The following is a 56,295-nucleotide window of genomic DNA, read 5'->3' as shown; positions in this document are numbered from 1 at the left end:
TCAAGCCGCGTGCCCTCAAGCCCTGATGAGACCATCCACCAGCCAATCGCGCCCTGAAGCCCGCCCAAAGCGCCGATGAAAATCAGGCGTTTGTGCCATCCGGTCGGCACTTTGCGCGCCAAGGCAAAGCCCGCGTAGCCCAGAAACCAGACCATGCCGATCACCCGGCCAAGCTGACGATGGCCCCATTCCCACCAATAGATGCTCTTGAACTCGGACAGGCTCATGCCCTCGTTTTGCAACTGGTATTCGGGGATTTGTTGGTATTTTTCAAACTCGGCGGTCCAGGCGGCATCCCCCATCGGCGGCACAGCCCCGGTCACGGGTTTCCATTCGGTGATCGAGAGGCCGGAATCGGTCAGCCGGGTCAGCCCGCCGACCGCGATCATCATCATCACCAGCGCGAAAATCACCATGAGCCACGCTCGGATGCCTTTGCGTGCGCCCCGGCCCCGTTTTTCGATCAGCCCGGTTTTCGGGGCGGCTTTTGGTGTGTCATCAGAGGCCACCTCTTCGAAAATGCTGCGTTTTTGCGCCATGGTTTTCCCTTATCTTTGCGTGCACGAAACCTAGGAGCGTGGGCCACGAAGGGCAAGCGGTCTTGGCGAGGAAAATCATCGGGGTTTCTGGATTTTTTACTGAAATCGCGACGGAAAAACCGAGGAGCACCGTAGAATGATCAGATGCCCAAGAGGTGAGACAGGCCGACGGGCATGATAGGAGGTTCCGATGAAACACGGTCGCCATATTCTTTCAACATCCCTTTTGATCGCCGCCATGGTCGCCGCACCCTTTGCCGCAGTGGCTCAAAGTGCGCCGCGCCCGATCCAACAACAGCAGCAATTGAAGGTTCAAATCCAAGATCAGGTTTATGTCCGCAAAGGCGTGACCCTGAACGGACGCGCAGGACCGGGTACGCAGTATCACAAACTGCTGGCGTTGAAGTCTGGCACTCAACTCAAATTGCTCAATCAACAAGGCGGCTGGGCCGAGGTCCAAACCCCGCAAGGTCAAAAGGCTTGGGTCTCGAGCCGGTATTTGATGTGTGACGGCACATGTGGGTTGCACCTTGGCATGCAAACTGGCCCACAAACGGGCATGGGTCCGGGTGCCATGCGCTAAACCCGCCCGAAGAGCACCTAAGAACACCAAAGGCCCCCAATTTGGGGGCCTCTTCGTTGGGCGTTCTTTGCTGTTTACCCGCGCTCTTTCCACCGTTTCATTTGCCGCATCACCCCGTGCAACATCTGCACATCGGCACGCGTCATCGGCATCCGCGACCACAGGTTGCGCAGGTTGAGTTTCATGCTGTGGGCTTTGTCTTCGGGAAAAAAGAACCCGGAGGTCTCAAGAATCTCCTCATAGTGATCCCCGAGTTTTTCAACCTCAAGATGGCCCGCCCAGACCGTTTTGGCCAAATCGACCACTTCGGGGGCGACCTCGGTGGTTTGGCGGCCCCATTCATAGGCGTTGAGCAACACCGCCTGTGCGAGGTTGATCGAGGGAAAATCCGGGTTCACCGGCACGGTGATGATGGCATTGGCCTCCACCACGTCCTCATTTTCCAAACCCGCGCGCTCCGGCCCAAACATCACGCCAACCTTACCGCCGGATGCGGTGATGGCGCGGGCGTGTTCCATGGCGCGTTCGGGGGTCATCACCGGTTTGGTGATGCCGCGCATCCGCGCCGTGGTGGCAAAGACATAATCGCAATCGGCCAGCGCCTCACGCACCGTGCCAAACAGCTCCGCCTCATCCAAAAGCCGCCCCGCGCCCGAGGCCATGGCGACGGCATTGGGGTTAGGCCAGCCATCGCGCGGAGCGACGATGCGCATCCGGTCCAACCCGAAATTCCACATCGCCCGCGCCGCCGCCCCAATGTTTTCGCCCATCTGCGGACGCACAAGGACAAAGGCGGGGGTCGGCCCGCTTTGTGCGGCTTGCGGCGCATCTGACATGGGTGCATCTGACATGGAGGACCTCTAAATCTTGGATTTGGCGCGTGATAAGCGCATTTGCCCCCGCTCGCAAGACTTCCGCCCGCGCAAAGCTTGCGCTATAGGAGGCGAAACCCATTTTCGGAGACCAATATGTCCGACCCCGTCCAAGAGCGCCCGCAAATCTACCTGTTGACCCCGCCCGCCTTTGATCTCGACACCTTCCCGGCGCGTTTGGCCGCGGTGTTGGATACCCATGCGGTGGCCTGTGTGCGTTTGGCTTTGGCGTCCAAGGACGAGGATGTGTTGGGCCGGGCTGCGGATGCCTGTCGCGAAGTCTGTCATGCCCGCGATGTGGCGATCGTGATTGAGGCGCATGTCGCCTTGGCCGAACGTCACGGGTTGGACGGCGTGCATTTGACCGACGGATCGCGTTCCGTGCGCAAGGTCCGCAAGCTGTTGGGCGATGAAGCCATTGTCGGGGCCTTCTGTGGTGCCTCGCGCCATGACGGTTTGAACGCGGGCGAAAGCGGCGCGGATTACATCGCCTTTGGTCCGGTTGGTGACACCGATCTGGGCGACGGGACACAGGCCGAAAAAGACACGTTTCAGTGGTGGTCCGAAGTGGTCGAAGTGCCGGTGGTGGCCGAAGGCGCATTGACGGTTGAGATCGTCAAGGAGTTTGCCAAAATCACCGATTTCTTTGCCATTGGCGAAGAGATTTGGAACACCGAAGACCCGATCAAGAGCTTGGGGGCCTTCATCGCGGCGATGGACGACGGCCTAAGCGCCTAAATAGGCCTCAGGAACAGGCGGTAGCCCCGAACGCACCGCCTCTTCGCACAGGCGCGCCATCTCTTTGCGGTCTTTCACGTCTTTGACCGCAATCGGCGCGTGGAACATGACCTCGACCCGGCCTTGTGGCGAGGCTTTGAGCACCTGCACCAGTGAGGGGCCAAATTCCATATCGCCCCACCAGCCATAAAACCGCACATCTTGGCCCTCGGGCGCAATATAGCGGGCGGTGACGGGCTGAATCCAAACCTCATCACGCAGTTCAGGCGTAAAAAACGCCGCAAACAGCGTCGGCTTGAACGGCAAGACCCGCAGGCTGTCGCTCGACGTGCCCTCGGGGAAAAACAGAAGCTTATGCCCCATATGCAGCCGCTCTTCGAAGATCTGTTTTTGCAGCGCCGCCTCTGTGCGGTCGCGGTTGATAAACACCGTGCCCGTGGCCTTGGCCATGGTGCCGATGCCGGGCCAATTGGCCACTTCTGCCTTGGAGACAAAGAAAATCCGCTGCACCGCGTTGAGCACGAAAATATCAAGCCAAGTGGAATGATTGGCAACCACAGCGCCATGGTGGCGCATCGGCGTGCCGCGCACCGTCAAAGAGAGGCCCATCAGGCGCAGCGCCGTGCGTGACACGAAACGGGGGAATTGCGAGGACCACGGGCGGCGTTTGCCCTTGATCAGGCGCTCCACGCCGCGTGTGGCCAGCATCAGGACCATACAGATCGTGATCAGGCCAATCACCGGCGCGCCACGGCGCACCATCCGCCACGTTCCGCCCTGAACGGTCGCAGGCTTGGACGGCGGAATGCGGCTATCCCAAAGTGGCGCACTCACCCGCTGAGGCCCTTGGTGTACATCTCGCGTTGGCGTGGTGAAATTTCGGCGACATCCAGGATCAACAACACATCCACCGTGTCAAAGGCCAGATCGACATAGGCGCCCTCGCCGACTTTGCCGCCCATGCGCAGATAGGCTTTGATCAGCGGCGGGATCGCCAACATCGCGCGTTTGCGGTCGATCTGATCTTCGGGCACCAAATCCATCGTCTGAAAATGGGCGTCCACCGTGCGCGCGCGCAACTCAGACGGGGCCAGATGGCGGTGATGCAACAGAGACAGAGATTCGGCATGGCGCGCCACATCGGCATCAAAGAAAGAGGCCGTGCCAAACAGCACATCAAACCCTTCTTCGATCACATATTTCGCCAAGCCGGCCCACATGTGAAACAGCGCCGTGCCGCCGCGATACTCCTTGGCCACGCAGGAGCGCCCCAGTTCCAAAAGCCGCTTTCCCGTGACTTTCAACGGGGACAGATCATATTCGTCTTCGGAGTAAAACCGACCCAAAAGCGCCGCCTTTTCCCCGGACAAAAGCCGATACACCGCCACGCATTGCTCCAACGGATCGTCAGAACGGGTCACGTCGATCAACATCAAGTGGTCATAATCGGGATCAAACCGGTCGGCCTCAAGCATGGCCACATGGTCCACCATCGGCCCGTTTGAACCAAGCTCTTCGACAAATACGCGATAGCGCAGGCGTTGCGCTGCGCGTAGATCCGCCTCATTTCGGGCAAATCTCAATTGAAATCGCGGCTTTTGGGCGCTCATACGGGGGGGTGATCCTGCTCTCATCGGTGGACGGGTTTTAGGGTTTTGTTGGTTTCAATGCAACAGACGAGCGAAACAGGCGAAAAATCACTCTCTCTAAGGTTGATTAAACCTCAAGTCTCAGCGACCATAGCGGGAACAAGCCGTCAAATAAAGACGGGCAAATCGCATCTTATCACCCGTAGACAGGGAAAAGCGCCACATGTCGGCTGTCGATCACAACCTTACCCGCATGTTGAAACATGACGGTGACCTTGCCACCGATGTTCGATTGCACCTGACCGATGCCCCAGTCCGTTTGCACCGGGTGGCGCACCATTTGACCCGGTTCCAACATCGCATTGAGATCTTCCATTGCTGACGCGCTCCTCGCACAGACTGCCCCTAAAGGATAAAACATGACCCAAGACCTCGCCCGCGACATTGCCGCCATGATCGGTTCCCGCATTTGTCACGATATGATCAGCCCGGTGGGCGCGATCTCAAATGGCGTGGAACTTTTGAACATGTCGGGCGTCGGTGCAGGCCCTGAACTCAGCCTTATCTCTGAAAGTGTGGAAAATGCAAATGCTCGGGTGAAATTCTTTCGCGTGGCCTTTGGCGTGGCCTCCGCCGGCCAAATGTCCTCGCGCGCCGAAATGGTCACCATTCTCAAAGGCATTTCAACCACACGCCTCACCTATCATTGGGACGCGTCTGAGGACATGCCGCGCGAGGAGGTCAAACTCGCCTGTCTGATGATGATGTGCCTGGAAACCGCCCTGCCCCGTGGCGGCGAAATCCGCCTGTCCTGCTCCGGTGGACAATGGAGCGTGCGCGCCCGCGCAGATCGGCTTGAACCCGCACCCGACCTTTGGGCCCGCCTGGGCGCGCTGTCCAAGGCCGAGGGGCTAAAACCCTCCGATGTGCAATTCCTTTTGGCCCCGATGCAGGCCGCCGCTCTTGGTCGCCGCATCACCCATTCTTCCGGCGATGGGGTGATCACCCTAAACGCCTAACCACACTCCCAGCCGCCCCATGTGATCCTCGGGGTGGCACCTTGAAGGCGCGGGCCCCCTCTGACCCGCGCCTTCCTTTTGTCTTCCCGGCTCCTCAACGAAAAACGCGCGAAAGGCTCCCCTCCGCGCGTTTTTACCGTGATAAAACACTCAAATATCCGCGCGGTTACGCCCGCACAGACCCTTCAGAGGTCACCAGATATTTGAACGAGGTCAATTGCTCGGCCCCCACCGGCCCACGCGCATGCATTTTGCCCGTGGCGATGCCAATCTCGGCGCCCATGCCAAATTCGCCGCCATCGGCAAATTGGGTCGAGCTGTTGTGCATCAGGATCGCACTGTCGATCTCGGCAAAGAACCGCGCCACATGTTCAGGCGTCTCGGACAGGATGCAATCGGTGTGGTTCGACGAATACTGGTGAATGTGATCAATCGCGCCGTCGATCCCGTCCACCACTTTGGCGGCGACAATGCTGTCGAGATATTCGTGGCCCCAATCGTCTTCGGTCGCCGGGATCACCGCGCTGTTCATCGCCTGAACCGCCGCGTCTCCACGCACCTCAACGCCTTTGCCGATCAGTGCCGCAATCACATCCGCGCCCAAGCTGTCGGCCACTTGACGGTCAATCAACAGGCATTCCACCGAGCCGCAAATCCCGGTGCGCCGGGTTTTGGCGTTGATCACCACATTCATCGCTTTGACCGGATCAGCGGAGGCGTCGATAAAGATATGCACGATGCCTTCAAGATGGGCAAACACCGGCACCCGCGCCTCGCGTTGCACCAGCCCAACCAAGCCCTTGCCACCACGCGGCACGATCACGTCGATATAATCGGTCATGGTCAACATCTCGCTGACCGCTGCCCGGTCCCGCGTCGGCACACGCTGGATCGCATCTTCGGGCAGGCCCGCGGCCTTGAGCCCATCGACCAAACAGGCGTGGATCGCGCCGGAGCTGTGGAAACTCTCCGAACCACCGCGCAGGATCACCGCATTGCCCGCCTTAAGGCACAAAGCCCCGGCATCCGCGGTCACATTCGGGCGGCTCTCATAGATCACGCCAATGACGCCCAAAGGCGTGCGCACCCGTTTGATATGCAGGCCGGTGGGCTGGTCCCATTCGGCCATCACATCGCCAACCGGATCTTTTTGACCCGCAACCGCGCTCAAGCCCTCCACCATGCCCTGAATACGCGTCTCGTCCAGCATCAGCCGGTCCATCATCGCGTCGGTCAGACCCTTTTCGCGGCCAAAGGCCATGTCTTTTTCATTCGCCGCAATGATCTCCGCCCGTCGCGCCCAAATGGCATCGGCGGCCGCGTTCAATGCGGCCTGTTTTTGCGCGGATGTGGCCACGGCCAGCTTGGCACTCGCGGCTTTCGCGCGCGCGCCCAAATCCTGCATCATCGTCTTTACGTCTAACTCTGTCATAGCACCAAATCATCTCTGTGGATCAAAGCGGCCCGACCGGAATAGCCGAGGATCGCCTGTATGTCTTCGGAATGCGCGCCTTTGATCGCCTCGGATTCCTCTGAGGTATAGCGGGACAGGCCCAACCCAATGCGCGCGCCATTGGGTCCAAGGACCACCACTGGTTCGCCGCGGCCAAAATGGCCAACAACCTCCGAGACGCCGACGGGCAACAGGGAATTTCCATGCGCGAGCGCTCGTGCCGCCCCCGCATCAATGATGATTTCACCTTTCGGCTTCATCGCGCCGATCCAGCGTTTGCGGGCACGTTCCGGATCTTCATGCGCGATAAACCATGTGGCCCGCGCCCCCGCCTCAAGTGCCTGAATCGGCCGGTCTTTAAACCCTTCGGTGATTGCCATGGTGCAGCCACCGGCAATGGCGGTTTTGGCAGCCATGATTTTGGTTTTCATCCCGCCCTTGGACAGACCAGACACCGGATCACCAGCCATGGATTCAATTTCTGGCGTGATGTGTTCGACAGTGGCGATATGGCGAGCGGAGGCGTCGATATTTGGGTTTGCGGTGTAAAGCCCGTCAATATCGGAGAGCAACACCAAGCGATCCGCGCCGACCGTGACCGCAATTTGCGCCGCCAGACGGTCGTTGTCGCCATAACGGATTTCATCGGTGGCCACCGTGTCGTTTTCATTGACGATCGGCACCGCGCCAAGGCCCAACAGCGCGTCCAAAGTGGCGCGCGAATTAAGATACCGGCGACGATCGGCGCTGTCTTCCAGCGTCAATAGAATCTGCGATGTGGTAATGCCGAGCGGCTCCAACACCTCTTGATAGGCCCGCGCCAGACGGATTTGCCCGACAGAGGCCGCTGCTTGTGAGTGCTCAAGCGGCAATTCGCCCGCGGGCAGGTGCAAAATCCCCCGCCCCAGCGCAATGGAGCCCGACGAGACCAAAATCACCGCCGCACCGCGCGCTTTGAGCATCGCCACGTCTTCGGCCAGGCCCTTGAGCCAGTCCGCGCGCAATTCCCCGCGCTCGACCAAGAGCGCCGAGCCGATTTTGATCACAACACGTTTTGCGCCGCTTAGGGTTGCCAATTCTGGTCTTCCTCTTCGTCCGATGCCTCGGCCTGTTTGGTCCGCAGACGGTCCATCGAAATCTCGGCCTTGAGCGCGCGCAACACGGTCTCAACCCCAGCCTTGGTCGCACCGGACATGGTGTAAACCCGCCCACCGGACGCCTCTTGCAGCGCCGCCAGTTTTTCCTCGATCTCCTCGTCCATCAGGCTATCGACCTTGTTGAGGACGGTGATCCGCGGCTTGTCGCCCAACACATCGGAATAGTTTTCGATCTCGGTGATGATGGTCTGATAATCCTTGACCACATCCTCGGCAGTGCCATCAACCAGATGCAACAACACAGCGCAGCGTTCGACGTGGCCCAAGAACAAATCGCCCAGGCCCCGGCCCTCAGACGCGCCTTCGATCAAGCCAGGAATATCAGCGACGACAAATTCGGCGCCATCAATGCCCACCACCCCGAGGTTCGGGTGCAGCGTGGTAAACGGATAGTCCGCGATTTTAGGCCGCGCATTCGAGGTCACACTCAAAAACGTCGATTTCCCGGCGTTGGGCAGACCCAAAAGCCCGGCATCGGCGATCAGTTTCAGTCGCAGCCAAATCGTGCGATCAATCCCCGGCTGACCCGGATTGGCCGAGCGCGGCGCTTGGTTGGTCGAGCTTTTGAACCGCAGGTTGCCCCAGCCGCCATTGCCGCCCTTGGCCAAAACAAACCGCTGCCCGACCTCGGTCAGATCGGCGATCACCGTCTCTTCGTCTTCGTCCAGAATTTCAGTACCCGCCGGTACGCGCAACACGATGTCCTCGCCATCCTTGCCGGTGCGATTGTTGCCCATACCACCTTGGCCGTTTTGAGCAAAAAAGTGCTGTTGATAGCGGAAATCAATCAGCGTGTTGAGCCCGTCCACCGTCTCGATGATCACAGAGCCGCCGCGCCCACCGTCGCCGCCGTTCGGGCCGCCGTATTCGATAAACTTTTCACGCCGAAACGACACGCAGCCGTTCCCGCCGGAGCCCGATCGAATGTAAACTTTGGCCAGATCGAGAAATTTCATGTCTTTGTCCTTCTGTGCCCCATGATCCTAGGGCTTTGGGCAGATGTATCGCGGCTCGCCGCCAAACTCAATGTGCGTTGTTATGGGGGGCGGTGTCAGAGGATTTGCGCGACGTCCACACCTCTCGCGTCAAACTCATCGCTTGCGCCGCAACGGTTTGACTGCGCGCCATACTATACTGTTGCAGAGGCTCGGTATCCTCAAACCCCAGCCCTTTCAAAATGGCCCGCGATTTGGCATTCTCAACAAAGTGGTAGGAGGCAAGGCTCAGACCATCATGGGCAAACCAATGATCCACCACCGCCTGCGCCGCCTCCGACATATAGCCATGCCCCCAATAAGGCTGGCCAAGCCAATAGCCGAGATGTTCGGCGATACCGATCACCCCCATGATATGACCGCTGTCTTTATGAACAATCCCAAAGCGATAGGGGCTATTGAGCCGGGCAATGAACCACTGCATCTCGATGACACCATAGGGGTATCTGATCCGGCTGAGCCATTTCGACACCTCAAAATCATTCAATAACCGCGTCAAAGGCGCCGCGTCCGCTTGGCTCAGCGGCCGCAGGATCAAACGGTCTGTTTCAAGAGAGAAGCTTTGGGAGTCTGTGGTCATCGGGGTCTGTCCTGGTGTGGGCGACCCCGATTTGGGGTCAGTCGAGTTTGCGCAGATAGGTCCAGGTCGGGACCAAGGTGTTGCGCGCAACCGAGAAGGTTTCCGCATCGCCGATATATTCAAAGCCCGCGGCGGTCACGACCCGAGCCGAGGCTGGGTTGTCCTGAAAAATCTCGGCAAACATGGTTTTAGAGCCCAACGGATTGGCCGCCACCATGGCGCCCAACGCCATGCGGGCCAATCCGGTGCCCCAAAACGAGGGCGCGACCCAAAAGGCCACTTCGCATTGATCGCGATCGAGCGGTTTCAGGGAAATCACCCCCAAAACCTCGGACAGCTCATGGTTGGAGCCATCGAGCACCCAAACTTTTTCCTCAGTGCCGGGTTTGAGTGCGCGGGCCACGAAAGCCTCGGTCGCGCCGGGAGGCAGGGGATGCGGCAAAGAACGCGAATTGCGCGCCACGCGCACATCGCCCGCATACATCGACAACAGCCCCGCATCCGAGCGGCGCGGTGGGCGCAGGACAAACCGTTCCGTTTCAATCACTGCCTGTGTGTTCGTCTCAACCGCGTTTTTCACGATCTCCATATTCATCTCTCTTCCTCCTGAAAGAGTTGGATTCTTATTAATCCGATATAAGCACCTTTTCCTCCCCGAAAAGGTTCCTTCGAAAACCCCATCTCGGGGAAGCGACAAGATACACAGCACATACGACAGCAATGTTAACGTAGCCTTAGCCAAACTGTCCCGGCATCACGTTCCGTGCCGCTGATCCCGCCAAATCGCGCGGCATCATGCAAAAGGGGACCGGCTGCGCCGATCCCCTTGATTTTTTCAAACCCGTATCGGACGGCTTATTCAGCGGCCTCCGCCACTGGAAGAACCGATACAAAAGTGCGTTTTTTCAGGCCCTTGTGAAAGGTCACTTTGCCATCGGTGGTCGCAAAAATGGTGTGATCTTTGCCAAGACCCACGCCTTCGCCCGGCCAGAATTTGGTGCCGCGCTGACGCACGATGATGTTGCCCGAAATGGCCTCTTGGCCACCGTAAAGTTTGACGCCGAGACGGCGGCCAGCTGAGTCGCGACCGTTACGGGACGAACCGCCTGCTTTTTTATGTGCCATGGTGTTCTCTCCTTAACTACGCTTACTTCGCCAGTTCTTTGGCTTGTTCAACCCACTCGGGTTTGACTTTCACGGCGTCGAAAGTTTCGACGTCAACGGAAGCCAACTGAGCGAAAGTGGTGATGCCTGCTTCGACCAATTTCTTGGCAGCAGCGGGGCCAACACCGGTGATGGTGGTCAGATCGTCAGCGCCAGCGGCAGGTGCAGCAGCTTTCGCGGCTTTCTTCGGAGCAGCAGCTTCGACAGCGGTTTTCGGAGCGGAACCCGCGCCGATCGCAGCTTTGACGCCGGTTGCATCCGCACCCGCTTCCAAAATGTCGGTGATGCGCAGCAGGGTCAGTTGCTGACGGTGGCCTTTTTTACGCTGCGACGAGTGCTTACGACGACGCTTGACGTAGTGGATGAGTTTCTCACCCTTGATTTGGTCGATGACTTCGGCTTGCACGCCGGCGCCGGCCACGAGGGGCGCGCCGATGGTGGAACCAACCATCAAAATCTCGTTGAACTGGATTTTTTCACCAGCTGCGGCCGCAAGTTTCTCAACGCGCAAAACGTCACCGCTTTGCACTTTGTATTGCTTGCCACCAGTCTTCAGAACCGCAAACATGCAGTTATCCTTTCGATATACCCGCGTTTTGTGGCCCCGGAGCAAATCCCCGATGTTCATGCCGTCAAACAGCGCGCCCCTTGTTGGGGTCGAGATTGTCATTTTGCCAATTTGGACCTGTTTCACACCGTTTAAAAAAGACGTGAGGCCCAAAAGACATCACCCGGTCGCACCTTTGGGTCCGCCGGGTGGCGCGTGTATCGGGAATCGTGGGTGAAAAGTCAAGGCCGGATTATGGGACTCGCCGCCAAAACGGGGACATCCCACGCCGAACCTTAGAGTTGTTCCCCATCATACATTTGCATCAGCATCGAGGTCCCTGCCCCAAGCCCACGCGACAGGTCCGCATAGACCGCATCAAAGGCGGCGAACAGGGCAAAATTCAACTGCCGCCCGGCCTCACTGCGCGAAAACTCCACATAGCGCGCGAATTCTTCGTCGCTCAATGTATCATAGGCCAGCGTCGAAAACCCGTAGACCCATTCGGACACATCGGCGCGCACTTCGGGTTCCGTGGACCAAATCTCGCGCATCAGGTCGCCTTCGCTCATCGCGTCGGAACCCGCAACCGTCCAAAGCCCGCGGTAATAGGCGATGTCGCTGTTCATCGCGCCCACCACGTTCATTTCGACCAAGTCATTGGCCTGCACATAGTCTTCGATCAACTTGGCACGCCGGGAGTCGGGGTCGAGCGCCGCCCAAGCCTCGCCCGCGGCCGCCTGCGCCGCCTCCCCCGTCATCGCTTTGCGCGTGTCGAGTTCAAGCCGGGCGATGCGTTGCCCCAAATCGGTGGTGAAAAACGCCACCATTGGTGCAACATCCGCATCCTCAAGCGCCTTACCCATTTCAGACCGAAATGCATGTGCCATCGCCTCCGGATCATAGAGCCGATCAAGCATGTTTTGCCACGCGGGTTTTGGCACACCATAGCCCGCCTCAACAAAATCATCGGCCATCGCGCGGCCTTCGTCGGACAAGACTTCCGAGACATCGCGAAACAACAGGGCCTGCAACAGCGCATCAAGATCCTCGCCCTGCACCGCGCCAGTCCCCGCCTTGGCCGCGTAAGGTACAGACAGCGCCATTGTGACCGCCATCACCGTGACCGCGACAAAAGACATCGCTCGTGTCAGCCAAGCCCTACGAAAGCTGTGTGCATGTTCGATCATCAAAACCCTTTCCAAAACGGTCTATGGCCACGCCTCGCAGCCGCGGACATACCCGCCTTGCCCCATGGCTATACGGCCAATTCAGTTACCGAATGGTAAGCAGAGACAAAGGTTTTTGCCAAGTCACCAAAGCGTTTTTGACCACAAAGGCGGAATTTGGCGCAGCTTTGCCAAAAAGAATGTCACGAAAGGGCTTGCGCCGCCCGCACAGCCCCGCTAAATCACCCGCCACCAGACCCCCGCGGAGAGGTGCCGGAGTGGTCGAACGGGGCGGTCTCGAAAACCGTTGTCCCTTTACGGGGACCCAGGGTTCGAATCCCTGTCTCTCCGCCACTTTACCATTTCTATTGATCCATATAGAACCGCTTAGTAGCGTATAAGTCACTGAACTTATGCGCTCATCTGCGTTCGTTGATCTTATTGGCTTCGTTTCGATTTCGCTCAGTTCTGTTCAATTGATGGTACGAAATGTTGTATTCTAAATGGCCTGTACTTCTGGAAAGCTGACGAAGAATCTGGTCCGAACGCTTGGACCAGGACGACACTGCGATGGCCACGGGCCCTATCTGGTGGTTGATCCATCCTGCGCGCACCGCTGGATTGTCCGCGCAAAGGTCAAAGGACAGCGAAATCGGCAGGGCAACCCGCTACGTACCGATTTTGGCCTCGGAGGCGTGGATGTCGTGATACTCAACGTGGCTCGCGGACGTGCCTTGTTTCGAAGAGTCGCTCGGCAGGTCCATATCGAACGCCTGCAGACTATGCTTTTCCCAAGATCGTTCGAATGCCGGTTTCGGATATCGACCAGCCTGAAATCTTCCATCTATCGCAGCGTTTTCTGCCTTTGCGTTGATCCTAACGCACACCCCGTCAATACATCACTGGCCGCTGGTCTTCCCATTCAGCGGCAGTGAATATCTCCGGCAGGGTGAGGCGCGAGCAGGCGAGGATGTCGTCTTCCGGCTTCGGCAGGCTCTGCGAAAACGGCCAATGCAGGGGGATACCTTCGGGCGTGTCTTCCGTGACGATCAATCCTGCCTCGTTCACCGTCCCACCGCCTGCACGGATCAGGTCAGCGATACACAGGTCTGCAACGTCGCTGCGCAGAATGTCGATCAGCGTGCCGAATTGCCCGGCGAACGCGCCATCGGTACACCAATAGACGTGGCCCGGCGTGACCTTGGAGCCGTGGAAGTCGAGGATCATGGTGGCGTCGATGAGCTTGGTGCGGGTCACCTTGCCCGGGACCAATTCGCCCTGCTCGTCGAAGGACAGCACCATGTCGCCGGGGAGGATATCTTCGATGGGCTTTTTGCTGCCGTCCGCCATGGTGATCAGGGTGCCGGGGAGGAAGCAACGGTCAGTAATTAGCGTCGATGTGGCGTCATCGGTTTTGAATACATAGTACGAATTGTATCCCGGATCCAATGGATAGCTCGCCGCCTCCAGAAAGGGCTTACCTTCAATTGGTGTTAAGCGATTTCCTTCGAGGTCCGTCGCATAACTGATCACCACCGTGTACCCAGATTCATTCCCCGAAATTTCAGAAACGATGATAACGCCATCGCCCTCAAACGAGCGGTCATATCTCGTTACGGAAAAATCTGTTTCAAATTCGCTACTGGCAGCTTCGTAAGAAAACCCTACTTCTAGGACGTCACTGTCTCCTCCACCCACAGTCACCATCATGTCGCCGGTTTGCATGTTTCTCTGCCCCGTCACCTGAAGAGGCAGACCAATGGGGGTCCCACCGCCGATGTATGTAGCACCAGAAGTATCAATAACAAATTCATCGTTTACATCAAAAAGATCGAAGCTAATGGTCGATGAAGCAGATCCTGCAGCCCCCATCGACGCGCCTGTGAAGAATGTCAGAGTCACGCCAGATTTATCATCGTATCCAACTCCGACTCCAAAACCGGCGACCTTCCCATATACTTGACTACTTGCCATCTATTCATCGTCCCCTTTGTATAGATCACTATAAAGCTTTATCGAACTGTTCCCGAATATTCGGTTCCTTGTTCTATTAATGGGTGTCAAAACATACTGCACAAACGACCATCCCAACCCCAAGACGGCAGCAATGCCAGTTGAAATCATCAGAAATTGGCCGGCATCGTTTTTTTGCACCCAGTAATTGAGCAGAACTCCAATGACAAAGAGTGCCAATGGAACAAGTTTCATAGACGTTTCTCCTTGTGAACTTGAAATGGGCCCGGGTTTAGGGCGGTTCGGCCGCTGTTCCATGACTGTATCCAAGTAAATCTCATGCCGCTCGTGTCTATCCTCGACCGGTCCAGCAGGTGTCCCTTGGCGTTCGAGCAATAGCTCCCAAACCCACACATATATTTGTATATTATGTATATATTGTCCGTCGTCAAAATATGGGGCTTCAGGACGGTTGGAGAATTTGAGGCCTTGGCTCGTTTGTGTGATTGATTGTGATGCCTGTTTTTGATGTTGCAAGCTGTGTCGGCCATACAGCCGATCGAGGATGGCACCGCCGACCACGTGCGCCGCTTCATCCACAAAAGGATCGGCGTCCGACAGGAAATCGTTGCCGACGCGCTCGACGGGTTGAGCTATACAAGCAGCCCTATGCCTTTAACATCTGGCTCACCTTGCCGGATGGCATGAGCCGCGCGGACATCGTCGCGCATATGGCAGGTCGTAAGCTTGGCCTCATGCCTCAGACGCCTTTACCGGCCCCCTCCGCCCGAAGAGAAACTTTGTACCTGCCTTGGCGGCACAATCACCCGAGAGCCCCTTAGGGAAAACCTCTAGTTCCTCACCGACACGCTCATCCCGAACGCCATCATGGGCTGATACTCTGGCCCGCAGCACGGTCAGGGCGCGTGACGCTGGCGCGGGCCGTTCTGGTGCAGGCCTACGTTAAAACATTTCGTGTTAGACGTGGAGATTTGATGCCAAACGCTTTATTCTGTCGTTATGTCAACGCCGTCCAATTGACTTCAACACCCCCACCACAACACCCCGCCACGTCACACATCGAGCAAATTCATCTTTGCGGCAATTGCCACCGCTTCTGATGTGGTCAAGGCCGACAGTTTTTGCCGCAGGTTGCGACAGTGCATATCAACGGTCGGCAAAGAAATATTCAGCTCGTACGCAATCCGATCCCGCCGCTGGCCAGAGGCGGCCAGTCGCAACACCGACGTTTCCCGCGATGTGAGTTTTGGCAAGGCCACAGGCGTGGCCTCGCCCACCGCCTGTGGCAAAAACAAAACGATGCGGATGAGCTCGGGTTGGAACGGCAGAATGTTGATTTGCACCGGTGCCTGTCCCTCTACCCGCAAAATCGACGCCCTCGGCGGCATCTCTTTACAGGCCGCTCTCAAGGCATTTGAAAATCGCTTGGCGGGTTGGGCAGTGAAATATTCCTGCCTCTGCCCCCTCACAAAGCGCGGGTTTGCCTTGAGAAATCGCGCAGCGGCGTGATCGCGGCTCACGATCCGCGCGCTGGGAGTGACATCCAGACAGGCAAGCGCCGTTGTCTCTGCACCGGGGATCATCCGCGTGATGTAAGAGCTGTGCCTGTCCTGTGACATCTGCGCCGCCGGTCCCTGTAGGTGCATGGTCTGACGGAGGTGTCAGATCTTTAGCCAAAGATACGCGGCAGGGATTGGCGCAATCGCCCCCCTTTGGGGGGGCATGATCAAAAAAGACGCGCCATGTGCAAAAAAAACGACTTTTACCGTTTGTGAGGCCCGGTAGGTTTGAAATTTGAGGTCAGAAATGCTACGCAACCTCATATGGTTGGCTGGTTTTAGAGGCTGTGTGTTTGTGCACAACACCCTCACTCTCGAAGACACAGGACGGCACCAACACTGAACCTTGGAGAGATATCGTAGACGATGAGCCACGTATCGCAATTCATTGAAACCTTGGAGGCGGCGCTGCACACAGAGCGCAAGGTGGCCTTGCCCTCTGAGGATGCGATCTTGCTTCAGACGCAGGACAAGCCCGGCAGCGAACGGTTCTTTTTCCGCAATTTTGCCCGGTGCAGCTTCCCGGCCAATCTCTACGACCAACAAGGAATGTGCCAAATCGACACGTTTGGCGCCGCTCCCAAAGACGCCTTTCCCGCCCGGATGCGGATGCCACAAGAGGCGTCAACGGGATGTGCGTTTGTGGTGGCCGATGACCACCTCTATTTCCTCTATGATCGCATTGATCGGTGGAGCGACGCCCCGGATCATCTGGCCTTTGTCGCGGTGCGCATTGACGCGGAGCGGATTGCGGCGCTGGCGGATGACGCGCCCGATCTACGGCTGACCAAATCCGAATATCTGTTGCTGGCGCATTTGATGACCGGGCTGGATTTGAAAAACGCGGCAACGCTTTTGGGCGCGTCTTATGACACCAAACGCAAACAGGTGCAGGTCATTCAGGACAAGCTCGGGGTCAAAACCCAAACCGCCCTGCTCCGCGCCCTGTCGGTCGATCTCACCGCGCGTATTCTGGACGAGATTCTCCCCACCCAGCAGCGCAATTTTGAGACCGCTTTGGTCAAACGCCAATTCGGCAAAGACGTGATCGTCAATATGGTCACAATCGGCGAAGGGCTTGAGGTGCCGGTGTGGGAATTTGGCGCGCGCCGGGGCCGTCCGGTGTTGTATTTCCACTCGATGTTGGCACCCATCGCTTTTCACCCGGAGATGAGTTCCTGCCTGAACAAGCTTGGTTTGCGCCTGATGATTGTACCACGGCATTTCATGGGCTTTGACGGCCTTTTGGATGCCGAAACCCGCCTCAGAAAACTGACCCGAGCGCTGGCTGATACGATGGACTACCTGACCGATGAGCCGCTGATCTGTCTTGGCGAAAGCGCCGGAGTGCCGTGGCTGGCGCATTTTGCCCGGCACAATCCCGATCTGGTGTCGCATGTCATTTTGGCCGCCACGCCGCAACCCGCCGCCGCCCATCCGATGCCTGAACCAGACCACGCGCCCACGCTTTTCGTCGAAATCTCCAACCGTCTGCGCCGCGATGCGCGGGTGATTGCGGGACTGACGCGGGTCTATAACGCGATCAGCCGGGTGCCGATGTTTGCGCAAAAGGCGCTGGCGCATATGTACCGCAAATCTCCCGCCGATCTGGCCTGTCTTGAGGATTTGTTTCGCCACCCGCATCTGTGCGACTGGCTGCGTCTGATTGCCAATCACGCGACCTTGGCCTCTGTCGATGAATTGACCAACCTGCAACGCAATTGGCCAAAGGATTTGCGCGCATTGCAATGTGGCGTGACATTTGTACATGGCCTTGAGGACCCGATCAGCCCGATTGACGACATCCGGTCTGTTGCGCAAGCGCTGCCTGACGCCGCATTTCATGCGGTTGAGAATGCGGGGCATCTCATTTTCACTCAGCATTTTAAAGAATTCGTGGACCATATCGCCACACTGGCGCGCCCTGCCCCGTCCTCGTCGCCGGGCCGCGTCTGAGCGCCGCGCGGCCGCCACAGGTGGGTTAAAACCGATAGGACCATCCAAGGCGGCAATCCGTCGTGGAGCTGGTGTAAAGTGCAATATTTGAGGACTGCACCTTATAGCCGCAGGACAGTTTCGGCGTGCTGCCCAGCAGTTTGATCCGACTGTCCGAAAGAGAGACGCCAAAGCGGTAAATCTCATCGTGGCGGGCGTAATCCACCGCCGCGAAATCGGCATCATAGAGTTTCAGCGTGGCACTCATCGTCACCCCGCCGCGCAGCGTATCGGTGAGGTTTTGCGCATAGCCGACGCGCGCCGACGCGCCCCAATAGCGGTGATAGTCAAGGCTGGGTTTTGAACGCTCCACCGATCCGCCCCAGGACAGGGTTGCCCCCTGCGGCGCATCTGGGCCAAGCGCTTTTGACCATCCCGCGCCAAGGGAGGCATAGGGGCCAGACAGGCTGTCCTTGTCCAAATAGTCGCGATATTCCGCCAAGGCCGACAGGGTGAAACGCGTGGTGTCATTCACAGTTTGCGACCAGGTCCCGTGTGCCCCCAAAGCGATCCGATCCGAGCTCTGGCCTGTGAGGGCGTCATAATAGATCCGATCCGCATGAATCCCACCGCGCCACTCCGCCGACGGATCGACCCCCACGACATCCGCCGTCACCCGCCCCCGCCAATAGCGCAACTCAGGGGCCTCATACCAAATCCGGTTCAGCCCGGCGCCGATCTCCAAAGACAGGCCCTCGCTTAGGGGCGTCCGATAAGTGCCGCGCGCGCCAAACTCGACCCCGACGCCAGTGGTTTCCTCGCCACCCCCGTCGATCTCAAACCGGCCCAACAGCGTATCAAACACCGTCTCCGACGAGGAATTTGCAATGTTGGTGCTCGGCAACAGCGCGACACTGGCCGAGGCGACGAAAGGGTAGCGGTGTTGCAGCTTGGACAGGGCTTTGAGATAGGCGTCAACATGGTCGCCCTGCGCCGGGTCTCGCAGCAAATGCTTGAGAAACGCCTCGGATCGGCCCACTTGCCCTTGCCGAGCATAGGCTTCGGCGAGCGACAACTGCGCGCGCAGGTCCGTGGGGGCAAATCTGCGCGCCTTGGCAAACGCGAGCGCGGCTTTTTTCGGCGCATCTTTGGCCAAGGCCATCTGTCCCAGGTGCATAAGCTTGGCATAGGCCGCGTCAGACCCCGTGCGCGCCTCGTCTGCCTGTGCAGCTGCGCCCGATCCCAACAAGATCAAACCCAACACACACAGCCGGATCAGCCGCGAAAAGAATAAAGACCGCCCCATGCTCACACCGATGTCATTGAAATTCAGGACTTGGAAATTCAGGACGTGCTGCGAGATCCCCCGCAGCACGTTTGAAACGATCACTCGTTACGGGAAATCAGTCGGCAATGGCACCATAGCCACCTTCTTCGTAGTCGCCATCAATCGTCCCGGTCACGTCGCCATAGACCGCAAGGTCGCCCTCGTAGTCATAGAAAGTGCCGTCCATGACGAGATCGACCAGGTGATCTTCGCCATCATTCAACGTCCCATCGGCATCTGCCGTCATGCCAGTGCCCGTGATCGAGCCGTTGATCGTCAGTGACCCGCTCAACTCTGCCTCTACGGCCTGCGTATCTTGATCGTAGAGTGCGAAATTATCTGCCGTTCCTGTGACTGTCCCGCCGGTGAAATCGGCGGTCAGGGCCAGATCGCCAAGGGCTTCAAGATTTCCATCATCCCCAAGATCGCCAACGCCCAATGCCCCCGACATTGTCGCGGTGCCCGTCATCATCGCCCCGGATGCCGGATCGAGATCCCCCGCTTCTGCACTGGCAACAAGGCCTTCGAGGCTGTCATATTTTGTCGGCAAGTCGGTGTCCGACATATCGCCATCGACGGAGGAGCCGCCACATGCGGCCAAGGAAAGAGAGGCCGCCGAAAGGGCCGCCAGTGTGAAGAGTTTCATGTGATTTGTCCTGTCTGTGTCTATGTTCTGAAGACGATCCCGCAAGATCTTGGACAAAGGTTCCACCGATGCAAAATCCAAACAACCTATAGGAAGTCATAGGTTTACAGCCCTGTGTCCGCCCTGTGTCATCCTCACTTTGGGGCCATAGGGGAGCCATAGGGGAGCCATAGGGGGCACGATGCTATGCCCCTTTGCCCGCGAGACGCCATTGCACCAGCGCGTCGCCCGCTGATCCCACGCGATCATGACGACCATGCATGGGCCCGATCTCCTCAACTCGAATGGATCAAAACAGCACTGGTTATGCGGCAGATCGCTCAGCTGTCGCCCAAACAGACGGCGTTTATTCGCTTTTTCCGTCAAGATCACCGTCAAGATCACCGTGCCCCTTGCGCAGAGGCTGCCATCTGGTGCGAAATGGATGGGTATAAAAATAACAAACGATGAGAAACCTGATGACCCATATAAGCTCTGGCTCAACGCCAGTGCTGTCGGTGCGCGATCTCTCGATTGCGCTGCCCGGCAGCCACGACCGCCCCTTTGCGGTGCAAAATATCTCCTTCGATCTGAGGCCTGGCGAAATCCTGTGCATCATTGGCGAATCCGGCTCCGGTAAATCCGTGACCGCCAGTGCCGTGATGGGCCTTTTGCCCGCCGCGATGAAGATCGCGCGCGGCTCGATCCTGTTTCAGGACCGCGACATCACCACGCTCAGTGAACCCGAGATGCGCAAACTGCGCGGGCGCGCGGTGTCGATCATCTTTCAGGACCCGCTTTCGGCACTTAACCCGTTGATGACCATCGGCGATCAGATCCGCGAGGTTTTGGACACGCATTCGGTCGGCGAACCGGCCTCGCGCGCGGCCCGTGTGGTCGAAATGTTGACCGAGGTCGGCCTGCCCGACCCGTTGCTGATTCAATATCAATATCCGTTCCGCCTGTCCGGCGGCCAACGTCAGCGGGTGATGATCGCCATGGCTCTGGCCCTTGATCCCGACATTTTGATTGCCGACGAACCCACCACCGCGCTCGACGTAACGACACAGGCGCAAATCCTTGATCTGATAAGAAAAGTTCAAGAACGCAAAGGCATGAGCGTGATGTTCATCACCCATGATTTCGGCGTTGTTGCCGAGATTGCGGATCGGGTGATCGTGATGGAACAGGGCCATGTGGTCGAACAAGGTGACGCCAAACAGGTCCTGCGCGCACCTGAACACCCCTACACCCAAAAACTGATCGCCGCCGTGCCGAAAATGCGCCAAAAAGACCGTGTGCGCGACACCGAAAAGCCGGTGGTGATGCAGGTCCGTGGGTTGCAAAAAACCTATCGCACCCGCAGTGGCTTTCTGGGGCGGATGCGCGAGATCAAAGCGGTGAACAACATCAGCTTTACCCTACGCCGCGGAGAAACCCTTGGAATTGTGGGTGAATCTGGCTCTGGAAAATCCTCCATGGGCAAGGTTTTGATGAAATTGACCGAGGCCGACGGCGGCGAAATTCATTTTCAGGGCGAAGACACGCTAAAACTGAACGAGGAAAATTTTCGCCCGCTGCGCCCGCGCATTCAGATGATTTTCCAAGACCCCTATGCCTCGCTCAACCCGCGTTTCACCATCGGGCAGGCCCTGACTGTTGGCCCGATTGCCCATCGTTTGATGACTCATCGCGACGCCCGCACCCGCGCCGAAGACATCCTGCGCATGGTCGGCCTCGACGCCTCCGCCTATGATCGCTACCCGCATGAATTCTCCGGCGGCCAACGGCAACGCGTCGGCATTGCGCGCGCTTTGATGTTTGATCCCGAGGTGATCGTGGCCGACGAAGCCGTCTCTGCCCTCGATGTCTCGATCCAGGCGCAGGTGCTTGAACTGCTCGACAGCATTCGCAAAGAGCGCAAACTGGCCATGGTGTTCATCACCCATGATCTACGGGTCGCCAGTCAGATTTGCGATGAAATTCTGGTGATGCACCGGGGCGACATGGTGGAATTTGGCCCACCGTCACAGATTTTCCAAAACCCGCAACATGCCTACACGCGGGCGCTGGTGGAGGCGATCCCCGGCAGAAACGCCGCCTGACGTTCATGTTAAATCACCAAAGGTCAACACGGGGCGGCGCAAGTCGCCCCTTTTTATGATGCGCCATCTGACGCCAGTCACCGCATATCTTCCGTGAAAATTGATGAGAAATTGGGCATTAATTGTGTTTCACAATTATTTTGGTTGTTTTTCACAACTTTATTCTTGCCCAAGGCCCAATCCGGCAAAAAGCTACCCTCATACCCTTGGAAAAGCGCCTCATATGACTGACACACACCCCCACTCAAACGACCAGGACCCGCCGATCATGATCGGAGGTCTTCAGATCGACGTGCTCGAAGGGGCGTTCAGTTGGTACATCCGAACGCTTGACTCCTTCGTGTCGCGCGACCTCGACAGACGGATGAAAAATCTCGAAATCGCCCGCGGCAAAGGCAAAATCACCGCGCTGTTTTTGATCGACGATTATCCCGGCATCCGCCCCTCGCAAATTTCCGAAGTCCTGATGCGCGATCGTCCGGCCACCGGGCGGATCATCGACACTTTGGTCAACGCAGGCTTGGTGCAACGCGACATCGACCCCGACGATCAACGCGCCCAAGCGCTCTCGATCACCGAAAAAGGTCATGACGTGTCGCAACAGGTGCGCGAGATCATCCGCGCCCAAGAGGCTGAATTTTTTGACTTTATCGCGCCAGAAGACCGTGCGGACTTCATGCGGATGCTCAAACGCGCCTATCTGAACATGAGGAAAAAATGGGACTGACATCGACGAAAGTTGCGCTGATTTCCGGCGCCAGTCGCGGCATCGGGGCGGCCGTGGCCAAGCGGCTGTTTGACGCCGGTTGGGCCGTCTCCTTGGGGATGCGCCAGCCAAATCTGCCCGATTGGGCCACCTCAAACCCCGAGCGTGTGCATCTTTTTGCCTATGAGGCCGCCTCCCCCGACAGCGGCACAGAATGGTCCAGCGCTGTGATGACACAATTTGGCCGGATCGACGCGGTGGTGGCCAATGCCGGCATTTCCATCCCCAAAAGCGCGGTCGAGATCACGGATGCGGAGATGGCCGAAATGTTGGAGATCAACGTGCAAGCCCCGCGCCGTCTTGTCGCCGGATGTTGGGACGCCCTGGCCCAGTCCGGCCGTGGACGCGTGATCCTTTTGGCCTCGCTGTCGGGTCAGCGGGTCAAATCGGCGCGCTCGGGCGCCTATTCCGTGTCGAAATTCGCCGTCGTCGGACTGGCCCATGCCTTTCGCCACGCGGGCTTTGATCAGGGCATCCGCGCCACCGCGATCTGTCCCGGATTTGTCGCCACCGACATGGCCATCAGCCTTTCGGATCGCGCCCCCGATACGATGACCCAACCCGAAGATCTGGCGCGGGTGATCGACATGCTGATCGACCTGCCCAATGAGGCCAGCGTCGCGGAATTTTGTGTGAATTGCCAACTGGAGGAGTCATTTTAATGCCCGGTCCCTATGTTGTGCCCGTTTTTGGCGATGCGGCGTTGCCCAAGAAAGTCGATGTCGTCGTCATCGGCGGTGGGATCATCGGTTGTTCCACAGCCCTTGAATTGGTTGAGCGCGGCCTATCGGTGGCGCTGTGCGAAAAGGGCGGGATCGGCCATGAACAATCCAGCCGCAATTGGGGCTGGGTGCGCATCACCCGGCGCGATCCACGCGAAGTGCCGCTGATGGCGGAGGCGCTGCGGATCTGGTCGGGATTGGGAGAACGGACAGGCCGTGATCTGGGCTATACCCAATCGGGCATCGCTTTCGCCTGTGCCACGGATAAGGAATACAACGACCACGAGCGCTGGCTCGATGCGCTCAAGGATTACCAAATCGACAGCAGGATGCTGTCAGCGGCGGAATTTGCCCGGATGACGCCGGGCGGGCGGATGGACGTCAAAGGCGCGCTTTACACCTCTGTTGACGGTCGGGCCGAGCCGCAAAAAGCTGCCCCAGCCATTGCCGAGGCGGCGCGGGACCGGGGCGCGCATATCCTGACCGAATGCGCGGTGCGCGGGATTGAAACCTCCGGCGGGGCGGTGTCTGGCGTGGTGACGGAACGCGGTGAGATCGCGTGTGAACAGGTGGTTTTGGCGGGCGGCGCATGGTCGAGCCTGTTTGCCCGCAACACCGGGTTGCGCCTGCCACAGCTCAAGGTGAAAAACTCGGTGATCCGCACCAAACCACTTGAGGGCGGACCGGACTGTGCGATTTGGTCAGAGCATTTTTCCATCCGCAAACGTCAGGATGGCGGCTACACCATCGCTGACGGGTTCCGCAATATCGTCGATATCGTGCCCGACAGTTTTCGCTATATGCGCGACTTCCTGCCCGCACTTGGAGCAGAATGGAAATCCTTGATGCTGCGCTTTGGTGGCCGGTTTTACGACGAGGCCCGCATCCCCAACCGCTGGCGGATGGATGAGGCCAGCCCGTTTGAATATTGCCGCGTTTTGGACCCAAAACCGGCATTCTCCCTGCAAGACAAGGCGTTGGACAATCTGCGCCGGGCATTTCCGGTGTTTGAAAAGGCCGAAATCGCGCAACGCTGGGCCGGCGCGATTGATGTGACCCCCGATGCGATCCCGGTGATTTCCGGCGTCGATACCATCGCGGGATTCTACCTCGCCACCGGGTTTTCGGGCCATGGCTTTGGCATTGGACCTGCGGCGGGCAAACTGGCCGCCGATCTGGTCACGGGCCGCACCCCGGTGGTCGATCCGACCCCCTACCGTTTCAACCGTTTCACCGATGGCACCAAAATCGAGATCATCAGCGGTTTCTGATCTGTCCTGGCCTCTTCTGCCGGGGCCAGGGCCAAATGGGCGATGTGACAGACGCAAGGGCGCGTCGCCTTTATCAAACCTTGCGACACACACAGGGAAATTCACCATGACAGACACAGAGAAGACCACGTCTCATCTCACGCGCCGCCAAGCGCTCATGTTGATGGGAGCTGCCGGAGCAACAGGCCTGATGGGACCGATGGCGATTGGCCGCGACCGCGCCTTTGCCGCCAATGCCGATCCAAGCGGCCAACTGGTCCTGGCTTTTTCGCAAGAACCCACTGTTTTCAACCCGTTGATGCCGCATATTGAAGTGGACGAAGGCGTCTATTACGCCGTCTATGACCCGCTGTTCGATTTCGACCCAAGCGGTGAATTCTTTGCCATTCTGGCCGCCGACGTGCCCACCGTGGCCAATGGTGGCATCTCCGCCGATGGTCTCAACTGGGCCTTGACGCTCAAAGAGGGCGTGACATGGCATGACGGCACGCCGTTCACCGCCGAGGATGTGAAATTCTCGCTCGAACTGACCATGGACCCGGAATTCCGTTCTTTCCGCTCCACCGGCTATAAATTGATGAAAAACATCACCGTGGTGTCCGACACCGAGTTGACATGGGAGATGACCGAACCCTTCGCGCCGATGGCCGCAATCTTGGCCTCGACCTATATCATCCCAAAACATGTGTTTGAGGGCGTTGCTGACAAAAACGACAGCCCGCTCAACACCGCGCCCATCGGCACCGGCCCGTTCAAGTTCAAAAACCGCATGGCGGGCGATCACATCGAGCTTGAGGCCAATACCGATTACCACATGGATGGTCCCTATCTCAAAACGCTGATCATCAAATATGTGCCAGATCTCAATGTGATGTATACACAGTTCAAATCCGGCGACATCGACGTGATCGGCCTGCAATACATCACCCCGGACCATCTGGCCGAGGCGGAAACGCTGGAGGGTAAAGTCGTCAAAATCTCGGGTCAGGCGACGTTTGAATCCATCGGCCTCAACACGACCCGACCGCAGTTTCAGGAACTGGCGGTGCGTCAGGCGCTTTACGCCGCGATCGACAAAACTTCGATCATCGACGCGCTCTATTACGGCGTGCCAACCCCGACCGAAACCTACATGCCGCAGCAGTCCTACTATTATAACCCGGACCTGCCCAAGCATGAGTTCAACATCGACAAAGCCAACGCTTTGCTGGATGAGGCCGGTTGGGTGCGCGGGGCCGATGGCATCCGCGAAAAAGACGGCGTGAAACTGGCCTTTTCCAACTCGACCACCGCGGGCAACCACCTGCGCGAACAGGCGCAGCAGTTCATCCAACAGACCTTCCTTGAAATCGGTGTGGCGATGGAGATCAAAAACCTGCCCCCCGCCGTCATGTGGGGCGATTACTGGATGAATTCCGAATTCGATTCCGTGGTTGTGGGTCTCAACACGCTCGCAGGGGCCGACCCGGACACCTCGGATTACTTCATGTCCACCGCCTCTCCGGTGCTTGGTGGTGCGGGGCAAAACACCTTTGCCTATAACAGTGCCAAAGTGGATGAGCTGCTCACCAAGGGCGCTTTGAGCTTTGTCCCCGAGGACCGCAAAGCCATCTATCAGGAGATGCAGGCCGTGATCCGCCATGATCTGCCCTTCCTGCCTATGTTCCAATATTCGGTAATCAAAGGCTGGAAAGACGATGTGACCGGCCCGGCACCGAACGTGAACAACCGCATCGACAGTTGGAACGTGCGCGACTGGAAACGCAGCTAAACGCGCGTTCCCTTGGGCGCGGCAGTCCTCCCCCTGCCGCGCCCTCATCGGAACCGGCCCCACGCGAAAGAGGCCGGACCTCAACCCAAACCTCGCACAAAGAGGGCGCCCGCCATGCTGCGCTACATCTTATCCCGGCTCGGCCAGAGCCTTATTTTGTTGCTGATCGTGTCTTTCATTGGCTTTGCCGTTCTGACTCTGGCCCCCGGCGGGCCGTTGTCGCAATTCGCGCTCAGTCCCGGCATGACCCAAGAGCAGATCGACAAGATCGCCGAACAAATGGGCCTCAACCGCCCGCTTTGGGTGCAGTATATCGACTGGTTCACCCATATGATCACCGGCGATTGGGGCACCTCCTATCGCGATGGCCAACCCGTTTTGCATGTGATCGGCAGTCACCTTTTTGCCACGCTGTTGTTGATGGGCACCGCCACAACGCTTTCGGTCAGCATCGGCAGTTCCATCGGCATCCTCAGCGCGATCCGGCGCGGGTCCCTCTTTGACACCACAATGACCATTGCCGCGATGATCGCCCTCTCGATCCCGACCTTTTGGTTTGGCCTGATCGCCATCTATATTTTTTCGCTCAACCTCGGTTGGTTGCCAGCGGGAAATATGTACAACATCGGCGATCAATCGGTGCTCGATTACCTGCGCCACCTGATCCTGCCTGCCAGTGTTCTGGCCCTTGTCGATGTGGCGATCTGGAGCCGCTACATGCGCACCTCCACCCTCAATGTGATCAATCAGGATTTCGTCCGCACCGCCCGCGCCAAAGGCCTGAGCTCGCGCCGGGTTTTGCTCAAACACATCGTTGGCAACTCCTTGGTGCCGATGATCACCTTGGCCGGGCTTCAGGTGCCGATGGTCTTGGGCGGCGCTTTGGTGACGGAAACCGTGTTCACATGGCCTGGCATGGGGCGGCTGTTCCTCGATAGTCTGGGCTATTCCGATTACCCGGTGGTGATGGGGCTGCTGATGGCCTCCGCCTTGCTCGTTCTCATCGGCAATCTCGCCGCCGACCTCCTGATCGCCCAGATCGACCCGCGTGTCCGGCTGGACTAAGAAAGGCCACTCTCATGACCTCTGCCCCGCTCACGTCTCCCGTCCGCCGCCCGCTCATCCAATCGCGCGCACTGCGTCGGTTTCTCTCGCATCGTCTGGCCCTGATCGGGGTGATCATGGTGCTGTCGCTGACACTGGCCTGTTTCATCGGGCCGCATCTGTTGCCCTATGACGAACTGCACATCGACCTGCGCGCCCGCTTCGCGCCGCCCGGCACCGGCGGCCATATTTTTGGCACCGATCCGCTGGGCCGCGACATTGCCGCGCGGCTGTTTCACGCGGGCCAGATCTCCATGGCCGTGGGGTTTGCGGTGATGATCATCGCCACTGCGTTCGGCTCCGTCGTTGGGGTGATCTCCGGCTATTACGGCGGGCGGGTCAGCGCGGTGCTGATGCGCATTGTTGATGCCTTCCTGTCTTTCCCTTCGGTGTTTTTGCTCTTGGCTCTGGCCGCGTTCATCCAACCCAGCCCGGTGATGATCGCCCTGATCATATCGGCGACAAGTTGGATGGAGGTCGCCCGGATCGTCGAGGCAGAGGTCAAATCCCTGCGCAATCAGGACTTTGTGCAGGCCGCGCATATGTTGGGCCTGTCCGGGCGCTGGATCATGTTCCGCGAGCTTTTGCCCAATGCCATCGGCCCGATCATTGTCGCCGCCAGTCTGACCGTGGCCCGCGCGATCTTGCTTGAGGCCTATATCAGCTTTCTCGGCTACGGCATCCAACCGCCGCTGCCAAGCTGGGGCAATATGCTCAACGGCGCGCAGCAATATCTGGCCTCAGCACCCTGGCTCGCCATCGTGCCGGGGGTGGCGATCACCATCGCTGTGACCGGGTTCAACTTTATCGGCGACGGGCTGCGCGATGCCTTTGACAGTCGCAGTGGTGGACGTTGAGATGAGCCGCAGATTTTCAAAATTCGAAGACACTCTATGGCATGCGACCGCGAGCGCCGCGCCCAAAACCGCGCCGCTTGCGGGCACGGTCACGGCCGATGTCTGCATCGTGGGGGCGGGATATTCCGGGTTGAGCACCGCCTTGGAACTGGCGCGGCAAGGCGTGTCTGTGGTGGTGCTGGAGCGCAAGGAGATCGGCTTTGGCGGCTCCGGGCGCAACGCCGGGCATTGCACCCCGACCTTCACCCATTACAGCCTGCCCGAGCTGCGCCGCGTGTTGGGCGCGCCTTGGGCCGAGCGCCTGATCCACCGCCAAACCCGCGCCAATGACAAGGTGAGCGAGATGATCGCGCGCTACGGCATCGACTGCGAATGGGAGCAAAACGGCTACGTTCAGGGCGCGCTCTATCCCAGTCATTTGAAAACACTGGAAAAACGCGCGCAGGAGTATAACAGCATCGGCGCGCGCACCCGGATGTTGGACCGCGATGAGACTCGCGCGATCACCGGATCGTCGCGGTTCTATGGCGGCTGGCTTCACGAGGAGGCGGGCGGGCTGAATGCACTTGGCTATGCCCGCGGCCTTGGCCGCGCGGTCCAAACAGAGGGCGGGTGCATTTTCACGGACACCGAAGTCACTGGCTGCGTGCGCGACAATGGCGCATGGGTCGTGCACACACCGCATGGCGCGGTGCGGGCCGAAAAAGTGATCTACACCACCGGCGCTTACACCGTGGCAGGCTGGCCGAAACTCGACCAGACCTTTCGCATCATGCGAGTGTTCGTGGCTGCAACCCAACCCCTGTCCGAGGCCGCTCAGGCGGTGGTTTTGCCCAAACGCACCACCATCCAGGACGGGCGCGGTGACATTTACGTCTATAAATACAATGCCCAAAACCGCATCGTCGCCTCGATGTTCCCGATGGGACAGCGCGGCCGCGATCCCAAATTCACCCGCCAAGTGCTCTCGGATCGGCTAAAATGGCTACACCCGGAGCTGCGCGAAGACCTCAGGTGGGAGTTCTTTTGGTATGGCGAATTGGACATGCAGCGCAAAACCATCCCCCGGCTTTACAGCCTCGCCCCCGGTGTCGTCGCCATGACCGGACTGTCCGGGCGCGGTGTGCCGACCGGGTCGATGATCGGCGGCATCCTGTCCGACTGGGCCATGGGCGTGGCGGAGGCCAATCTGGACCTCAAAATCGAACCGCTCCATGCCCAACCGCGGTATATGTCCATCGCCCCGCAGGCGGCGCTGCGCGGATACCGTTTGCGCGATTGGGCGCGCGCGAAAACACAAGGGGCGCCTTTGCCGCCTCATGCCTAGACCCCCGTTCAACTCAACCGAAATATCGCGGTGCCCGAGTGTACCGCAACAGGAGTGAAGACCCATGCCAGGACCTAAACTGGACCCCGTCGCCAGTGATCTAAGCCTCCCCGGAGCCGTTGATGTTGTGATCATCGGCGGTGGCATCGTTGGGGTCTGTACCGCGCTTGAGCTGGTTGAACGCGGTCTCAAGGTGGCGATTTGTGAAAAGGGCGAGATCGGCTGTGAGCAGTCGAGCCGCAATTGGGGTTGGGTCCGGCTGACCCATCGCGACCTGCGCGAAATGCCGTTGATGGTGGAATCGGTGCGGCTTTGGAAAGGCCTTGATGCGCGCATCGAAGGCGACACCGGCTATCGCCAATGCGGCGTCACTTTCACCTGTGCCACCGATGCGGCACTGGCCGAAGAACGCATCTGGCTTGAGCATCTCAAAGACTATCAAATCCCCGCCAAACTTCTCACCCGCGACGAGGCTTTGGCGCAATTTGACGGGCTCGACCTCGACATCAAAGGCGCGCTTTACAATCCGCATGATGGCCGCGCCGAGCCGCAAAAAGCCGCCCCTGCGATTGCCCGCGCGGTTCAGGCCCGTGGCGGCACGGTGCATCAAAACTGTGCCGTGCGTGTGGTTGAAACCGACGGGGGCAAGATCAGCGGCGTCGTCACCGAACAGGGCCGCATTGCCTGTTCCAAAGTCTTGGTGGCGGGCGGCGTCTGGTCGCGGCTGTTCCTTGGCAATCTGGGCATTGAGTTACCGCAACTGCGCACCAAAAGTACGGTTTTGGCGACAGAGCCGGTGCCAAATGGCCCCGAGGGCACGGTCAAATTCAAAGATTTCGCCCTGCGCAAACGCCGCGATGGCGGCTATACTGTTGCCTCCGCCCTGCCCAGCAAATATCAATTGACGCCCGACAGTTTCCGCCTGTTCTCCGCCTTTCTGCCAACGCTGAAAAACGAATGGCGCAACATCAATCTGGGCATCGGCCCGGCATTTCTGGACGCGTTGCGCACCCGTCGCCATTGGGGGCCAAAGGATCGCACACCGTTTGAAGACACCCGCGTGCTCGACCCCGCCCCCGACCCCGCCGCAATTGACAAGGTGTTCGACATCATCAAAGCCGCCTACCCGCTGTTTCGCAACGTTGGCGTGGCACAGCGCTGGGCCGGGTATATCGACGTATTGCCCGACATCATCCCGGTGATTTCCCCCACCGAAGGCGTCAAAAACGGCCTGCCCGGCCTGTTTGTCGCCACCGGATTTTCTGGTCATGGCTTTGGCCTAGGCACCGGGGCGGGGCGTTTGGCGGCGGATTTGATCACCGATCACCCGCCCGTGGTCGACCCCACACCGTTTCGGTTGCATCGCTTCTCGGATGGCTCGAAAATCACCCCTCTGAGCGGTGTGACCAGCCGATAAGACTGACCCCCACGGCCAGACAGGACAGCCGCATGACGCTTTTGCTCAACACCAATGACACCGACCGCATCGACGCCTTTCGCGCGACCTTTGCCCGCGACCTGCCCGATGTCACGCTGGTGACCCCGGAAGAGGCCTTTGATCCGGCTCAGGTGCGCTATGTGTTTACATGGCTGCCGCTGCCGGATTGGTCGATGTTCCCGGCGCTTGAGATCGTCTTTTCGGTCAGCGCCGGAGTCGATCAATTCGCCACCCTGCCGCCGGACTTGGCCTTGATCAAAATGAGCGATCCAAACAACACCCGGATGGTGGTCGAATATGTGCTGAGCGGCTGTCTGGCCTGTCTGCGCGATCTGCCGTCATATGCTTGGGCACAGCGGCATCAGGACTGGAAGGCCGCCCCGGTGCGCTGCGCCGCCGACACCCATGTGGCCGTTCTCGGGCTGGGCGAAATCGGCTGTCTGGCGGCCGAGGCGCTCAGGGATATCGGGTTTCAGGTCTACGGCTGGTCGCGCTCACAAAAGCATCTGCCCGGTGTGACCTGTGTCACCGGAAACGAGGCGCGCGACCATCTGCTCTCGCAGGCGGATATCGTGGTCTGCCTGTTGCCTCTGACGCCTGAGACGCGCGGGATTTTGAGCCGCGAGACCTTTGCCAGAATGAAACCCGGTGCCAGCCTTGTCCATGTCGGGCGCGGCGCGCACTGCGACTTTGGCGATCTGGCTGAGGCGCTGGGGCGCGGCCATCTGCGCAATGCGGTGATTGATGTGTTTGACACCGAACCCCTGCCCGAGGGCGATGCAGTCTGGGCGCTGCCCCGAACCTTTCTGACCCCGCATATTGCCGGGCGCACCGATGCGCAGACCGGGGCGCAAAACGTTGCCACCAATATTGCCCGCCACAAGGGTGGGCTTGATCTGTTGTGGCAGGTGGACCGCCGCAAAGGCTACTGAAAACACAATACAAAAACCCCCGCAAGCGGAACGCAGCTTGCGGGGGGATTGGCATCACGGGAGGAGGATGTGATGCGGGAGGAGAGGTTTGATTTAAAGCCTTTTGCATTTTTCCTGAATCAGGACATGTGGCAAACGCTCACGAGCCGTCGATGGTGTGGGCGTTTCGCCTATGATCTGGCTCAGATCAAAGGCAAAACGCTTTAGACGCGGCGTCCCGCCTCGGCGGCGATGTCACGGATTGAGTGGCGGGAAATCCCGAGGTCGGTCAATTCATACTCCGTCATCATCGAGAGTTCGCGAAACACGCGATCTGCTTCGGCGCGTTGGGCACGGCGGTGGGAAAATTCGGCACGCAACGCAGCAAAACGATCCATAAACGGCTGCGTGACGGCGAGGTTTTGGGTCATATAGGCCATGGTAATCGCTCCTTTGGTCTGTCGCTCTGTTTTGGGATACATTGGCTTTCAAAGCGCTTCGATCCCCTGTCTTGCACCCTATATGCGCCTGTTAGCGCCCCCACACTAGAGACAAGGCGCGAAGGCCGTCATGCACAAGACGCATAGCAAACGCCGAAAGCCATGCATCAAACGAAGATACCCCCTATCTCTCCCACACTTGCAAGACGCGCCCCCTTTATGATCTATGGGCACAGGCTTATCTATGGATCAGACCGGCCACGATCAAAGACATCAGGCCACGCACAAAGACATAAGGACCGCTCATGCCCCTCGCCCAAACGCTCGCCAAATCCGTCTCCGTCGGCCCAGAGGGGCTGAGCCGTCCGGTCACCCTGTCCAACACCCTGCCTTTTGGACTGATCGCGGGCCCGTGCCAGTTGGAAAGCCTCGATCACGCCCGCATGTTGGCCGAACGGATCGCTGAGGCCTGTGATGCGACGGGCACGCCGTTCATTTTCAAAGGCTCCTATGACAAGGCCAACCGCAGCTCTCTGTCGGGCAAACGCGGCCTTGGTGCCGAGGCAGGTCTCACTATCCTGTCCAAGATCCGCGACGAATTTGGCTGCCCGGTGCTGACCGACGTGCATGAAACCCACCATTGCGCCATGGCCGCCGAGGCGGTGGATGTGTTGCAAATCCCGGCGTTTCTGTGCCGTCAGACCGATCTGTTGCTGGCCGCTGGCGAAACCGGCAAAACCATCAACATCAAAAAGGGGCAATTTCTGGCTCCTTGGGACATGGACAATGTGGCGGCGAAAATCGCCTCGACCGGCAATGACAAGATCATGCTCTGTGATCGCGGCACCTCCTTTGGCTACAACACGCTGGTGAGCGATTTCCGCGGCCTGCCCCGTATGGCCGAAACCGGCTATCCGGTCTGTTTTGACGCCACCCATTCGGTGCAACAACCGGGTGGCAATGGCACCTCGACGGGCGGCGATCGCACCATGGTGCCGCCTTTGGCACGCGCCGCCGTGGCTGTGGGCGTGGCTTGTTTGTTCATCGAGACCCACGAAGACCCGGACAATGCGCCCTCGGACGGGCCAAATATGGTGCGGATCGAAGACCTGGCCGGGCTGTTGTCCACCCTGCGCGCCTTGGATCAGGTCGTAAAACCCGGCACCTAAACCCGGACTGGTTAAGCGCGGGTGAAAGCTCAAATTTTCAGATAAGCGCCGCGCCCGTGCCGCAATTTGGTGCCGGACGTGGCCGCATTTGAAAACAATTCTGATGAGACCAACCATCAGGATGTTCCAAAGGGGTTTTCCAAATGCAAACAGCGCCACAAAAACCGCAAGCCAATCCGAAGCCGCAACAGGTGCCGCAGCCACAAGCCCGCGCGCCGCTGCCGTTTATTGTCAAACGCACCGTCAGCTACACCGATTGGGCCGCATTGTAACGCGAGGTAACGCGCACCCAAAGAGGCCATCAGACCGCTTGACGCCCGTAGCGTTGCCTTGGCACACTCACAGAACCGTTCCCTCCTGCTGTGCCAAGGCCCGTCATGCCCTCTCCCGTCTCTTCCATCCGCAACCTCGGCCCGACCTCGGACGCCTCATATGCCCGCGCCGGGATCACCTCCGCCGAGGCCCTGCGCGACCTCGGCCCGGATGCCGCCTATGCCCGGCTTTTGGCCCATGGCAGCCGGCCGCATTTCATCGGCTATTACGCCATGGTGATGGGGCTTCAGGGGCGGCCCTGGAATGATTGCAAAGGGGCGGAGAAAACCGCCCTGCGCGCCCGGTTTGATGCGATTGTCAGTGCCGCCTTGGCCGATGACACGGCGCCGCCCATCGGGATCGAGGTGATTTTGGACACCATCGGCACAGGACTTAGACGTTGATCAGTCCCTGTTTTTACCGCGACCAAATACTCACTTATCCCGGATCAAACAAAAAGGCCGCCCCGAATGGAGCGGCCTTTCATAGTGTCAAATCAGAACGGTCTTAGCCAACCAGTTCGAGACCGGAGAAGAAATAAGCGATTTCTGCCGCGGCGGTTTCCGGAGCGTCGGAGCCGTGCACGGAGTTTTCGCCAACGGAAAGCGCGAATTCGGCGCGGATGGTGCCGGGCGCGGCGTCTGCCGGGTTGGTGGCGCCCATGATTTCGCGGTTTTTCGCGATGGCGTTTTCACCTTCGAGAACCTGAACCACAACCGGCTCGGAGATCATGAAGTCACACAGTTCGCCAAAGAAAGGCCGGTCTTTGTGCACGCCGTAGAACACCTGCGCCTGAGCCAGGGTCATTTGAATGCGCTTGGATGCGATCACGCGCAGGCCAGCTTCTTCGAATTTCGCGACGATGGCGCCGGTCAGGTTGCGTTTGGTGGCGTCGGGTTTGATGATGGAGAAGGTGCGCTGGATAGCCATGGGAGGAACCTCTTGGATCGGTTTTTAAGGGAACCGGGCACAAGCGAACCCGCACCCGAAGATTGCGCGCCGGATAGCACGGGTGGGCGGCTTTGAAAAGCAGAGTTTGAAAAGCGGTGATTGACCTTCGCCGCAGTCTCAGGCATGGCTCGCCACATGTTGAAAATTCGCGATATCACCTATTCCGTTGACGGCCGCACTCTGATCGAGAATGCCTCCGCCACCATTCCCACCGGCCACAAGGTCGGGATTGTCGGTCGCAATGGCGCCGGCAAGACCACCCTGTTTCGCATCATTCGGGGCGAATTGGTCCTTGAAGGTGGCGTGATCGAAATGCCCGCTCGCGCCCGCATCGGTGGCGTGGCCCAAGAGGTGCCGGGCAATGAGGTCTCACTGGTGAACACGGTGTTGGCGGCCGATGTCGAACGCGAAAGCCTGATGGCCGAATCCGAGACCGCAACCGACCCGCATCGGATTGCCGAAATTCAGACCCGTTTGGCCGATATTGACGCCTGGTCTGCCGAAGGCCGCGCCTCCAGCATTCTCAAAGGTCTGGGATTCACCGAAGAAGAAATTCACATGCCCTGCTCCGCCTTTTCCGGCGGCTGGCGGATGCGTGTGGCGCTGGCGGGCGTGTTGTTCTCACAGCCCGACCTTCTGCTTCTTGATGAGCCGACCAACTACCTCGATCTTGAGGGCGCTTTGTGGCTGGAAAGCTACCTTGGCCGCTACCCACATACGGTGTTGTTGATCTCCCACGACCGCGCACTTTTGAACCGCGCCGTGGGCGGCATTTTGCACCTCGAGAGCAAAAAACTGACGCTTTATACGGGCGGCTATGATGATTTCGCCAAAACCCGCGCCGCACAGCGCGCGGTTCAGGCGGCGGCGGCGAAAAAACAAGACGCGGCGCGTGAGCACCTGCAAAGTTTTGTCGATCGGTTCAAAGCCAAGGCCTCGAAAGCAAAACAGGCGCAGTCCCGCGTTAAGATGCTGGAAAAAATGGAGAAAATCACAGCACCCGAAGATGCGGCGCGGGTGGTGTTCTCTTTCCCAGAACCCGAAGAACTGTCGCCACCGATCATCAACATGGAAAACGCATCCGTGGGTTACGATGGAAAACAAATCCTCGGCAAGCTCGATCTGCGCATCGACCAAGACGACCGGATCGCGCTTTTGGGTCGCAACGGCGAGGGCAAATCGACGCTCTCGAAACTGCTGTCCAACCGCCTCGCGCCGATGGGCGGCAAGATGGTGCAGCACAACAAATTGCGCATCGGTTTCTTTGCACAGCATCAGGTCGATGAGCTCTATCTCGATGAGACGCCGCTGCAGCACCTTCAAAGCGCTATCCCCGGCATGTTGGGGCCAAAACTGCGCGCCAAACTGGCCGGATTTGGCCTTGGCGCGGATCAGGCGGACACCGAAGTCGGGCGCTTGTCCGGTGGGCAAAAAGCGCGTTTGTCGCTGCTTCTGGCCACGCTTGATGCGCCGCATTTGTTGATCCTCGATGAGCCGACCAACCACCTCGACATCGAAAGCCGCGAGGCGCTGGTTGAGGCGCTGACAGCCTATACGGGCGCGGTTGTCTTGGTCAGCCACGACATGCATTTGCTGTCGCTGGTGGCGGATCGGCTGTGGCTGGTGAAAGACGGTCGGGTCGCCCCCTATGAGGACGATCTCGACGCCTATCGTCGCCTGTTGTTGACCGGCGATGACAAGCCGAAAGAGGCCAAGAAGGCCACAAAACAGACCGCCCCGGCAAAAAAAGCCAGCCGCGAGGAAATCCAAGCCTATAAGGCCGAGATTCGCAAATGCGAGGAGCGTGTTGGCAAGCTCAATGACATGAGCAAGAAGCTACAGATCAAACTGGCCAACCCGGCGCTTTACGAAGACAAAGAGGCCGCCGTGATTTGGCAAAAGAAATATTCCGAAGTGGTCGACGCGTTGGAACGCGCGGAATCTCTTTGGATGGATGCGCTTGAAAAACTAGAAAAAGCAAACGGTTAAGACAGGTCTTTGATGGAGCTGCAAACCCTCATCACCGCGTTTTTGACCCTGTTCGTGATCATTGATCCGATCGGGCTCGCGCCGCTGTTCGTGGCACTCACGCCCGGGGCCTCGGCCGCGCATCGGCGGGCCGTGGGCCTGCGCGCGGTGACGATTGCCTTTGTGATCCTGACGGTGTTTGGCCTGTTTGGCGACCACGTCCTGACCTTTGTTGGCATCTCCATGCCGGCCTTTCGCATCGCGGGCGGGCTTTTGTTATTTTTGACCGCGCTTGAGATGTTGTTTGAAAAACGTTCGAAACGGCGCGAAGAACACGCCCAGCACCCCGAACATCAACCGGTCGAAGACCCGTCGGTCTTTCCGCTGGCTACACCGCTTTTGGCCGGTCCGGGGGCGATCACGTCGATGATCTTGCTGATTGATCAATCCGAGGGAGTCAGTGGCGTGTTTTTCGTCCTTGGCGTCTTGTTGGCCGTGCTTTTGGTGGTGCTGTTTTTCTTTGTGATGAGCACCGCGATGGAGCGGATTTTGGGCGCGACGGGCATCAATGTGGTGACGCGGTTGATGGGGATGCTCTTGGCTGCGCTCTCCGTGCAATTCGTCATTGACGGGCTCAAAGCGGTGTTTTTCTAACATTTACCTGATAGTTGCGTGACTGGCGCCTGTGTCACGCTGACAAATCCGAAAACACACCCTATCTATACCCCATGGACAGCTTTGACACCGCCCGCATTCTTTATCTGTCGCTCCTCTTGGGGGCGGTTGGATTTTATTACATTGTCGCCAACCGCCGCAATCTGGGGCAGGTGTTGCGCCATGCCGCGCTTTGGGCGTTGATTTTTATCGGTGCTTTGGCGGCGGTCGGGCTGTGGCAGGACGTGCGGCCGCGCCTTGCCCCGGCGCAAATCATCCGAGGCGATGGCGTGATTCAGGTCGATCGCGATCAAAGCGGGCATTTTTCACTCACCGCTATCGTCAACGGCGCACCCGTTGAGTTTTTGGTCGATACCGGCGCGTCCAATGTGGTGCTCTCGCTCAAAGACGCCGAACGCGCCGGGATCAATGTCGACGATCTGACCTTTACTGGCCGCGCTCAGACCGCCAATGGCACCGTGCGCACCGCCCCGGTCAAGATCGACACATTGAGTTTGGGCGGCATCCAGGACGACCGGGTCCGCGCCTATGTCACTGATGGCGATCTGTTTGGATCGCTCTTGGGGATGGATTACCTGCGCCGCTATGATCGCATTGAAATCAAACAGGATAAGTTGATTTTGACCCGCTAAGCCGGTCACGGCAAAGCGTCACGCGCTTTCGGCCTTCTTTTCCCATCTGCCACTTTCCTCGGACCAGTATTGCGCCTGTGCCCCCGCGCCTGTCAGCGATTTCCATTGCACCCGCGCCTGTTGCACCGCCTCCGGGTCGTGACCGTCAAACAGGATACAGACCCGATCCGCGCGGGCGACCTCGTCGGCACTGATCTCGGCACCACCGACACTCATGATGCAGGAGGCCCGATTGGTCCCCGGCGCGAGCGTCAACAGAATGGGTTGATCGGCATCATGCGGCCCATTTGCCAAACCATGCGGTAAAAACCCGTCGCGCGCCCAAAGCGCGGTATCAAGCGCCGCAAGCGTCTGTTCCGAGCGCCCCCGGACCTCAACCCGCCAGCCTGCCGCGAGAGATTTCTCCGACAGGCTGGCCAGGGTCACGGCCAGAGGCGCTTGGGTCAAGTGATAGAAAAAGGCAGCGCCCATAAGGGATTAAGCCTCTTTATTCATGTCATCGACAAGGCGGTTGAGCGCCAAAACGCCCCAACCTGTCGCGCCTTTCGGGGCCAGAGTGGTCGGAGTTTTCGTCAAAGCCACGCCCGCGATGTCGAGGTGAATCCAAGGGGTTTCGTCTTTGACAAAGCGTTTGAGAAATTGCGCCGCAGTGATCGACCCGGCCGCCCGGTCGCCGACGTTTTTCATATCCGCAACATCGGATTTGAGCATCTTGTCGTAATTCGCGCCCATCGGCATCCGCCATGCGCCCTCGCCCTCCGCGCTGGCCGCTTTGAGAAACGCGTTGCAGAACGGATCATCGTTGGAGAAGACGCCCGCGTTCTCATGGCCGAGACCGATGATGATGGCGCCGGTGAGCGTGGCCAAATTGACCATGGCGCGGGGCGCAAAACGGTCTTGGGCATACCACAACACATCGGCCAGAACCAAACGGCCCTCGGCGTCGGTGTTGATGATCTCAACCGTGTCGCCTTTCATCGAACGGACCACATCGCCCGGACGGGTCGCGTTGCCATCGGGCATATTTTCAACGATGCCGACAATGCCCACCACATTGGCGGCGGCTTTGCGCAGGGCCAGCGACTTCATCACGCCCGCGACAACACCCGCGCCGCCCATGTCCATGGTCATGTCTTCCATGCCAGCCGCCGGTTTGATCGAAATCCCGCCAGTGTCAAACACCACGCCCTTGCCGACAAGAGCCAATGGAGCTTCGTCCTTGCCGCCCTTCCATTGCATCACAACCACTTTCGACGGGCTGGTCGACCCTTGGCCCACGGCCAAAAGCGTGCGCATCCCCAAGGCTTCGAGATCGGCCTCTTCCAGCACTTCAACCTCAAGACCCAAGGCCTCCAAGGCTTTGAGACGGTTGGCGAATTCGGTGGTATTGAGGATGTTGGATGGCTCCATCACCAGATCGCGGGTGAAGAACACGCCCTCGCTCAGCGCCTCGATGGTGGAGAGATCGACGGTCTCGGGTTTGGTCACGGCAATCGTCACCTCGGGGATGTCCTTGGCCGGGCCGTCGCCCATGTGATCGGAGAATTTGTAATGCTTGAGCGCCACGCCCAACGCCAGCTCTTCGACGCGTTTGACACTACCGGGCAGCACCAAAGCGCCCGCTTTTGTGACCGCATCCCCAATCGCAGCACCCGCCTTGCGCGCCAATTCAACAGAGGCCTGATTGGACAGTTTCACCACCTGAATCGCCTCGGCCGCCATGCCCGCCGGATAGGCCAAATCTTTGCCCTCGCCTTCGGCCATCTCCTCAAACGCATCGCTTTCCACGAACCGCGCCAGCGCGCCTTTGCTCAAACGGTTGATGCGGCGGGCGGCTTGGCCCAGCGTGCCCTCCGGGCTCACCACAACGGCGACACGCCCGCTTGCGGTGGCGATGGCATCAAGATCAAGGGCAGCAACTGTCGGCTTAACGGGTTGGGTCATCGGGAATCCTTTGTCGAATGTGTCGCGTCTGTGCCGATGGGACAGCTCACCGTCCCTTTGGCGCTCGCACTATAGGTAGACCTCAAAGGCGGCGGTGACCAGAGCGAGATTACGGGTTTCTCCCGTCCTCTCGGCGCGATAAAGTCCGCGCAATCTGTCAGTGGTCTTGGGGAACGCGTTTGGGAAGATTCGACAAATACATGCTTCAGCAATTGCTGATGCTGTTCGGGTTTTTCTCGCTCGTTCTGGCTTTGGTGTTCTGGGTCAACAAGGCGGTGAGCCTTTTGGATTGGCTGATGGGCGATGGTCAATCGGCCTCGGTGTTTTTGCAACTCACGCTGTTGTCCCTGCCAACGATCCTGGTCAATCTGTTACCGATTGCGGCCTTTGCCGCCACGGTCTATGTCACCAACCGTTTGTCGGCAGAATCGGAGTTGGTGGTGGTTCAGGCGGCGGGCTATTCGCCTTATCGCCTCGCGCGCCCGGTGTTTTTCTTTAGCCTTATCGTGGCCGCGATGGTGGCGATCTTGGCCCATGTGTTGGTGCCGCTTTCCGTGCAAGAACTGGACATGCGCCGCAGCGAGATTGCCCGCGATGTCACCGCGCGGCTGTTGACCGAGGGCACATTTGTCCACCCGACCAAGGGCATCACCTTTTATGTGCGCAACATTTCGGCGGCGGGCGAATTGGAAGATATCTACCTGTCCAACAGCCGTGATGCGAGCCAGCGCCAAAGCTTTATGGCGTCGCGCGCCCTGATCGTCAAAGGCGATGGCAGCACCGAAAACGGCGCGCCGATGTTGTTGATGTTTGATGGCATGGCGCAGACCTATGAGTTCAGCGGCAAACGTCTCTCCGTCACCCGTTTTGACAGTTTCGCCTATGGGCTTGGTGGCCTGATAAACACCGATGTGGCCGGGACACGTTCGATCCGCGCGACCACCACATTTGATCTGTTGCGCGCAAACCCCGCGCTTCAGGCCGACACCGGAGTCAGCAAAGATGGCATGATCGCCGAGGCCAATATGCGTATGAACAAAGCCCTTCAGAGCGTCGCGATCAGCCTGATCGGCTTTGGCACGCTGATCGTCGGCGGATTTTCGCGCTTTGGCCTGTGGCGACAGATTTTGGTCGCCATCGTGCTTTTGGTGGTGGTCAAGTCCATCGACAACACGCTCGAAGGGATGATTGACAATGACGCGCGGCTTTGGCCGTTTCGATATTTCGCCACGCTTTTGGGACTTGGCATGTCATGGGCCTTGCTGTGGAAAGCCGCCCATCCGCGCCTGCGCCGCGCGCCCGGTTTGGGGAGCGCATCATGAGGCTTGATCTCTATTTCGCCCGCCGGTTTTTGCGGGCTTTGCTGATCGTCATGGCGATTTTCGCCGGGCTGATCGTGATGGTCGAAAGCCTCGATCAAATCCGCAATTTCTCTGGCCTCGACATTGGATCTATGGCGATTTTTTCCATGGCTTTGCTGCGCCTGCCGCGCACGATCTATGATATACTGCCAATCATCGTGGTGATTGCGACGCTGGTGTTGTTTCTCGGGCTGGCGCGCTCCTCGGAACTGGTCGTCTCTCGGGCCTCCGGGCGCTCGGCGTTGCGGTCCTTGCTGCCGCTGGTGGTGGTGGTCTTTCTGTTTGGTCTCTTGTCGGTTGCGGTGTTGAACCCGGTGGCGTCGACCACCGCGCGCAGCTTTGAAACCCGCTCAGCGCTTTATCTCAAAGGCGAGCGTCAGGTGTTTTCGGTCTCGGACGAAGGGCTCTGGCTGCGGGAAGGCTCGCAAGACGGCCAAATGGTGATCCGCGCCACGCGGTCCAATCTGGATGGCTCCGAATTGTTCGACGTCAGCTTTATCGGCTTTGCCAAAGCGGGCCTGCCGCTCTATCGGATCGAAGCGGAAGAGGCGCGCATCAAAGGCGGACAATGGCAGCTTGTGAACGCCAAACGCTGGCCGCTTTTGGGGGCCGCCAACCCAGAGGCGGCGGCGACCTATCACGACACACTGACACTCAACACCACGCTGACCCTTGCGGAAATCCAGGACCGCTTTGGCACCCCGCAAGCCGTGTCGATCTGGGATATGTCGGGCTATATCAAAAAGTTGGAAACCGCAGGTTTTTCGGCGCGCAGCTATAAAATGTGGCTGCAAAGCGAATTGGCCCTGCCCTTTACCTTTGTCGCCATGCTGTTGATCGGGGCCGGGTTCACCATGCGTCACACCCGGCTGGGGCGGACCTCGACCTTGGTGGTGACAGCGATCATCCTGGCCTTTGCCTTTTTCTTTCTACGCTCTTTCGCGATCATTTTGGGGCAAAACGGGCTTTTGCCGATCTCTTTGGCGGCATGGGGCCCGCCGATGGCGGTGATTTTTGCCTCTCTTGCGCTGCTGCTGCATTTGGAGGATGGATAGGCCATGACTGTCTCACCTCTTCCTCCCGAGCGCCCGCTGCGCCCTGCCCGTTTGGCTCTGGCCTTGGCCCTGAGCTTTGGCTTTGGTCTGGCCCTGCCGGACGCGCAAATCGGCGCCGCCTTGGCCCAAGACAGTCAAGAGGACCAAGCCCTGCCCACAGCACTTTTGGCCGACAGCGTCAGCTTCGATGGCACTGTGCTGATCGCCACGGGCGCGGTCGAAGTGATCCAAGGCAACGTGCGTCTGACCGCCAGCCGGATCACCTTTAACCAAAGCACCGGGCAATTGCAGATCGACGGCCCGATCCGTCTGACTGAAAGCGGCGGTGACACGGTGATCTTGGCCTCAAGCGCCGATCTCGATACCGGGCTTAAAAACGGCATCATGACCTCGGCGCGGATGGTCGTCGACCGCCAATTGCAACTCGCCGCCGCCCGGCTTGATGTCGTGGACGGGCGCTATCTGCGGCTCTCAAAGACGGTCGCCTCGACCTGTGAAGTGTGCGCCGCCCATCCTGTGCCCTTGTGGGCAATCCGCGCCAGCGAGGTGATCCACGACAGTGAGGCGCATCAGCTTTATTTCACCAACGCGCAATTGCGCATCGCCGATGTCCCGGTGTTGTGGTTGCCACATCTGCGCGTTCCCGATCCCACTCTCAAACGCGCGCGCGGTTTTTTGATCCCAGAGCTGCGCACGGATTCCACCTTGGGCACCGGGATTGAAACCCCCTATTTCATCCCACTGGGCGACAGCCGCGATCTGACGATTTCGCCCTATATCGCCACCAAAACCACCACGCTGGGCCTGCGCTATCGCCAAGCCTTTGCCCGCGGCGAGATCGAAGTGAACGGCGCGGTGAGTGCGGACGACACCCGCGATGGCACCCGCGCCTATCTCTTTGCCGAAGGCACATGGCATCTGGGCAATGGGTTTGAATTCGGGGCCGATCTGCGCGCCGCCTCCGACATTGCCTATCTGGTGGATTACGGCATTTATGACGGCGATTTTTTGCCCTCCAAACTGACCCTCACGCGCTATTCCAAAGGCGAGGCCTTTGATGCGCAGTTGATCCATATGCGCACTTTGCGCGCTGCCGATTTGGGGATCGAAGACACGTTGCCGTTCTTTTTGGGCGAGGTCATGTATGAACGCCGGGTCGATCCGGGCGCCATTCCCGGTGCCTTGACCTTTGGCCTCTCCGCCTCCTCCTCCTATCGCGATTCAGAGGTCGATATTGACGGCTATGACGTCTTGCGCCTGGGTGCCGAGGCGGCCTGGATCACCAGCGCAGTGTTCGGGCCGGGGCTGAAATGGGACAGCACCGCCGCCGCCTATGTCGATGCCTATGCCATGCATCAAAATTCAACCTATGAAGACACCGTCGCGCGATTCACCGGGTCGTTTGAGAGCAAACTGAGCTGGCCCTTGACCCGCACCACGGCGACAGGGGCCTCCGAACTGATCGAACCGATGATCCAACTCGGGTGGTCTGACAGCATCGGCGGCGACGTCCCAAACACCGATTCGACCCTTGTGGAATTTGACGAGGGCAATCTGATGACCCTCGCCCGCTTTCCCGGCGCGGATCGCCGCGCCACCGGGGTTACGGCGGCGGCGGGTCTGCATTTTGCCCATTACGCCGAGACCACCCAATATGAGATCACCCTCGGTCGGGTGCTCTATCTCGATGACAGTGCCGAATATTCCGACGCCTCGGGGCTGTCCACCACGCAATCGGATTGGCTTTTGGGTGCCTCTATCGCCTTTGACGCGGGCTTTGATACCCGCCTCGCCTTTCAAACCCGGTCCTTGTTTGATGATGCGTTTGATTTGGCCAAATGGGAAACCCGTCTCGATTACATGCGGCCCCGCTACACTCTCGGCGCGTCTTACGCCTATGTGGTGGCCGATGCGATGGAACATCGCGACACGGCGCTCAATGAGTTCGGCTTCGATGGCTCCTTCCGATTGGCGAAAAACTGGTCCGCCAACCTCGAATATCTTTACGATTTCACCGAGGATGAGGCGACGCGCACCGGGCTTGGTCTTCAATTCGAAAATGAATGCGCCCGTGTCCGTTTCAAGGTCTCGCGGCGCTATTCCGACACCGAAGCCCTTGATCCCACCACCAGCTATTCCCTCTCCATCGGCTTTGGGGCCTATGGCGCGAACGGTAAAAAAGACACGAGCTGTGGCTTTGGGGCGCTCTAAATCCGCACGCATGGGCAGGCAGCGGCGGGCATATGCCACCGGGAGAAATGCCCGGGCAAAAGGGTGGGACAAACTGGGCCGCGCAATCCGCTTGGCCCGCGCGTCGAAACCTCTTAGAAAGAGGTCAGACGCCATAAGCAGGCAACACACGAGGGTGGGCATGAGACGTAAATTCGGGGCACTCGACACATCGCAGAGCAGAGCAATCAAGCGCCACGGCGCGCGTCGGATGTCTGCCGCGTTCCGCAGCATGGCGCGCGGCATGGTGCAGATGGCAGCCCTTGCGGCGCTGTCGCTTTCGGCCCTGTCTGTGACCCTCTCTCCCGTGCTGGCGCAAAACATGTTTGCCCCTGTCGCCTATGTGAATGACAAGGTGGTGACCCGCTATGAACTGACCCAACGCGTGGCACTTTTGCGCGTTTTGGGTGGGGCGGCCTCGGAAAAAGACGCGCTTGATGCGCTGATCGACGAACGTCTCAAGGCCGAAGCCGCAGCCCGCGTGGGGTTGCGCATCACCGACGAACAAATCGCCCAAGGCATTCAGGAATTCGCGGCGCGTGGCCAATTGAAGCCCGAACAATTCCTCAGCCTGATGGCCAAAAACGGCGTTTCGGCCCAGACCGTGCGTGATTTCCTCTCGACCGGGTTGATCTGGCGCGACTATGCCCGTGGCCGTTTTGGTGCCAAGGCACAGGTCTCAGACTCCGAGATCGACCGTGCCCTGCAAAACAATGGCCCCTCCGGCGGCCTGCGCGTGTTGTTGTCCGAACTGTTCCTGCCGGCGCGCACCCCGGAAGAGACGGCAAAATCGGAAGCTTTGGTCAAAGAAATCGCCGCCAACCCGACGATTTCAAACTTTGCCGCGGCGGCCGCAAAATATTCCGTTGCCCCGAGCCGTGAAAAATCCGGTCGCATGGATTGGGTCGCAGTTGGCGATTTGCCGCCCCCCCTGCGCGCCGCTGTGATCACGCTCAAACCGGGCGAAATGACCGCGCCCTTGTCAACAGGCAACGCCATTGGCGTGTTCCAACTGCGCCAAATCGCGGAGACCGATGTGGCAACGCCCAACGCCGACGCCATCGAATATGCCGCTTATTACATTGCCGGGGGCCGCTCTGAGGCGGCGCTCAAACGTGCGGCTCAGGTCAAGGCTTCAGTAGACACCTGTGATGATCTCTACGGCATCGCCAAAGACGAACCCGAAACTGTGTTGCAGATCGACACCCTGCCCGTCAAAGACATCCCCAATGATGTGGCGATTGAACTCTCAAAACTCGATCCGGGCGAAGTGTCCACCGCGCTGACCCGCGCGGATGGGCAAACTTTGGTGTTTTTGATGATGTGTGGCCGCAGCTATGAGGCCAACGACAGCGCCGACCGCGACCAAATCCGCCAACAGCTTTTGTCGCAACGCATCGGCGCCTTGGCCGACAGTTTCGTGGCCGAATTGCGCGCAGATGCGACGATTGTGATCCCATGAGCAAATCCGCCTCCACCGCACCAATCGTCCTGTCCTGTGGCGAACCTGCGGGGGTGGGGCCTGAGATTGCGGTGAAAGCGGCGCAGGCTTTGGACGGATCTGTGCCGTTTTTCTGGCTCGGCGATCCGCGCCATTTGCCCCATGGTGCCCGCTTTGCCGAAATTTCCGATCCCGCCGAGGCGCATCATGTTGCCAGTGGCAGTTTGGCGGTGTTGCGCCATGAGTTTCATGCCCTCGCCACGCCGGGGGTGCCCGATTTTGCCAATGCCCAAGGGGTGATCGACGTGCTGCGCCATGCTGTGGCTTTGGTGCAAACCGGCCAGGCTTCGGCGTTGTGCACCGCGCCGATCCATAAAAAAGTACTCAAAGACGGGGCCGGGTTTGCCTATCCGGGCCATACCGAATTTCTGGCCCATCTGGCCGGCGTCGAGCGGGTGGTGATGATGCTGGCCTGCCCCGAACTACGGGTGGTTCCGGTGACGATCCACATCGCGCTGCGCGATGTGCCTGAGGCGTTCACGCCCGAGCTTTTGGAAGAAACAATCCGCATCACTGCCGCCGATCTGGCCACATTTTGGGGCATTTCCGCCCCACGCATTGCCATTGCCGGGCTGAACCCCCATGCCGGCGAAGGCGGGGCGATGGGCGATGAGGAGCTTGAGTGGATGATCCCGCTGATCACCCGCCTCAAGGGCGAAGGCTTTGATCTCAAAGGCCCGATGCCGCCCGACACGATGTTTCACGCCGCTGCGCGGGCAAACTATGATGTGGCGCTCTGTGCCTATCACGATCAGGCGCTGATCCCGATCAAGACCATTGATTTCGCTGGTGGCGTCAATGTCACGCTGGGCCTGCCGTTTATCCGTACCTCGCCGGATCATGGCACCGCCTTTGACATCGCGGGCCGGGACAAAGCCGACCCAACCAGCCTGATTGCGGCGCTCAAGATGGCGCATGAAATGAGCCATGCCAAAAGGCAAAAGGACCACGGATGACAAGTTTTGATGGGCTGCCACCGCTGCGCGATGTGATCGAGCGGCACGGGTTGGTGGCTAAAAAGTCTTTGGGCCAAAACTTTTTGCTCGACCTCAACCTGACCTCGAAAATCGCCCGTTTGGCGGGGGATTTGTCAAAATGCGATGTCTTGGAGGTCGGCCCCGGCCCCGGCGGTTTGACCCGCGGGCTTTTGGCCGAAGGCGCGCGCAAAGTCTTGGCGGTGGAAAAAGACAGCCGCGCCATTGCAGCCCTCGATGAAATTTCCGCGATCTACCCCGGACGGTTGGAGGTTTTGAACGCCGATGCGCTTGAGATCGACCCGCTGGAGCGGCTGACGCCGCCGGTGCGCATCATCGCCAACCTGCCCTATAACATCGGCACCGAACTTTTGGTGCGCTGGCTGACCCCGCCAAGCTGGCCGCCCTATTGGTCCTCGCTGACCCTGATGTTTCAACGCGAAGTGGCCGAACGCATCGTGGCACAGCCAGGCAGCAAGAAATACGGACGCCTCGCAATCTTAAGCCAATGGCGCACGCGGGCCAATATCGTGATGGAATTGCCGCCCGAGGCCTTTACACCGCCGCCGAAAATCCATTCCGCCGTGGTGCATTTCGAAGCCCTGCCCAAAGCGCGGTTCGAGGCCGATCCGAAAGTCTTGGAACGCATCGTTGCCGCCGGGTTCAACCAGCGTCGCAAAATGCTGCGCGCCTCGTTGAAAGGCGCAGCCCCCGAGATCGAAGATCGCCTGAATGCCGCCGGGATCAAACCCACCGACCGCGCCGAACAAATCTCGGTCGAGGGGTGGTGTGCCTTGGCGCGCGAAGTGGCCAAGACCTAGACCGGAGAGCGCCATGTTTTCGCATGTGACAGTTGGAGCCGATGATTTGCCCCAAGCGGCGGCATTTTATGACGCGGTTTTGGGCGAAATCGGCATGACACAGCGGATGGTTGAGCCGGATGGCGGGCCTGACGCGCGCTGTTGGGTCCGGCCAGAGGCGCCCTATCCCCGGTTTTACGTCTATCAGCCGTTTGACGGTGCCCCCGCGCACGGCGGCAATGGCGCAATGTTGGCCTTTATCGCACCGTCACGCGTGGCGGTGGACGCGGCCCATGCCCAAGGACTTTTGCACGGCGGCACAGATGCTGGCGCGCCGGGGCCACGCCCACATTATGCGCCGGATTATTACGGTGCCTATCTGCGTGATCCTTCGGGCAATAAAATCCATATCGTGCATCGCGCCGAGTTTTGGGACGATCTGACGGATCGTTCAACCCGATAAGGCCCCGATACGCCTCCCGCCAAACGTTGCGCCTAAAGTGTTCCGCCATAAACCTGTTTCACGGGTTTATGGCAAAACGCCCACAACATTGATATGTCTGGCGGCGTCACCTCTTCCCCTCGAAAGGACCCGCCATGGCGCGTTTCACTTCGGCCAAAGCCCCGGCGGCGATGATCGCCCTGATTGCGATCCAGACCTTTTGTGCGGTTTTCTTTGTCTTCGATGTCTTCACCGATCTGCAAGAGGCCGGTGGCAAACCGACCACGCATCTCTTGATCGAAGCGGTGGCGGCGGCGGCCTTGGTTTTGGCGATCCTGCTGGAACTGGGCTATCTGATCGACCTGCAACAGCGCAAAGATCGGTTGGAACACAGCCTGCATGAGGCGTCACAGGCGGTGTTCGATGTGATCGAAAGCCATTTTGACTTGTGGAAACTGTCACCCTCTGAGCGCGATGTGGCGCGGTTTTTGGTCAAAGGCTTTACCATTGGTGAAATCGCCGCATTTCGCGGCAATAAAGAGGGCACGATCAAGGCCCATCTCAATGCGATTTATCGCAAATCCGCGACCCGCAACCGGGCCGAGATGATGTCGGCGTTGATTGATACGCTGATCGACACGGCCCCGCCCTCACACGCCCTCTCTGATCGGGCCTGATCGGCTTCGGACCGCACCAACCTCAAAGATAAAACCCGCACCACCAAGTGCGGGTTTTATCTTTGGTCATAAGCACCGCGCCCAAAGGCCCGTCACCTTATGCAATCACTCTGCGGCCTCGGAACTGTCGCCTGTGTCGGCACTGGCCGCCTCAGCTTTGCCCTTGCCAGTATCACCACCAGCATCACCGCCTGCATTGCCAGACGTCTCGTCCGTCGTTTTGGGTTTGCGCGGCGCGCGCGGTTTGCGCGGGGCACGGGGCTTTTTCGGCGCAGGTGCGGCACTTTCCGGTGTTTCCACCAGTCCGGTGTCATCGCTTGCAGGCTGATCTTGTGTGCTGTGATCGACAAAGACCACATCGGGCTGATCGCCCTCGCCGGCCACCGAAGAGGGCTGGGACGCCGGTTGCGGTGCGGTCTCTGCGGCCTGCTCTTCGCGTTTGCGATGACGCTCGGCACGTTCTGCACGCTCAAGACGTTCCGATTCCTGACGGTCCCGGCGCTCTTGTTGCTCGCGCTCTTGCTGTTCTCGCTGCGCATCCATTTCTTTTTGCGCCACGCTCAACAAGCGCAGGTAATGTTCCGCGTGTTGCTGAAAGTTTTCAGCCGCCACCCGGTCATTGGACAGCTGTGCGTCCCGCGCCAGCTGATTGTATTTGTCGATGATCTGTTGCGGCGTACCGCGCACCTTGCCCTCCGGGCCGGAACTGTCAAACACACGGTTGACGATATTGCCGACGGTACGGGGGCGATTGTTGGTCTTGGACCGCGAACGGTTTTTAGAGGATCTCATACAGTATTCTCTCGAGCCTTTGTCTTCCGGGTTCTTCGGACCGGCTTATGCTAGATCGGGCTTGTCTGTCCCATGCGCTCCCCGAAATGGGAGCCCTCAACGTCTAAGCTGTGTTGGGTAACGGCGCTGGGGACAGAAGTCCTGCCAAACGCTGTCCTCAGTAATCATGTCCCACCCCTGTTGACAAGCAGTTTTTGCGCTCTTCACGGGCTAAATGCGTCCGATGGCCCCTTTGCCGATGCTCCAGCGTCAGGTCAATGTCACAAGATCACGCCCCAGGATCACATCACAAGATCACGTCACAGCATGGCAACGTGGCACCACACTGCAAAGCCCGCGACAGATTTCCTGCGGGCATCATGGCGCATAAGAGTTACGACTTTCCTGACGCATGTCCGAAAGCATCGGCCCATGCTCGGCTCATGGATCGACCCCGGTGTCACTTACCCACGTTGCGCGGATGCGGATTGGGCCCTTGCCCGCACACCACGCGGTCCCGGCCATCGAGATCGGCAATCACCCGCACCGCCTTGAACCCTTGCGCCAGCAACAAATCGGACACGGCAGCGCCCTGCGTCGGGCCGATCTCCAACAGGATACGTCCGCGCGGAGCCAAATGCGCCCGCGCCTCGGCCACAATCGCACGGTAGGCCGTCAATCCATCCGCCTCATCGGTCAACGCCATGCGCGGCTCATAGGCCAGTTCCGGCGACAGATCCGGCATTTCAGAGGCGGCAATATAAGGCGGGTTGGAGACAATCAGATCAAAAGTCCCTTCGACCCCCTGCCACCAATTGGCCAGTTGAAACCGCGCCCGATTGCCAAGACCCAAGGCGGCGCAATTTTGACGCGCCACCGCCAAAGCCGCCTCGGACAAATCCGTGCCAATCCCTTTAGATATAGGGCTTTCCGCAAGCAATGTCAAAAGGATAGCACCCGATCCTGTGCCAAGATCAAGGGCCGAGGCAAAGGGCTGTGTCAGCGCCTCTTGGATCAATATCTCCGTCTCGGGACGCGGGTCCAACACATCGGCACTGACCAGAAACTCCCGACCATAAAAGGCACGGCGGCCCAGAATATGCGACACGGGTTCGCGCGCCACGCGCCGGGCAATGGCGGCGTCAAACGCGGCCTGTGCCCCAGGAGAAATCGCATCGGGCAGCACCAAAGTCAGCCGATCCAAAGCGATCCCCAGCACATGTGCCATCAACAGCCGCGCATCGCGTCCTGCGCCGTCAATCTCGGCCCTCGCCAGCGTGCGGGTGCCGATGACAAGCGCCTGCTGAACGGTAGTCGCCGTGCTCACACCCGATGTCACTGGCCCATCTCCGCCATCAACTGCGCCTGATGATCGGAAATCAGCGCATCAATCACCTCGTCCAAATCTCCGTTCATCACCGCGTCGAGCTTATACAGCGTCAGGTTGATGCGGTGGTCGGTCATCCGGCCTTGCGGAAAATTATAGGTGCGGATGCGCTCGGAGCGATCGCCGGAGCCGACCTGCGATTTGCGCTCGCTTGAGCGCGCATCATGCAGTTTTTGCCGTTCTGCGTCATAGAGCCGCGCGCGCAGCACATTCATCGCGATCTCTCGGTTGCGGTGTTGCGATTTTTCTGAGGAGGTGACGACGATCCCGGTTGGAATGTGGGTGATGCGCACGGCAGAATCGGTGGTGTTGACGTGTTGTCCGCCCGCGCCAGAGGATCGCATCGTGTCGATCCGGATGTCATTGGCGTTGATTTCGATGTCCACGTCCTGCGCTTCGGGCAGAACGGCGACGGTGGCCGCCGACGTATGCACCCGCCCGCCCGATTCCGTGGTCGGCACGCGCTGCACCCGGTGCACGCCGCTCTCGAATTTCATCCGGGCAAAGACGCCCTGCCCCGCGATATTGGCGATGACTTCTTTGACACCGCCCAATTCGCTTTCCTGCAGTTCGATGATCTCAAACCGCCAACCGCGCGCCTCGGCGTAGCGTTGATACATCCGCAACAAATCACCCGCGAACAGCGCGGCCTCATCCCCGCCGGTGCCGGGGCGAATTTCGACGATGGCCGAACCGGTGTCGGCGGAATCTTTCGGCAAAAGCGCGATTTGCAGCGCCTCTTCGGCCAGAGGAAGTCTGGCTTTGAGCACAGGGATTTCCTCAAGCGCCAAAGCCCGCATATCCGGGTCCAAGAGCATCTCTTCGGCCTCTGAGAGATCGGACAACAGGCTTTGATAGGCGTGGATTTGATCCACCACGGGTTTCAAATCGGAATATTCCCGCCCCAAAGCCGCAATATCGCCCGTTCCTTGCGCCATGGAGGCCTCAAGGAATTCAAAACGCTCAACGATCTGGTGCAAACGGTCCTGTGGTATCATGGGGTGATCTGTTGCCCTGCAAATGTCGCAGGGTCAAGAGAGGGCGGCACAGCGCGCCTCAAAATCCTGCGACCGCCCGCCATGCTGCCACCCGGCGGCCATTGACGCCCATGTCGGAGCGGCCAAAGCGCAGCCGCGCCAAAATCGCCACCTCTGCCCCGGTCTCCGTGGATCGCGCGGCGATGGTGGTGAAATCCGGGAAGCCCCAAAACGCGCTCCGAGTGCGATAGGTCAACCGCCCCTCCTCCACCGATCCGGCCACATGGCGGGTGCGCAGTTCGGTTTCGGCGATGGCGGCAAGGCGCGCGAGGGCCTCATCCGCCTCCATCGGCACGGTAAAGATCGCCAACACCCCGCCCGGCGCCGGGTCTGTCGCCGCAAACGGGTCGATATGCCACCGCGACGGCACCGTCGGCGCCAAACGCACCACGGCTTGCAACAGGGCAAAAAGGCCAATGAGGAGGAGGAGCGCGATTTTCACGTCAAACGCCCTTTCGCCGGGTCCAACCAAACAGGCTGATGATCTCCATCGCGACATGAGCGCCCGCGATCGCCGTGGCCCCGGTGGTGTCATAGGGCGGTGAGACTTCGACCACATCGCCGCCGGTCAGAGTCACGCCTGCGAGGTCGCGCAGTATGGCGGCCGCCTCCCAGGAACTCAAACCGCCCCACACCGGCGTACCGGTGCCGGGGGCGAAAGCCGGGTCCAGACAGTCGATGTCAAAGGTCAGATAACAGGCGCGCTCTCCGACGATCTTTTTGACCTCGGCGGCAACCCAAGCCGCCCCACGTTCATGCACCATCCGCGCGTCGATGATATTAACGCCCATCGTATCCGGGTTGTCGGTGCGAATGCCGATTTGCACCGAGGTTTTCGGGTCAATCAGTCCGGTTTTCACCGCCTTGTAGAACATCGTGCCGTGATCAATCCGGGTCAGGTCGTCATCGGCCCAGGTGTCGGAATGAGCATCGAAATGAATGAGGCTGAGCGGGCCGAATTTTTCCGCATGGGCTTTGAGGATCGGGTAGCTGATGTAATGATCGCCGCCCAAAACCAGACTGCCAGCCCCAGAGGCCAAAATCGTGCGGATGTGGTCGGTCAGCGCGTCGGGAAAATCGGAGACCTTGGCGTAATCAAAGGCCAGATCGCCATAATCCACCACGTTGAACTCATCAAAGGGCGAATAGCCCCAACCATAGGGCGCATCAAAGGCCTGCAACGCCGAAGCCTCACGAATCGCGCGCGGGCCAAGCCGGGTGCCGGGACGGTTGGTCACCGCCTGATCAAAAGGCACGCCGGTGATGGCCAAATCCACCCCGCTCAGATCCTTGGTATAACGGCGGCGAAAGGCGGACAGCGCGCCGCCAAAGGCGTTTTCAAACGCCAGCCCGCGCCCGGAACCGGTGAAGGCCATGTCAATCTGAGTTTTTGCGTCTTCCAATGCCATTTTGCACGGGCCTCCCTTTGCTTTGCCCCACTCTAGCGCGGCGCGCGGGCTTGGCAATCGGATGCGACGAAATTCTGATCCGCCACAATAAAACCCCCGCCCTGAGATCAGGACGGGGGCTGCGACGAAAGGAAACGCGGGGAACGCCTTTCGTCACTGGGGGGAACCCAAGGGCCGCTCGAAAGCCGCCCTTCAATCCAAAATTTAGAAGCGGAACGACACGCGCGCACCAAGCGTGGTGGCCGACAGGTCAGAACCGCTGTTGTCGAACTCGTTAAAGTCGTTTTGCAACAGCTCAACACCGGCGTTCACATTGTCGGTCACAGCGTAATCAACGCCGATACCGTAAGTCACGCCTGTGTCGGAATAGGAGGTCCCACCGATGTCAGCATTGGCATAGGCCGCACCGACCACACCGTAAACAAGGGTAGAGCCCAAGTCATAGCCAGCCCGCAGTTTCAGGCGGGTCATGTCGTCAAGCTTGGTGGTGCCATCTTCCATTTCGGATTTGAGATATTCAAGCTCACCCCCCAAAACGAACTGACCAAAGTCGTAATCGTAACCGCCAAACAGACCGTAGGTCATGTCATCGGCGTTATCGAGCGCATCATTGCCCCAACCGTAGCCGAGCGTACCACCAGCATAAGCGCCCGTCCAATCGGCCCCAACCGGAACAATCGGTGCCGGGGTGTAAACAGTGGGCTCGGGGGTGGGAGCGGTCATGCCACCTGCAAATGCAGGGGCGGAAAGAGCCATGCTCGCGAGCACCAGAACGGAAGTTGTCATACGTTTCATAATAGTCTCCTTAACTGCCTCAGGATCGTCCAAAGGTGATGTCGTTTGCGACACCTCGATCAGGGAGATAATGGTTTTTTCCTAAACAAACAGAGGGGTTAAGGTCACGCCCGCGTGATGACTCTGTGATGGGACAAAAGACGCCGAAGAATTTGGGCGTTCTGGCAGGAAGCCGCCGAAATTGGCCCTTTCAAAGAAGAATCCCGACTTAAGCGTCGGAATTTTTCTCCTCAAGCGTAAGCCATTCTTCCTCAGCCAGCGCGAGCGCCTCCTGGCGTTCGGTCAACATATCCGTGGCCTTTTTGAACTTGACCGGCTCGCGGGTGAACAGGTCAGGATCGTCCAAAAGCTCGGACAATTTGCCAATCTGTGCTTCGATCTGCGCCATCTCGTCGGGCAAAACCTCAAGACGGTGTTTTTCGGTGAAAGTCAGTGCGGTTTTCGCCTTGGCAGGCGCTTGCGATGCCGCTGCGGGCTTGGCATCCGCCGGTTTGCTCGCGGCGCGCTCCGCCTGTTTGGCGCTGTCGCGTTCCCGCGCCTTGGCCACAGCCCCGCGTTGCGATTGATAATCCGACCAGCCGCCGGGATAGGACGTGGCCCAGCCATCGCCTTCCATCGCCACGGTTTGCGTCGCCACCCGGTCAATGAAATCACGGTCGTGCGAGACCAACAGAACCGTGCCCTCGAAATCGGTCAAAAGCTCCTGCAATAGGTCGAGCGTTTCGATATCGAGATCATTGGTCGGCTCATCGAGCACCAAAAGGTTCGAGGGGTGCGCCATGATTTTGGCCAGCAACAGCCGCGCCTTTTCGCCGCCAGACAGCGAGCGCACGGGCGCGCGCGCTTGGGCATCGGTAAAGAGGAATTCTTTGAGATAGCCGACCACATGTTTCGGCACGCCGCGCACCATGACCTGATCGGCCTTGCCCGACACCCGCATGTCTTTGTCCGACGTCATCGCCTCCCAAAGAGTCAGGTCTTCGCGGATGTTGGAGCGGTTTTGGTCAAACACCGCCATGTCCAATTTGGTGCCGAGCTTGACCGTGCCGGTGTCCGGTTCCATCTCGCCGGTCAGCATTTTCAACAGCGTGGTTTTGCCCGCGCCATTGGGGCCGACAAAGGCAATCCGGTCGCCGCGGGCCACTTTGATCGAGAAATCGCGTAGGATCACCTTGTCGCCAAAGCTTTTGGAAATGCCTTCGGCCTCGACCACGCGTTTGCCGGATTTCTCCGCCACTTCAAGATCCATCGCCGCCGTGCCCTGACGGCGGATCTGGCTGGAACGTTCGGCGCGCAGGTCTTGCAGTGCGCGCACCCGGCCCTGATTGCGTTTGCGCCGGGCTGAAATGCCCTCAACCGCCCACCGCGCCTCAGCCTTGATCTTGCGATCCAACTTGTGGCGCTGCATGTCCTCGTCGTCCCAAATCTTGTCGCGCCATTCTTCAAAGGCTTCAAACCCTTGCTCTTGGCGCCGCACCTCGCCCCGGTCGATCCAAAGCGTCGCGCGGGTCAGGTGATTGAGAAACGCCCGGTCGTGCGAAATCAGCACAAAGGCGGTTTTGGTGGATTTCAACTCGTCTTCAAGCCAGGCGATGGCCTCAATGTCCAAATGGTTGGTCGGCTCGTCGAGCAACATCAACCCCGGCGCTTCGGCCAATAGTTTGGCCAA

General features: G+C 59.1%; 58 protein-coding genes and 1 tRNA gene (2 of these 59 cut by a window edge). 30 read left to right on the top strand and 29 right to left on the bottom strand.

Going from position 1 to position 56,295, the window contains the following annotated elements; translation table 11 throughout:
* Window positions 1-539 carry the 5' end (the start) of a heme A synthase gene (gene ctaA / locus B30_RS09490; protein WP_009571832.1) on the bottom strand. The gene continues 607 nt to the left of window position 1, outside the view, so only the first 539 of its 1,146 coding nucleotides appear in the window; its start codon is at window positions 537-539; the stop codon falls past the left edge of the window.
* A 190-nt stretch (window positions 540-729) separates the two neighbouring features.
* Between ctaA and B30_RS09485 the strand changes: the two genes are divergently transcribed.
* Entirely contained in the window at window positions 730-1,122 is a 393-nt protein-coding gene (locus tag B30_RS09485; protein WP_009571831.1) for an SH3 domain-containing protein, read from the top strand.
* Window positions 1,123-1,196: 74 nt separating this feature from the next.
* Here the strand turns inward: B30_RS09485 and B30_RS09480 are convergent, their stop codons facing one another.
* Window positions 1,197-1,973, bottom strand: coding sequence for an RNA methyltransferase (locus B30_RS09480; protein WP_009571830.1), 777 nt, complete (start codon window positions 1,971-1,973; stop codon window positions 1,197-1,199).
* A 117-nt stretch (window positions 1,974-2,090) separates the two neighbouring features.
* On the opposite strand from B30_RS09480, the gene B30_RS09475 reads away from it, so the two are divergent.
* The gene (locus tag B30_RS09475) at window positions 2,091-2,732 is read left to right on the top strand and encodes a thiamine phosphate synthase (protein WP_009571829.1); all 642 of its coding nucleotides are present in this window, start codon (window positions 2,091-2,093) and stop codon (window positions 2,730-2,732) included.
* Here B30_RS09475 and B30_RS09470 read toward each other — a convergent pair.
* The 3 genes from B30_RS09470 to B30_RS09460 form a co-directional block, all read right to left on the bottom strand.
* Window positions 2,721-3,494 (bottom strand): lysophospholipid acyltransferase family protein, encoded by a 774-nt coding sequence (locus B30_RS09470; protein WP_009571828.1) that lies wholly within the window; start codon window positions 3,492-3,494, stop codon window positions 2,721-2,723. The two genes, B30_RS09475 and B30_RS09470, sit on opposite strands and share 12 nt — an antisense overlap.
* A gap of 68 nt (window positions 3,495-3,562) precedes the next feature.
* Window positions 3,563-4,342: a GNAT family N-acetyltransferase gene (locus B30_RS09465; RefSeq protein ID WP_009571827.1), complete on the bottom strand. Its 780-nt coding sequence runs from the start codon at window positions 4,340-4,342 to the stop codon at window positions 3,563-3,565.
* 175 nt (window positions 4,343-4,517) lie between these two features.
* Window positions 4,518-4,697: a DUF3553 domain-containing protein gene (locus B30_RS09460; protein WP_009571826.1), complete on the bottom strand. Its 180-nt coding sequence runs from the start codon at window positions 4,695-4,697 to the stop codon at window positions 4,518-4,520.
* 43 nt (window positions 4,698-4,740) lie between these two features.
* On the opposite strand from B30_RS09460, the gene B30_RS09455 reads away from it, so the two are divergent.
* Window positions 4,741-5,340, top strand: a complete 600-nt coding sequence (locus B30_RS09455; protein ID WP_009571825.1) for a histidine phosphotransferase family protein — start codon at window positions 4,741-4,743, stop codon at window positions 5,338-5,340.
* 166 nt (window positions 5,341-5,506) lie between these two features.
* On the opposite strand, the gene B30_RS09450 is transcribed toward B30_RS09455, so the two are convergent.
* From B30_RS09450 to B30_RS09415, 8 genes are all read right to left on the bottom strand, one after another.
* Window positions 5,507-6,772, bottom strand: coding sequence for a glutamate-5-semialdehyde dehydrogenase (locus tag B30_RS09450; RefSeq protein ID WP_040402104.1), 1,266 nt, complete (start codon window positions 6,770-6,772; stop codon window positions 5,507-5,509).
* On the bottom strand, window positions 6,769-7,869 hold the full coding sequence (proB, locus tag B30_RS09445) for a glutamate 5-kinase (protein ID WP_009571823.1): 1,101 nt from the start codon (window positions 7,867-7,869) through the stop codon (window positions 6,769-6,771). The genes B30_RS09450 and proB overlap by 4 nt, the downstream gene beginning before the upstream one ends.
* Window positions 7,857-8,906, bottom strand: a complete 1,050-nt coding sequence (gene obgE / locus B30_RS09440; RefSeq protein ID WP_009571822.1) for a GTPase ObgE — start codon at window positions 8,904-8,906, stop codon at window positions 7,857-7,859. The genes proB and obgE overlap by 13 nt, the downstream gene beginning before the upstream one ends.
* A gap of 67 nt (window positions 8,907-8,973) precedes the next feature.
* Window positions 8,974-9,525, bottom strand: a complete 552-nt coding sequence (locus tag B30_RS09435) for a GNAT family N-acetyltransferase (protein WP_009571821.1) — start codon at window positions 9,523-9,525, stop codon at window positions 8,974-8,976.
* A gap of 37 nt (window positions 9,526-9,562) precedes the next feature.
* Window positions 9,563-10,114, bottom strand: a complete 552-nt coding sequence (locus tag B30_RS09430; protein ID WP_414632329.1) for a GNAT family N-acetyltransferase — start codon at window positions 10,112-10,114, stop codon at window positions 9,563-9,565.
* 266 nt (window positions 10,115-10,380) lie between these two features.
* The gene (rpmA, locus tag B30_RS09425) at window positions 10,381-10,650 is read right to left on the bottom strand and encodes a 50S ribosomal protein L27 (RefSeq protein WP_009571819.1); all 270 of its coding nucleotides are present in this window, start codon (window positions 10,648-10,650) and stop codon (window positions 10,381-10,383) included.
* Window positions 10,651-10,672: 22 nt separating this feature from the next.
* On the bottom strand, window positions 10,673-11,257 hold the full coding sequence (locus B30_RS09420) for a 50S ribosomal protein L21 (protein ID WP_009571818.1): 585 nt from the start codon (window positions 11,255-11,257) through the stop codon (window positions 10,673-10,675).
* A gap of 275 nt (window positions 11,258-11,532) precedes the next feature.
* Complete coding sequence (locus B30_RS09415) at window positions 11,533-12,426, bottom strand: DUF2059 domain-containing protein (protein ID WP_009571817.1); 894 nt, start codon at window positions 12,424-12,426, stop codon at window positions 11,533-11,535.
* Window positions 12,427-12,669: 243 nt separating this feature from the next.
* On the opposite strand from B30_RS09415, the gene B30_RS09410 reads away from it, so the two are divergent.
* Both B30_RS09410 and B30_RS22155 read left to right on the top strand, forming a co-directional pair.
* Window positions 12,670-12,759, top strand: a tRNA-Ser gene (locus B30_RS09410).
* Between the two features lie 216 nt (window positions 12,760-12,975).
* Window positions 12,976-13,113, top strand: a complete 138-nt coding sequence (locus tag B30_RS22155) for a hypothetical protein (protein WP_157789805.1) — start codon at window positions 12,976-12,978, stop codon at window positions 13,111-13,113.
* 183 nt (window positions 13,114-13,296) lie between these two features.
* Here B30_RS22155 and B30_RS09405 read toward each other — a convergent pair whose 3' ends face one another.
* The 3 genes from B30_RS09405 to B30_RS21355 form a co-directional block, all read right to left on the bottom strand.
* Entirely contained in the window at window positions 13,297-14,307 is a 1,011-nt protein-coding gene (locus B30_RS09405; RefSeq protein WP_152003378.1) for a Hint domain-containing protein, read from the bottom strand.
* Between the two features lie 72 nt (window positions 14,308-14,379).
* The gene (locus B30_RS09400; RefSeq protein ID WP_009571815.1) at window positions 14,380-14,613 is read right to left on the bottom strand and encodes a hypothetical protein; all 234 of its coding nucleotides are present in this window, start codon (window positions 14,611-14,613) and stop codon (window positions 14,380-14,382) included.
* 818 nt (window positions 14,614-15,431) lie between these two features.
* Window positions 15,432-15,998 carry a response regulator transcription factor gene (locus B30_RS21355; RefSeq protein ID WP_157789804.1) on the bottom strand — a complete coding sequence of 189 codons (567 nt, stop codon included), beginning with the start codon at window positions 15,996-15,998 and terminating at the stop codon, window positions 15,432-15,434.
* Window positions 15,999-16,304: 306 nt separating this feature from the next.
* On the opposite strand from B30_RS21355, the gene B30_RS09390 reads away from it, so the two are divergent.
* Window positions 16,305-17,894: an alpha/beta fold hydrolase gene (locus B30_RS09390; protein ID WP_009571813.1), complete on the top strand. Its 1,590-nt coding sequence runs from the start codon at window positions 16,305-16,307 to the stop codon at window positions 17,892-17,894.
* A gap of 25 nt (window positions 17,895-17,919) precedes the next feature.
* Here B30_RS09390 and B30_RS09385 read toward each other — a convergent pair whose 3' ends face one another.
* Together B30_RS09385 and B30_RS09380 are read right to left on the bottom strand one after the other, a co-directional pair.
* Entirely contained in the window at window positions 17,920-19,248 is a 1,329-nt protein-coding gene (locus B30_RS09385; protein ID WP_009571812.1) for a surface lipoprotein assembly modifier, read from the bottom strand.
* Window positions 19,249-19,276: 28 nt separating this feature from the next.
* Window positions 19,277-19,846: a hypothetical protein gene (locus B30_RS09380; protein ID WP_009571811.1), complete on the bottom strand. Its 570-nt coding sequence runs from the start codon at window positions 19,844-19,846 to the stop codon at window positions 19,277-19,279.
* Window positions 19,847-20,304: 458 nt separating this feature from the next.
* Here B30_RS09380 and B30_RS09370 point away from each other — a divergent pair, with 458 nt between their 5' ends.
* The 10 genes from B30_RS09370 (at window position 20,305) to B30_RS09325 (ending at window position 32,118) form a co-directional block, all read left to right on the top strand.
* The gene (locus tag B30_RS09370; protein ID WP_040402209.1) at window positions 20,305-21,930 is read left to right on the top strand and encodes an ABC transporter ATP-binding protein; all 1,626 of its coding nucleotides are present in this window, start codon (window positions 20,305-20,307) and stop codon (window positions 21,928-21,930) included.
* A 223-nt stretch (window positions 21,931-22,153) separates the two neighbouring features.
* A complete protein-coding gene (locus B30_RS09365; RefSeq protein WP_009571808.1) occupies window positions 22,154-22,657 on the top strand; it encodes a MarR family winged helix-turn-helix transcriptional regulator in 504 nt (167 codons plus the stop codon).
* Window positions 22,648-23,358 carry an SDR family NAD(P)-dependent oxidoreductase gene (locus B30_RS09360; protein WP_009571807.1) on the top strand — a complete coding sequence of 237 codons (711 nt, stop codon included), beginning with the start codon at window positions 22,648-22,650 and terminating at the stop codon, window positions 23,356-23,358. Before B30_RS09365 ends, B30_RS09360 begins: the two co-directional genes overlap by 10 nt.
* Window positions 23,358-24,689 carry an NAD(P)/FAD-dependent oxidoreductase gene (locus tag B30_RS09355; protein ID WP_009571806.1) on the top strand — a complete coding sequence of 444 codons (1,332 nt, stop codon included), beginning with the start codon at window positions 23,358-23,360 and terminating at the stop codon, window positions 24,687-24,689. Before B30_RS09360 ends, B30_RS09355 begins: the two co-directional genes overlap by 1 nt.
* A gap of 106 nt (window positions 24,690-24,795) precedes the next feature.
* Complete coding sequence (locus B30_RS09350; protein ID WP_009571805.1) at window positions 24,796-26,460, top strand: peptide ABC transporter substrate-binding protein; 1,665 nt, start codon at window positions 24,796-24,798, stop codon at window positions 26,458-26,460.
* A 114-nt stretch (window positions 26,461-26,574) separates the two neighbouring features.
* On the top strand, window positions 26,575-27,525 hold the full coding sequence (locus B30_RS09345; RefSeq protein WP_009571804.1) for an ABC transporter permease: 951 nt from the start codon (window positions 26,575-26,577) through the stop codon (window positions 27,523-27,525).
* Between the two features lie 14 nt (window positions 27,526-27,539).
* Entirely contained in the window at window positions 27,540-28,421 is an 882-nt protein-coding gene (locus tag B30_RS09340; RefSeq protein ID WP_009571803.1) for an ABC transporter permease, read from the top strand.
* 1 nt (window position 28,422) lies between these two features.
* Entirely contained in the window at window positions 28,423-29,748 is a 1,326-nt protein-coding gene (locus B30_RS09335; RefSeq protein ID WP_009571802.1) for an NAD(P)/FAD-dependent oxidoreductase, read from the top strand.
* Between the two features lie 64 nt (window positions 29,749-29,812).
* Window positions 29,813-31,165, top strand: coding sequence for an NAD(P)/FAD-dependent oxidoreductase (locus B30_RS09330; protein WP_009571801.1), 1,353 nt, complete (start codon window positions 29,813-29,815; stop codon window positions 31,163-31,165).
* 32 nt (window positions 31,166-31,197) lie between these two features.
* Window positions 31,198-32,118 (top strand): 2-hydroxyacid dehydrogenase, encoded by a 921-nt coding sequence (locus B30_RS09325; RefSeq protein WP_009571800.1) that lies wholly within the window; start codon window positions 31,198-31,200, stop codon window positions 32,116-32,118.
* 203 nt (window positions 32,119-32,321) lie between these two features.
* Here B30_RS09325 and B30_RS09320 read toward each other — a convergent pair whose 3' ends face one another.
* Entirely contained in the window at window positions 32,322-32,537 is a 216-nt protein-coding gene (locus B30_RS09320) for a hypothetical protein (RefSeq protein WP_009571799.1), read from the bottom strand.
* Between the two features lie 305 nt (window positions 32,538-32,842).
* Here B30_RS09320 and kdsA point away from each other — a divergent pair, with 305 nt between their 5' ends.
* The 3 genes from kdsA to B30_RS09310 all read left to right on the top strand — a co-directional run bounded on the left by kdsA (window position 32,843) and on the right by B30_RS09310 (window position 34,422).
* Window positions 32,843-33,706, top strand: a complete 864-nt coding sequence (gene kdsA / locus B30_RS09315; protein ID WP_009571798.1) for a 3-deoxy-8-phosphooctulonate synthase — start codon at window positions 32,843-32,845, stop codon at window positions 33,704-33,706.
* A 143-nt stretch (window positions 33,707-33,849) separates the two neighbouring features.
* Window positions 33,850-33,978, top strand: a complete 129-nt coding sequence (locus B30_RS22645) for a hypothetical protein (protein ID WP_269771041.1) — start codon at window positions 33,850-33,852, stop codon at window positions 33,976-33,978.
* A gap of 105 nt (window positions 33,979-34,083) precedes the next feature.
* Window positions 34,084-34,422 carry a TfoX/Sxy family DNA transformation protein gene (locus tag B30_RS09310; RefSeq protein WP_009571797.1) on the top strand — a complete coding sequence of 113 codons (339 nt, stop codon included), beginning with the start codon at window positions 34,084-34,086 and terminating at the stop codon, window positions 34,420-34,422.
* 103 nt (window positions 34,423-34,525) lie between these two features.
* On the opposite strand, the gene ndk is transcribed toward B30_RS09310, so the two are convergent.
* On the bottom strand, window positions 34,526-34,948 hold the full coding sequence (gene ndk, locus B30_RS09305; protein ID WP_009571796.1) for a nucleoside-diphosphate kinase: 423 nt from the start codon (window positions 34,946-34,948) through the stop codon (window positions 34,526-34,528).
* 156 nt (window positions 34,949-35,104) lie between these two features.
* Here ndk and abc-f point away from each other — a divergent pair, with 156 nt between their 5' ends.
* The 3 genes from abc-f (at window position 35,105) to B30_RS09290 (ending at window position 38,244) form a co-directional block, all read left to right on the top strand.
* Window positions 35,105-36,958: a ribosomal protection-like ABC-F family protein gene (gene abc-f / locus B30_RS09300; protein ID WP_009571795.1), complete on the top strand. Its 1,854-nt coding sequence runs from the start codon at window positions 35,105-35,107 to the stop codon at window positions 36,956-36,958.
* 12 nt (window positions 36,959-36,970) lie between these two features.
* Window positions 36,971-37,591, top strand: a complete 621-nt coding sequence (locus B30_RS09295) for a MarC family protein (protein WP_009571794.1) — start codon at window positions 36,971-36,973, stop codon at window positions 37,589-37,591.
* Between the two features lie 74 nt (window positions 37,592-37,665).
* Window positions 37,666-38,244 (top strand): retropepsin-like aspartic protease family protein, encoded by a 579-nt coding sequence (locus tag B30_RS09290; protein ID WP_009571793.1) that lies wholly within the window; start codon window positions 37,666-37,668, stop codon window positions 38,242-38,244.
* Between the two features lie 18 nt (window positions 38,245-38,262).
* Here the strand turns inward: B30_RS09290 and B30_RS09285 are convergent, their stop codons facing one another.
* On the bottom strand, window positions 38,263-38,715 hold the full coding sequence (locus tag B30_RS09285; protein ID WP_009571792.1) for a DNA polymerase III subunit chi: 453 nt from the start codon (window positions 38,713-38,715) through the stop codon (window positions 38,263-38,265).
* Window positions 38,716-38,721: 6 nt separating this feature from the next.
* Window positions 38,722-40,188 (bottom strand): leucyl aminopeptidase, encoded by a 1,467-nt coding sequence (locus B30_RS09280; protein WP_009571791.1) that lies wholly within the window; start codon window positions 40,186-40,188, stop codon window positions 38,722-38,724.
* Window positions 40,189-40,388: 200 nt separating this feature from the next.
* Here B30_RS09280 and B30_RS09275 point away from each other — a divergent pair, with 200 nt between their 5' ends.
* The 8 genes from B30_RS09275 (at window position 40,389) to B30_RS09240 (ending at window position 49,227) form a co-directional block, all read left to right on the top strand.
* Window positions 40,389-41,510 carry an LptF/LptG family permease gene (locus tag B30_RS09275; RefSeq protein WP_009571790.1) on the top strand — a complete coding sequence of 374 codons (1,122 nt, stop codon included), beginning with the start codon at window positions 40,389-40,391 and terminating at the stop codon, window positions 41,508-41,510.
* Entirely contained in the window at window positions 41,507-42,604 is a 1,098-nt protein-coding gene (lptG, locus tag B30_RS09270; RefSeq protein WP_009571789.1) for an LPS export ABC transporter permease LptG, read from the top strand. The genes B30_RS09275 and lptG overlap by 4 nt, the downstream gene beginning before the upstream one ends.
* Window positions 42,605-42,607: 3 nt before the next feature.
* Window positions 42,608-44,815, top strand: a complete 2,208-nt coding sequence (locus tag B30_RS09265; RefSeq protein ID WP_009571788.1) for an LPS-assembly protein LptD — start codon at window positions 42,608-42,610, stop codon at window positions 44,813-44,815.
* Between the two features lie 160 nt (window positions 44,816-44,975).
* Window positions 44,976-46,295: a SurA N-terminal domain-containing protein gene (locus B30_RS09260; RefSeq protein ID WP_193217677.1), complete on the top strand. Its 1,320-nt coding sequence runs from the start codon at window positions 44,976-44,978 to the stop codon at window positions 46,293-46,295.
* Window positions 46,292-47,290 (top strand): 4-hydroxythreonine-4-phosphate dehydrogenase PdxA, encoded by a 999-nt coding sequence (pdxA, locus tag B30_RS09255; RefSeq protein ID WP_009571786.1) that lies wholly within the window; start codon window positions 46,292-46,294, stop codon window positions 47,288-47,290. The genes B30_RS09260 and pdxA overlap by 4 nt, the downstream gene beginning before the upstream one ends.
* Window positions 47,287-48,129, top strand: coding sequence for a 16S rRNA (adenine(1518)-N(6)/adenine(1519)-N(6))-dimethyltransferase RsmA (gene rsmA / locus B30_RS09250; RefSeq protein ID WP_009571785.1), 843 nt, complete (start codon window positions 47,287-47,289; stop codon window positions 48,127-48,129). The genes pdxA and rsmA overlap by 4 nt, the downstream gene beginning before the upstream one ends.
* A 13-nt stretch (window positions 48,130-48,142) precedes the next feature.
* On the top strand, window positions 48,143-48,571 hold the full coding sequence (locus B30_RS09245) for a VOC family protein (protein WP_009571784.1): 429 nt from the start codon (window positions 48,143-48,145) through the stop codon (window positions 48,569-48,571).
* Window positions 48,572-48,705: 134 nt separating this feature from the next.
* Complete coding sequence (locus B30_RS09240) at window positions 48,706-49,227, top strand: helix-turn-helix domain-containing protein (RefSeq protein WP_009571783.1); 522 nt, start codon at window positions 48,706-48,708, stop codon at window positions 49,225-49,227.
* A 105-nt stretch (window positions 49,228-49,332) separates the two neighbouring features.
* Here the strand turns inward: B30_RS09240 and B30_RS09235 are convergent, their stop codons facing one another.
* The 7 genes from B30_RS09235 to B30_RS09205 all read right to left on the bottom strand — a co-directional run.
* A complete protein-coding gene (locus B30_RS09235) occupies window positions 49,333-50,019 on the bottom strand; it encodes a DUF4167 domain-containing protein (protein ID WP_009571782.1) in 687 nt (228 codons plus the stop codon).
* Between the two features lie 439 nt (window positions 50,020-50,458).
* Complete coding sequence (gene prmC, locus B30_RS09230; protein WP_226946382.1) at window positions 50,459-51,325, bottom strand: peptide chain release factor N(5)-glutamine methyltransferase; 867 nt, start codon at window positions 51,323-51,325, stop codon at window positions 50,459-50,461.
* 8 nt (window positions 51,326-51,333) lie between these two features.
* Window positions 51,334-52,383, bottom strand: a complete 1,050-nt coding sequence (gene prfA, locus B30_RS09225; RefSeq protein ID WP_009571780.1) for a peptide chain release factor 1 — start codon at window positions 52,381-52,383, stop codon at window positions 51,334-51,336.
* Window positions 52,384-52,441: 58 nt separating this feature from the next.
* On the bottom strand, window positions 52,442-52,864 hold the full coding sequence (locus B30_RS09220; protein WP_009571779.1) for a DUF1499 domain-containing protein: 423 nt from the start codon (window positions 52,862-52,864) through the stop codon (window positions 52,442-52,444).
* A gap of 1 nt (window position 52,865) precedes the next feature.
* Window positions 52,866-53,831 (bottom strand): agmatinase, encoded by a 966-nt coding sequence (gene speB, locus B30_RS09215; RefSeq protein WP_009571778.1) that lies wholly within the window; start codon window positions 53,829-53,831, stop codon window positions 52,866-52,868.
* 204 nt (window positions 53,832-54,035) lie between these two features.
* Complete coding sequence (locus tag B30_RS09210) at window positions 54,036-54,626, bottom strand: outer membrane protein (protein ID WP_009571777.1); 591 nt, start codon at window positions 54,624-54,626, stop codon at window positions 54,036-54,038.
* Window positions 54,627-54,834: 208 nt separating this feature from the next.
* Window positions 54,835-56,295, bottom strand: the 3' portion of a protein-coding gene (locus tag B30_RS09205) for an ABC-F family ATP-binding cassette domain-containing protein (RefSeq protein ID WP_009571776.1). Its footprint extends 387 nt past the window's final position; 1,461 of the gene's 1,848 nt are visible here — the last part of the coding sequence; its start codon lies beyond the right edge, outside the window — the gene reads right to left on this strand; its stop codon occupies window positions 54,835-54,837.

It is taken from the genome of Celeribacter baekdonensis B30, from assembly GCF_000299875.1.
Classification (GTDB): Bacteria; Pseudomonadota; Alphaproteobacteria; order Rhodobacterales; family Rhodobacteraceae; genus Celeribacter; species Celeribacter baekdonensis_A.
This window is presented reverse-complemented; position numbering and strand designations above follow the sequence as displayed.

Excerpts from the sequence above, each read along its gene's own strand:
- B30_RS09485 (WP_009571831.1), top strand. The coding sequence starts at position 730 with ATGAAACACGGTCGCCATATTCTTTCAACATCCCTTTTGATCGCCGCC.
- B30_RS09480 (WP_009571830.1), bottom strand. The coding sequence starts at position 1,973 with ATGTCAGATGCACCCATGTCAGATGCGCCGCAAGCCGCACAAAGCGGG.
- B30_RS09475 (WP_009571829.1), top strand. The coding sequence starts at position 2,091 with ATGTCCGACCCCGTCCAAGAGCGCCCGCAAATCTACCTGTTGACCCCG.
- B30_RS09470 (WP_009571828.1), bottom strand. The coding sequence starts at position 3,494 with ATGGTGCGCCGTGGCGCGCCGGTGATTGGCCTGATCACGATCTGTATG.
- B30_RS09465 (WP_009571827.1), bottom strand. The coding sequence starts at position 4,342 with ATGAGCGCCCAAAAGCCGCGATTTCAATTGAGATTTGCCCGAAATGAG.
- B30_RS09460 (WP_009571826.1), bottom strand. The coding sequence starts at position 4,697 with ATGGAAGATCTCAATGCGATGTTGGAACCGGGTCAAATGGTGCGCCAC.
- B30_RS09455 (WP_009571825.1), top strand. The coding sequence starts at position 4,741 with ATGACCCAAGACCTCGCCCGCGACATTGCCGCCATGATCGGTTCCCGC.
- B30_RS09450 (WP_040402104.1), bottom strand. The coding sequence starts at position 6,772 with ATGACAGAGTTAGACGTAAAGACGATGATGCAGGATTTGGGCGCGCGC.
- obgE (WP_009571822.1), bottom strand. The coding sequence starts at position 8,906 with ATGAAATTTCTCGATCTGGCCAAAGTTTACATTCGATCGGGCTCCGGC.
- B30_RS09435 (WP_009571821.1), bottom strand. The coding sequence starts at position 9,525 with ATGACCACAGACTCCCAAAGCTTCTCTCTTGAAACAGACCGTTTGATC.
- B30_RS09430 (WP_414632329.1), bottom strand. The coding sequence starts at position 10,114 with ATGGAGATCGTGAAAAACGCGGTTGAGACGAACACACAGGCAGTGATT.
- rpmA (WP_009571819.1), bottom strand. The coding sequence starts at position 10,650 with ATGGCACATAAAAAAGCAGGCGGTTCGTCCCGTAACGGTCGCGACTCA.
- B30_RS09420 (WP_009571818.1), bottom strand. The coding sequence starts at position 11,257 with ATGTTTGCGGTTCTGAAGACTGGTGGCAAGCAATACAAAGTGCAAAGC.
- B30_RS09415 (WP_009571817.1), bottom strand. The coding sequence starts at position 12,426 with ATGATCGAACATGCACACAGCTTTCGTAGGGCTTGGCTGACACGAGCG.
- B30_RS22155 (WP_157789805.1), top strand. The coding sequence starts at position 12,976 with ATGGCCACGGGCCCTATCTGGTGGTTGATCCATCCTGCGCGCACCGCT.
- B30_RS09400 (WP_009571815.1), bottom strand. The coding sequence starts at position 14,613 with ATGAAACTTGTTCCATTGGCACTCTTTGTCATTGGAGTTCTGCTCAAT.
- B30_RS21355 (WP_157789804.1), bottom strand. The coding sequence starts at position 15,998 with ATGTCACAGGACAGGCACAGCTCTTACATCACGCGGATGATCCCCGGT.
- B30_RS09390 (WP_009571813.1), top strand. The coding sequence starts at position 16,305 with ATGAGCCACGTATCGCAATTCATTGAAACCTTGGAGGCGGCGCTGCAC.
- B30_RS09380 (WP_009571811.1), bottom strand. The coding sequence starts at position 19,846 with ATGAAACTCTTCACACTGGCGGCCCTTTCGGCGGCCTCTCTTTCCTTG.
- B30_RS09370 (WP_040402209.1), top strand. The coding sequence starts at position 20,305 with ATGACCCATATAAGCTCTGGCTCAACGCCAGTGCTGTCGGTGCGCGAT.
- B30_RS09365 (WP_009571808.1), top strand. The coding sequence starts at position 22,154 with ATGACTGACACACACCCCCACTCAAACGACCAGGACCCGCCGATCATG.
- B30_RS09360 (WP_009571807.1), top strand. The coding sequence starts at position 22,648 with ATGGGACTGACATCGACGAAAGTTGCGCTGATTTCCGGCGCCAGTCGC.
- B30_RS09355 (WP_009571806.1), top strand. The coding sequence starts at position 23,358 with ATGCCCGGTCCCTATGTTGTGCCCGTTTTTGGCGATGCGGCGTTGCCC.
- B30_RS09350 (WP_009571805.1), top strand. The coding sequence starts at position 24,796 with ATGACAGACACAGAGAAGACCACGTCTCATCTCACGCGCCGCCAAGCG.
- B30_RS09345 (WP_009571804.1), top strand. The coding sequence starts at position 26,575 with ATGCTGCGCTACATCTTATCCCGGCTCGGCCAGAGCCTTATTTTGTTG.
- B30_RS09340 (WP_009571803.1), top strand. The coding sequence starts at position 27,540 with ATGACCTCTGCCCCGCTCACGTCTCCCGTCCGCCGCCCGCTCATCCAA.
- B30_RS09335 (WP_009571802.1), top strand. The coding sequence starts at position 28,423 with ATGAGCCGCAGATTTTCAAAATTCGAAGACACTCTATGGCATGCGACC.
- B30_RS09330 (WP_009571801.1), top strand. The coding sequence starts at position 29,813 with ATGCCAGGACCTAAACTGGACCCCGTCGCCAGTGATCTAAGCCTCCCC.
- B30_RS09325 (WP_009571800.1), top strand. The coding sequence starts at position 31,198 with ATGACGCTTTTGCTCAACACCAATGACACCGACCGCATCGACGCCTTT.
- B30_RS09320 (WP_009571799.1), bottom strand. The coding sequence starts at position 32,537 with ATGGCCTATATGACCCAAAACCTCGCCGTCACGCAGCCGTTTATGGAT.
- kdsA (WP_009571798.1), top strand. The coding sequence starts at position 32,843 with ATGCCCCTCGCCCAAACGCTCGCCAAATCCGTCTCCGTCGGCCCAGAG.
- B30_RS22645 (WP_269771041.1), top strand. The coding sequence starts at position 33,850 with ATGCAAACAGCGCCACAAAAACCGCAAGCCAATCCGAAGCCGCAACAG.
- B30_RS09310 (WP_009571797.1), top strand. The coding sequence starts at position 34,084 with ATGCCCTCTCCCGTCTCTTCCATCCGCAACCTCGGCCCGACCTCGGAC.
- ndk (WP_009571796.1), bottom strand. The coding sequence starts at position 34,948 with ATGGCTATCCAGCGCACCTTCTCCATCATCAAACCCGACGCCACCAAA.
- abc-f (WP_009571795.1), top strand. The coding sequence starts at position 35,105 with ATGTTGAAAATTCGCGATATCACCTATTCCGTTGACGGCCGCACTCTG.
- B30_RS09295 (WP_009571794.1), top strand. The coding sequence starts at position 36,971 with ATGGAGCTGCAAACCCTCATCACCGCGTTTTTGACCCTGTTCGTGATC.
- B30_RS09290 (WP_009571793.1), top strand. The coding sequence starts at position 37,666 with ATGGACAGCTTTGACACCGCCCGCATTCTTTATCTGTCGCTCCTCTTG.
- B30_RS09285 (WP_009571792.1), bottom strand. The coding sequence starts at position 38,715 with ATGGGCGCTGCCTTTTTCTATCACTTGACCCAAGCGCCTCTGGCCGTG.
- B30_RS09280 (WP_009571791.1), bottom strand. The coding sequence starts at position 40,188 with ATGACCCAACCCGTTAAGCCGACAGTTGCTGCCCTTGATCTTGATGCC.
- B30_RS09275 (WP_009571790.1), top strand. The coding sequence starts at position 40,389 with ATGCTTCAGCAATTGCTGATGCTGTTCGGGTTTTTCTCGCTCGTTCTG.
- lptG (WP_009571789.1), top strand. The coding sequence starts at position 41,507 with ATGAGGCTTGATCTCTATTTCGCCCGCCGGTTTTTGCGGGCTTTGCTG.
- B30_RS09265 (WP_009571788.1), top strand. The coding sequence starts at position 42,608 with ATGACTGTCTCACCTCTTCCTCCCGAGCGCCCGCTGCGCCCTGCCCGT.
- B30_RS09260 (WP_193217677.1), top strand. The coding sequence starts at position 44,976 with ATGAGACGTAAATTCGGGGCACTCGACACATCGCAGAGCAGAGCAATC.
- pdxA (WP_009571786.1), top strand. The coding sequence starts at position 46,292 with ATGAGCAAATCCGCCTCCACCGCACCAATCGTCCTGTCCTGTGGCGAA.
- rsmA (WP_009571785.1), top strand. The coding sequence starts at position 47,287 with ATGACAAGTTTTGATGGGCTGCCACCGCTGCGCGATGTGATCGAGCGG.
- B30_RS09245 (WP_009571784.1), top strand. The coding sequence starts at position 48,143 with ATGTTTTCGCATGTGACAGTTGGAGCCGATGATTTGCCCCAAGCGGCG.
- B30_RS09240 (WP_009571783.1), top strand. The coding sequence starts at position 48,706 with ATGGCGCGTTTCACTTCGGCCAAAGCCCCGGCGGCGATGATCGCCCTG.
- B30_RS09235 (WP_009571782.1), bottom strand. The coding sequence starts at position 50,019 with ATGAGATCCTCTAAAAACCGTTCGCGGTCCAAGACCAACAATCGCCCC.
- prfA (WP_009571780.1), bottom strand. The coding sequence starts at position 52,383 with ATGATACCACAGGACCGTTTGCACCAGATCGTTGAGCGTTTTGAATTC.
- speB (WP_009571778.1), bottom strand. The coding sequence starts at position 53,831 with ATGGCATTGGAAGACGCAAAAACTCAGATTGACATGGCCTTCACCGGT.
- B30_RS09210 (WP_009571777.1), bottom strand. The coding sequence starts at position 54,626 with ATGAAACGTATGACAACTTCCGTTCTGGTGCTCGCGAGCATGGCTCTT.